Raw genomic sequence first — 57,671 nt, 5'->3', positions numbered from 1 at the left:
TTCGCCGAGGCTTGGGTCGCCGCTCCATTTGAGCGGTACATGTACAATAGTATCTTCGTCGCTGCGGCCATCGTAGCCATCCAGGTTGCGAATTCAGGAATGATGGCCTACGCCCTGACCCATATGAAATTTCGCCTGAAAGGGGCGTTTACCGCATTGGTTCTGGTCGGGTACATGGTGCCGAGCACCGCGGTGTACCTCCCGGGTTATATCGTCTTGGGCCGGCTGGGCTTGCTGGATTCCTATGCCGGGTTGATCTTCTCCAACTGCGTGAGCGTGTTTTCAATCTTCCTGATCCGGCAAGCTTTCCTGCAAATCTCGCATGAGCTGGTGGAGGCCGGGCAAATTGACGGGGCGTCGCATTTCCGTATCCTTTGGACGATTCTGCTGCCGTTGACACGCTCCTCCTTTGCGGTACTCGGACTGATTACCTTTATCGAGCAGTACAACAACTACTTCTGGCCGATGCTGATCACCAAAAGCCAACACCTGCAGCTTGTTTCGGCCGGTCTGCGCAGCTTCTTCGTGGAAGGGGGTGCTTACGGGCTGAAGTGGCCGTTGATCATGGCCGCCAGCGCCTTCACGATCGCGCCTTTGCTCGCGTTGTTCGCGTTGACCCAGAAAACGATCATGCAAAGCGTCAATTTGTCCGCAGGTGCTAGTAAAGGATGAGAGAACGAAACTGAAAACCATTTATGGAGGTTATGAAATGTCGAATTGGAAAAAATCGTGGTTCGGATTGTTAATGACTTGTATCTTCCTCGTAATCAGTGCTTGCGGCGGGGGTTCCGGTGCGGCGGGGAATACGGCCGATCCCGCTCAGGCTGCGCCGGCGGGGAATGCGGCGAATGCCGGAGACCAAGCGCAATCGGTAGAACCGGTAACGATCGAGTTTTGGTATGGTCTTGGCGGCAAGCTAGGCGAAAATATGCAAGCCCTCATTGACAAGTTCAACAGCTCGCAGCAAGATGTCATCGTGAAGCCGGTCGTGCAAGCCGATTACAGCGAAACGGAACAAAAGCTGCAAGCGGCCATCGCCGCCGGCACCGTGCCGGCCGCCGTTCTGTCGTCCAACGTAGACTGGGCACGCAAAGGGTATTACGCACCGCTGGACGAGTTGATCGCCGCCTCGCCGGATTTCCATCCGGAGGATGTCGTGCAGACGTTCCTGGAGCAAGGGAAAGTCGACGGCCAACAATTTTTCCTGCCGATGTACGGTACGACGCAAGTGATGTATTACCGGAAGGATGCCCTCGAGAAGAGCGGCCTTAAAGCCGAAGATTTGACCACCTGGGAGGCGCTTGCCGATGCCGCAGCAAAAATGACGGTCAAGGAAGGCGGCAAAACCGTGTTCTACGGCTGGGAGCCGATGTGGGGCGCGGAGAACATGATGGACGCCGTGTATGGCAAAGGCGGTAAAATCCTTAGTGAGGATGGCAACACGGTGTTGATCGATTCCCCGGAATGGGTGGATACCTGGGAATCATTCCGAAAATGGATCCATGAAGACAAAATCATGCGTATCCATTCCGGCGGCCAAGGCTGGGAGTATTGGTACAAAACGATCGACGACGTGATGAAAGGCCAAGCGGCGGGGTACACCGGTTCCAGCGGCGACCAAGGCGACCTCGATTTTAATATCGTGGCGGCTATGGAACAGCCGGGCTGGGAAGGGATCGGTGCAGGAAAGCCAGTCGCCCAGGCGATCATGGCAGGTATTCCGGCAGCCGCCAGCCCCGAGCAGCAACAAGCAGCGATGAAATGGTACAGCTTCTTCATGAGCCCGGAGAATACCGCATTCTGGTCGATGAACACCGGTTATATCGCGGTTCGTCAATCCGCGCTGAACGATCCGGAGTTCGTAGCCTACAGCGAGCAAAACCCGCAGGCGACCGTGCCGCTGAAGCAGGCGACGCATGCCTCGAAACCGTTCCAGGATCCAACGGGCGGGAAGATTACGGACGCGCTGAAAATCGCTGCCGACAAGGTACAGATCAGCAATACTCCGGCAGCCGAAGCGCTGAAGGAAGCGAAGGAGACGGCGCAGCGTGAACTCGACCGAATTCGGAAATAATCGTACCTCCGCGGCAACATTAGATGTCGCAGGAATCAAGTTTAGGGTCGATGCGATATTGTTCGATAAAGACGGAACGTTGATGGATTTTATCTATACGTGGGGAAGGTGGGGCGAGCGGTTGCTCGCCCATTTTTCCTCCGAATTGATGAAACGGCAACGATCGCCGCTATCTGCCGATCAGTTGCAGGTCTGGGGAATCAGCTACGACGCGGAAGGGCAGATCTCCGGGTATGATCGGAACAGTCCGTTGTCGATGGGCACGGTGGATGATCTGCTGACGCTGCTGGCAATGGAAGGTTACAAGGCAGGCCTCTCCTGGGCGGAAGCAAAGGTGCTGGCGGCGCAGAGTCGCGTGGCCGCGGACGAAGCACTTGAGGGTTCTCGCACGGCTCGGCTGCTGCCAGAAGTGCTGCCGTTCTTGGAGCAATGCGGTCAGGCGGGGCTCCGCCTTGGGATTGTCACCTCCGATGAAACGGCGGCGGCGGAGAAACATCTGGAATGGCTCGGGATTCGCCCCTATTTCTCCGTATGTGTTGGCGCGGATCGGGTGAACTGGGGGAAGCCTTTTCCGGACATGGTGGAGTTAGCTTGCCGTGAACTTGGTGTGGAGGCGGCTCGGGTAGCCGTCATTGGCGATACGGACGGCGATATGCAGATGGCTCGCTCCGCCGGGGCGGCTGCGGCCATCGCCTTGGATGAGGGTCATACGTCGGGGAAGGAGGGCTTCCCGTCGGCGGATGTCGTGATGACCAGTTATCGCGAGCTCCGGCTCGGGGAAGTTCGGTAATTCCGGAAAGGTGGAAGAAGAAATGGGTTGGTTATTCCTGGCTCTAGCCATCGTGCTGGAGTTGTCCGGCACGGTATCGATGAAGCTGTCGGATAGCTTTACCCGGTTGGTTCCCTCGGTACTGATGTTTCTTTTTTACGGGGCCAGTTTTACCTGCTTGAATTTTGCGCTGGGGTATATGAAGGTGAGCACCGTTTACGCGGTTTGGTCGGGAATCGGGATCGTGTTGATCTCTGTCGCGGGCGGAATTCTGTTTCAGGAGAAATTGTCGGTACCCTCGATCTTGTGGATCGGGGTGATCGTTCTCGGCGTCATCGGGTTGAATTTGAGCGGCAAGGGAGGTTAAAGAAATGGTGGATCGAAATGAGTTGCAGGTAGGGAAAGGTCAGCGGGACGAAGGGATTCTGCTAACTTTTCAGGTGATCACCGATACGCATGTCCGGACAGATGGGCAGCATACGCATAATGTTAACCTGGAACAGGCTTTACGGGATATCGCGGAAAATGGTGCCGGAAGCGCCGGAATCATGCATGCGGGAGACGTGACCGATCATGGATTCCCGGAGGAGTATGAAGCCTGGAACCGAATCTGGGAGCAGTTTGGTGGGACATTACCTCCGCTGTATGTGACGATGGGCAACCACGATGTCGCGTTGGGGAACTGGGAGGCGCGTTTGGGGCAGTTTTTGCGCGGTACCGGCACGGAGGGCATCTATCATGATCATTGGATTGACGGCTATCATTTCGTCTTCCTCGGAACGGAGGAGGGGCTGGAGTTATTTAGCTCCTTATCAGAAAAGCAGCTGGCCTGGTTGGACGATAAGCTGGGGGAGAGCGCTGCGGCGGACCGTCCGGTATTTGTATTCCTGCATCAGCCGCTAATGAACACGGTGGCCGGCTCTTATGAAGCACAACGCTGGTATGGCGTCGTGCAGGACGCCGAACTACTTGCCGTACTCGCCCGTCATCCGCAGGCGATCCTGTTCACGGGGCATACCCATTGGGAGTTGGATGCACCTAACACTTCTTTTGGCGTTCGAGGCGAAGGGCCAGCGATGTTCAATGCCGCTTCGGTTGCTTACCTGTGGACCGATGAAGACGAACACAAGGATGGCAGCCAAGGCTTCTACGTAGAGGTTTACCGCGACCATGTCCTCGTGCGTGGCCGGGACTTTACCCGCGGCGAATGGGTGGAGGCGGCGCAGTTTCGGGTGGATTACCCGCGAGGCTAGTAGAAGATCGGTCCGACGTGGAGACGAGCAGGACACTTTAAAGGGAACGCGTGCCAGTTTTGGCGCGCTTTTTTTACGTGCGGTGTGCTGGCGGGCTAGTGCGATGCTATAAGCAACAAGCAACGCGCAACGAGCAGCGAGCCCGTTTGCTGTTTGCTGGTAGCGGTGCTGTGCTAACGGACACCAGAGCCGCTATTTGGGTTCTGATGTTGCCCTCCCCATTCTAACGGACCTCAGAGACCTTATTTGGGTGAATGGTGGTGAAATGATCGCCTAAAGGGTCAAATAAGGTCGCACCAGTCCGTTAGCCCGGGAAATCACCGGGAAATATACAAATAAGGTCGCTACGGTCCGTTAGAAGTTTGGGAGCAACGAAACGACTGGGACTTTGGAGATACCTGGATTAGGTCGAGGGGGTTGAAGAGCCGTGGAGTCGTTAGCCCTTTTGTTCTGACTATATAGGAAGCCCCCCGCAATTCCTCCGCTAAGCGGTAAAGGGGCGGAAGTTATGGGCGAGTAATTATCCGCGACCACCCAACGCATAGAGCGAAGTTGCTCGCCGCATAATACGACCTACAGGAGGTGTATTGTGAGTTGAACAAGAAGAATGATGCGAAGCACAGCTCCAAGCAAGTAAAAAAGAAATTAGGGGTTCCAAATCTGAATGCGGAATTTGCTGATGCAGATACCTCGAAAAAGACGAAGCAATAGAATGAGTATAAGACCACCAGGGCATAAGCCTCAGTGGTCTTTTTTTCATATCGGGGGGGAGTATAAGGATTGCCCACTTGTGGTTGCGGGTGATCCAGAGCTCCGATCAGGGAATAACTTGGCCATCTGCCCGCTGGCTAAAATCATATGGGGTCACGATGACGGAGACGCTCCCAAAAGAAACTCTTTAAACTATGAAATTCGTATCATAGGCCAATTCAGACCTAAGAAATAAAAATCCCCTGAAGCCTTATGCTTCAAGGGATTTTTGCGATGATCTGCAGTGGGCTCGAACCACTGACCCCCACCCTGTCAAGATGGTGCTCTCCCAGCTGAGCTAGCAGATCAAAATTATAGTGAAGACAAAATTTATCTTATCAGGCAGCAGGGTTCTTGTCAATACTTCCTTGAAGTATAAGGGGCCGGGACCCTGCCAACAATGGAGGAGAAGCGTAATTCCGGTCAGGATACGTATGACGTCAGAAACGCACCAAGCTTGGAAAGGAAGATGTTCAGATGCATCAAACCCACCGTAATCCCCATGACCACCATCATAACCCGTCACGACCCAACGGGACGAAACGGCCCTGGCCCCTATGGGTAGCCGTGGCGGGAGCCGTCCTCCTGCTGGCCTTAACCAGCGCTTGCCGTCTGGCACCCGACACGGAGACGATGAACCGGCAGGCTCGCGCCTTTCCCTGGCCGTTTGGGCCTTCGGTATCGGATGGCGTTTATTCACCGACGATTGTGGAGGACGTTTATTCTACGGAATAACAAGCTTTATTCCTCGTCCCACTTGCGGGAATAGCCTTTCTTCGTCACATAAAACATGGAGACGATCAACAAAACCGCGATCAGCACCGCAGCGGTTATCGTTATGCCCATGACCATAACCCTTATGCCAGCTCCTTTCAGCCGATATCCATTTAGAATAACTATACATGAAAATGATTTTTTTGTATAATGATGCAGTTTAAACAAACCAATGGACAAGGAATGCTGGGAGGGGAACGAAGTGTCGGCTGCAACAATCATTCACGTAGATAACGAGGAACAACTTCAAAGATGCCTGGACATCCGTAAAGAGGTGTTCGTCGAGGAACAGAAGGTCCCCATCGATTTGGAGATTGACGAATACGACAAGATCGATCCAGATGTGCATCATGTGCTGATCGAAATGGAAGGAGCCTATGCCGCGACGGGCAGGCTGATTTACTATAAAGACAATGCGGCCAAAATGCAGCGGATCGCCGTACGCCAAGAATTTCGCTCAAAGGGCGTGGGCAAAATCCTGCTGCTTGCCTTGGAGGAGCTGGCTCGGGAGTTGGGCCTCACAAAATCGGTCCTGGACGCACAGTGCCATGCCGAAGGGTTTTATGCCAAACTTGGTTATGAGACGATCTCGACCGAGCCCTTCGATGATGCCGGGATTCCACACGTCCGGATGGTCAAACCGTTGAAATCGTAATCATAATCATAGGTTTTGAGGTTTCGGGGCAAGCTAGGTCTAACTTGAATGAAGAGGAGATGAGCTAGCCGATGGCCCTGAATACCAGAGAAACGTTTATTGCCGTGCGAAAGAACGGAGACGGGGATTTGGAGGCGTTTAAAACGTCCAGCGGACGCGTGCTTGATTACCAGCAAGCCCTGCAGGAAGTTAAGGCCGGTGCGATCGCCGGCGTCAACGTGTTTAAGGGGCGGGACGGAGAAATGTATATCCGTGGCGATGCCGACGGAGACCCGTCCAATAACCTCGACAACTTGCCTGGTTTCGAATAACGTTGCTCCTCACCATAAACGAATGAACCCTGCGGGCGTAAATGCCCGCAGGGTTGTTTTCGTTACAGCGTATATACTTCATGTTGACGGAGGAACTCCATCTCCCCGATAGCCCCGAGGAACGTCTCCATTTCATCCCCATAATGCATCAGCAGGGTTTGGCTCTGAATTTCGGAAGGCAGAGTTAACAATTCTTCCAATGTCGTATGAACTTCGCCCCGCCCGGTTAACTGGACTTCATGCAGGATTCGTTGGCAGCCACGTTCGCGCACCAGCTTCTCGAGGAGCTCCGGCTGAAACGTTTTGTCCGCACTGTAAAAGATCTCGTCGTTGAAATAAAGCGAATAGCTCGGTTTACCCGGGATATGCGGTGTTCGGATAATCTCCACCTTCAATTCAGGCGCAAGCAGCATTGGCCGGTCTTCCGCTAGCAGACGCACGTCAAACACGTCGTGCAACGAGGCGATCACCCCATCCTGGCTTAGCCCGCCTTTCAGCGTATTTTCCCATAACGGCTCTACCAGGTTCTCGGCGACATAAAGGATCGGTTTCCGCCCAGACCCGAACTTTCGACGGAAGGCTAGTTCCTCCAGTCCGCCCACATGATCTCCATGGATATGGGTGATCAGCACGGCGTCGATGTCCTCCACCGGTTTACCGATTGCGTGCAGCGCCATGGGGGCGGTGATTCCGCAGTCGATCAGCAAGGTGAAATCTCCAGCATAGAGAAGCGCATTATTATTGAAATATCGTTTGGCAAACGCCCCGCCCGTACCCAGCATTTGCAGACGTAATGGCATGAGGAATCCCCCTTAAGTAAAGTATGGATCACCCCTTAAATGTACACAATTTCCATTAGAAACAAAAGACTGGCATCTCTCGCCAAAAAAAGTGCCGCCTTTTACCATAACCACCGCAACTTGACCGAAATCGAGGAGTATAACATTACATCAACAGGAATCAAATGGAGGGTCAAATTCATGAAATGGAGAAGAGTTGCATTATTGGTGGTTGCTTTCTCCCTAATGGGAGGTTCCCTGCTGTTTGCCGATGCCGCTAGCCAAAAGGTAAAGCTGATGCTGAACGGCCACGAGCTGGAGGATGGCGGATATATCGTAGACGGGAAAACCTATGTGCCCGTACGCAATCTCGAAGGATTGGTCGAATACAATGACAGCACCAAAACGGTGAATTATTATAAACCCAACGTTCATATGTTTTTGTTCACAGATGATGCGGTGTTTGGCGACGTGAAGAAGACGGGGAAGCTGAAGTTCAACGTATTTTCACAAATCGATAATTTACGTACGGATATCGCTGCAGTGCGGGTTTCGATCACGGCCCCTGACGGAACTTCCAAGGAGATTCAGACGGATGAGATCAAAGAGCAGCGGGATAACTTCTGGTTCCGGACGAAGGACATTACCTATGATTTCAAATCGTCAGGCCGCTATGTCGTAGGGTTCTACATGCAGCCGTCGAACGGAACGGACTTCGTGCTGATCTCGGAGAAAGGCATTAACGTCTTAAAATAATCGCAAGTTTAGCTTTACACTCGACAGTACTTACGAAAATTGACCTGTCCCACCCAAAAGTGTTACGATACGGGGGGAATGAAGCAAGGGATTCTTCTTCACTCCATTAAAACATACTTAAAGCGAGGTAATTTCATGAGCGACCACAATCACGAACACGGCGAAGCATGCGGCTGCGGCCACGATCATGATCATGAGCATGAAGAGTTTGTGTTGACGCTGACTGACGAAGAGGGGAAAGACGTAGAGATGGTTCTTGTCGAGACCTTCGACGTTGGCGAGAAAGTGTACGCGTTGCTGCTCGAGCGCAACAATCCGGAAGCGGACGGCATCATTCTCCGCATGGAAGAAGAGAACGAAGAAATGGTGCTTTACAATATCGAAGACGAACAGGAATGGAAACAGGTGGAAGAAGCTTATAACGAGCTTGTCGCCCAAATGGATGAAGCCTGATCCGAGTTTAGTCCCCTGGTTTATAAGATAAAAGCTCCCCGGAAGCGGGGAGCTTTTTGATTTGGGTTGAATCAGAATATCGGGTCAGCTTCAACGATCACCTTAACCTTATCGATATATCGATCCTCCGGTCCTTTGACCGGCAGTCCGACTTCGACATGATCCACGATGTAGTCGATATTGTCCTGGGAAATGACCTCACCCGGGAGCAAAATTGGAATCCCCGGCGGGTATACATAAATAAATTCGGCAATGATTCGTCCGGCGGATTCCTTAAACGGAATGACCTCGGTATCCGCATAGAAAGCATCCCGTGGAATGAGGGAGAGATGCGGAATTTCCGGGACTTTGACGATCAGCTCGTTGGCGTTATTTTCCTTATAATAGGTCTTAGACAATTCGCGTAGAGCCGTCAGTAAAATATCGGCGGTTTCCTGCGTATCCCCCGGCGTAATCAGGCATAGGATGTTATACATGTCGCTGAGCTCCACTTCGATGTTGTAGTGCTCACGCAGCCAATTCTCCGTTTCATAACCGGTAATCCCCAAGTGACGGACGTGGATCGTCAACTTGGTCGGATCGTGGTCATAAGTCGCTTCCCCGCCCAGAATCTCCCGCCCGAAGCAGTACAAGCCTTCGATTTGGTTGATTTCCGACCGTAGATAATGCGCCAACTCCATCGCTTGTTCGGCCATTTCTCGCCCGTGCAGCGCCAAATTACGGCGCGACGTGTCAAGGGAAGCCAGCAGCAGATAGGATGTTGAGGTGGTCGTCAGCATGCTGATGATCGTCTGCACGCGTTGCGGGTTGACGTAGCCATTCTTCGTATTGAGGTTGAGAATCGAACTTTGCGTCATCGAGCCGCCGAGCTTGTGCACGCTGGTGGCCGCCATATCGGCGCCCGCCTGCATGGCCGACATCGGTAACTTCTCATGAAAGTGAATATGCACCCCATGCGCTTCATCGACCAACACCGGTACGTGGAAACTATGGGCCAGATCGACGATTTCCTTCAGGTTCGCGCATACGCCAAAGTACGTCGGGTTGATCACCACGACCGCTTTGGCATCGGGATGGCGTTGCAGGGCGCGGCGGACCGAGGAAGTCGTAATCCCGTGGTCGATCCCCAGATTGGCGTCCTGTGCCGGCGAGACAAAGACCGGCTTCGCTCCGGCGAAAATAATTGCCGACATTACGGATTTATGAATATTTCTCGGGACGATAATTTTATCACCCGGAGAACAAACGGATAGTATCATGGTCATGATGGCCCCGCTGGTCCCTTGTACCGAGAAGTAGGTATAGTCGGCGCCAAAGGCGTCGGCCGCCAGCTTCTGCGCCTCTTCGATGACGCCGGTAGGCTGGTGCAGGTCGTCCAGGGGAGCGATGTTGATCAAGTCGATGGACAAGGCGTTATCGCCAATGAACTCGCGGAATTCTTTATCGGTGCCGAGCCCTTTTTTATGCCCGGGAATATGAAACTGAACGGGATTGCCGGCCGCGTGCTTTTTGAGCGCAGTGAAGAGCGGCGTGCTTTGATGATCCATACGGGCCATCCCTGCCTTTCGTCTACATAATTTTCAAACAAGCTTGAGTATAGCAAAATGCGCCCGGAATGCAAGCGAATGACGACGGTTTTACGCAAAATTGACGTTATGCGGGTTAATTTGCCGGCGAAAACGGACAGAATGAAGAGGGAAGCCGTGATCGGAAACTAGGAGAGGGGGACTTTTCGTGGAACTGACAAGCGGAATCGCGCGAAAAAAACTGCTGAATCCCACGTTTGCCAGCCTGTGGCTCATCATGTTTTTGGTGGAATTTGTCAAGGGGGCGCTGATCGTATCCATCCTTCCGGTCTATATGGGGGATGTCCTGAGCCTGAGCGCGTTTGCGATTGGTTTGTCTTTTTCGATGCAGTATATCGGGGATAATTTGTTTCGTAGCCCGGCGGGCTGGCTGATCGAACGGATCGGCTTTCGCCGAACGATGAGCTTGGGGCTATGCATCACGCTCGGCGCCGTGGCGGTGATCGCGTTCCTGCCCACCATGGGGTTTCTGGTGCTTGGCTGCGCACTGTTAGGCATCGGTACCAGCCCGCTTTGGCCTTGCGTATTGATGGGGATTACCGCGGTCACGGAGGAGAATAACAATTTCGCGACGGCGATGGGCGTCATTCAGATCTCCAGCCTCGGCGGAACCGGACTCGGTCCCGTTATCATCAACTTTTTTTTGCATGATTCCTATCGGCCGGTCTTTTGGTTCCTACTTGGATGTATTGCGTTTGTCGTTCTAGTATCGTTGTTGTTGCCGGGAAAAAAGGGCGGTTCCACCGCCGCGGGAACGGCGAAATCCGCCATCCCCGGGGAGGCATCCCCCTTCGCCAAGCGCGGGGGGGTGTGGAGCCAAATGCGTGCCTCCATTCGCCATATTCGCACGCACTTGAACGTCAGCCCGCTGTTGTACCCGGCGCTGTTCCTTCAATCGTTCGCCGTCGGGCTGTTGACGCCGGTCATCACGCTGTACGTCCGCACCGAGCTCGGGCTGTCTCCGGAGACCTTCAGCGCTATGCTTGTCATCGGGGGCGGGATCACCGTCTTGGGGCTGATTCCGATCGGCAAATTGGTCGATCGCTTGGGGACGCGCTGGTTTTTGCATATCGGCTTCGCCCTGGCGGCGACCTCGATCGGTTTGTTTGCCCTGTCGCGGGAGGTATCGCTCGTTTGGCTGTTTGTCATCCTGATCGGTTGCAGCTACGCGTTTATCCTCCCGACGTGGGATACGATGATCTCGCATATGCTACCCAGCGGCGAGAAGGGGACGGTCTGGGGCCTGTTCCTGACGATTCAGGGCTCGGGCATGGTCGCTGGGCCGATCATCTCCGGCAAAATGTGGGACCTGATCGGCCCGACTGCCCCGTTTCTGGCCAGCTCGGCGATGATGGCGCTGCTCTTCTTCCTGCATATCGGCCTTGTGCGCACGCAAAAAGCCTCCCCGAAGATATAGATCGGGGAGGCTAAATGCGCAGTAATGGCCAGGCACGCAGCCGAGCTTTAAAACGCGTTCTTATACAGCGGAAGCAGCGTCTGAAACGTCTCTTGGACCGTGCGTATCAGTTGGGTCCCGTCGGACACAAGAGGGTCGTTCCGGTCGAGTCGCAGCCCGCACAACGCTTCGGATTTTTTCACCGTCTTCAGTTGCTCGGCCCAGGCTTTCAATTGCTTGGCGTCGGCTTCCTGGTGCAACGTACCGCCCGGGCTCATATGGTCTAGGGACCAGTAAAAGCCGTCCGGAATCGTCTTCTTGATCTGGGCCGCCTGCTTGTCCAAATAGTTTGCGAACACCGATTTATTTGGGCTTTCGTAGATGACGGCGAAAATAATAAATAAGTGAGTGGAGAACATCCCCACTTGGAAATGCGGCAACGCTTTATACCCGCGTTTGCTGGCCGCCCAGGCGACCCAGGTGTCATTCGGCGGGTTCACCGTCCGGCGGGCATGCTTGGCGACATGCGGGAACATCTCTTCTCCGCATAATGCGGACAAGAAGGGAGCCAGCTCCGTGCCCAGCGTCTCCAGCTTCGGTCTGATGCGGCTTATGATCGCTTCCATCCGGGGCTCCAGGCCGGGGACGGTTAAGGCGTCGAAATCTGGTGTCGTAAATCCTTCAAAGGACATCGATGAATACCTCCAACTCGAGCATGAATCTGACTCTGGTGTGTTTGGTTTGTAACGGTACCAGTATATCATAAATTTGCGCGTCATCCGCGGCCCGTTCAGGGTAAAAATAATCAATAAACCAAGTTCCATTACATAAGATGGAGTATAAGATAAGGTAAACCGTTAGGAGGGAGTGCCGTGAACAAAAGTTACGAAGTGGAATACTGCAACCTGGAACTCCGATTCGACCGCCGGCACATTCAACAATTGATCCGCGACTTGATCCAAGACGGGTATTCTTTATATTGGAGCGAAAACGAAACTCTCTTTATCATCTCGGTCCGTACCGGACGTAAGCTGACCAAGCTGCGGTTTCAGCGTCTTCCCAAAGGATACAAGCTGGTGGGTGATTACTTGATCCGGGATGCCAAGCTGGCCGAATGGCTGGAGAAGCTGATTGGGGATCTACGCGGCCATGCGGTGGTCAAGCGGTTCAAGGATCGTCAAATCTTGGTCGAAAATATTTTGTTTGGTGAAGTCATTCGCCTTGTCGAAATCTCGGGGATGGAACATCGCGTCATCTATCAAAAGGGACCGGTCCTCGACACGGCGCAGATGGCCGAAATGTACGCTTCCGAATCTGCGGAACAGCAGTTGGCCCATCTCCAGGAGGAATTGGATGCCGAGCTGGAACGGTTGTTCGAAGCGATCCAGCAAGGAGATGCCGAAACCTCCGAGGCTTGCAAGGAGAGGCTGCGCAAGCTACGGCTCGAATTGCTCCGTCTTGAATGGTAAGCGCTAAATCCGCCCATCCTAGAGGAGTGATTATTTGCCTCGCTGTCGGCACAACCCATACGAGAAAATTGAAAGGCAAGTCCTTGGCTCCCACGGCGTTGGGGGTTGTTTTTTGAGCGAAACGGCGCAGGGTTCACTTCTGTACACAAAAGAGTTAAAATGATACTATTGAAAAAAATATAGTGTGCAAAGGATGGAGACCATGTCAAAACAACAAATCGGCGTCATCGGCCTGGCCGTCATGGGCAAGAATTTAGCCCTTAATATTGAAAGCCGGGGCTTTACCGTGTCGGTATTTAACCGCTCCCCGGAAAAAACGCATGACCTGCTCGATAACGAAGCCAAAGGCAAGAACCTGGTCGGCACGTTTTCCGTCGAAGAGTTCGTGAACTCGCTGGAAACGCCGCGCAAAATTCTTATCATGGTACAAGCCGGTCCGGCCACAGACAGCACGATCGAACAATTGCTGCCATACCTGGATCAAGGGGACATTATCATCGATGGGGGTAACGCACACTTCCCGGATACGCAGCGCCGCAGCAAAGAACTGGAAGCTAAAGGATTCCGCTTTATCGGTACAGGGGTATCTGGCGGTGAAGAAGGCGCCTTGAAAGGACCAGCCATCATGCCGGGTGGCCAAGAATCCGCTTATAAGCTGGTTGAACCTATTTTGACGGCAATTTCCGCAAAAGTGAACGGCGATCCTTGCTGTACATATATTGGTCCGGACGGAGCCGGACATTACGTGAAAATGGTGCATAACGGCATCGAATATGGCGATATGCAGCTGATTGGCGAAGCCTACCATCTGTTGAAAGACGTGCTGGATGTTGATGCGAAAGAACTGCACGAGATTTTCAGCGAATGGAACAAGGGCGAGCTGGACAGCTACCTGATCGAAATTACCGCCGACATCTTCTCGCAATACGATGAGGAAACCGGCAAACCGATGGTAGACGTCATCCTGGACGCTGCCGGTCAGAAGGGTACTGGGAAATGGACAAGCCAAAGCGCGCTTGATTTAGGCGTACCGCTGTCCATGATCACCGAATCGGTCTTCTCCCGTTTCCTCTCGGCAATGAAGGAAGAACGTGTTGCGGCCAGTAAAATTCTGAACGGACCTGCGAAGAAGACGTTTAACGGCGATAAGAAGGAGTTTATCGAGAACGTCCGCAAGGCACTGTTCGCTTCGAAGATCGTCTCGTATGCCCAAGGATTTGCGCAAATGCGTTCCGCTTCGGACGAATACGGATGGGATTTGAAATATGGCAACATCGCGATGATTTTCCGCGGCGGCTGCATCATCCGCTCCCAATTCCTGCACAACATCAAGGATGCTTACGATCGCGATCCTGCGTTGAAGAACCTGCTGCTTGACCCTTACTTCAAAAATGTCGTGGAGAGCTACCAAGACGCATGGCGTAATGTGGTATCCGCGGCTGTGGCGAACGGGATTCCGGTGCCGGGTTTTGCGAGCGCGCTGTCCTACTACGACAGCTACCGCACGGAACGCCTGCCGGCCAACCTGCTGCAAGCGCAGCGCGATTACTTCGGGGCCCACACGTTCAAACGTGTCGACAAGGAAGGCGTCTTCCACCATCAGTGGTTCTAAGCCGAAGAACGGATCACGAGGAAGCCGGAGGGACGGGAACGTCTCTGCCGGCTTCTTTTTGTGTTGAAAATGGATCGGCCTGTGTTATGATATGAAAAAGTTTACTCTGAGCGAGTTCTCAACAAGCTGAACAGAGCAAGTAGGTGAACGAACACATGAATCAACCGCTAAATAATATCGTGCTGATCGGCATGATGGGCACGGGGAAGTCGACCGTGGGTTCGTTGTTGGCGGCCGAAACCGGCCTTGCGCTCGTCGATCTCGACCAGCGGATTGTCGAGGAAGCCGGACGGACGATCCCGGACATTTTCGCAGCCGAAGGGGAAGCTTATTTTCGCGAGCTGGAATCCGCGATCTTGCGGAGTACGCTGCAGGAACGTGGCATTGTGCTGGCGACCGGCGGCGGCGCCGTACTTCGCGAGGAGAACCGCCTCGTGATGCGGGAAGGTGGCCTTGTGGTCGCGCTCCAAGCAACCGCGGAGGAGATTGTCGCGCGGGTCGGAGAAGATCCAGGTCGACCGCTGCTGGCTGGAGGCGCGAAGGAGCGGGTGATCGCTCTTCTGGAGGAACGGAAAGACGCTTATGCTTTTGCCCATCTGACCGTCGATACATCGGGGAAAAGTGCGGAACAAGTATCGGATGAGATTTTAACGCATTACCGCGGTTCTTGATCAATCACAATAAAGGGGAATGTGAACCATATGGACGTTATCGTAAAGCCAACGCCGGAGTTAAAGGGCGAAATCGGAGCATTATCTTCCAAAAATTATACGACCCGTTACTTGCTGGTTGCCGCTCTGGCGGAAGGGACAAGCACCGTTTATTATCCGGCGCATAGCGAGGACAGCGACGCCATGCGCCGCTGCATCGCCGATTTGGGCGCGGTATTGGAAGAGGACGAGGAGAAGATCGTCATTACCGGTTTTGGGCGTCGGCCGAAGGACGTCAAGGAGTTGAATGTCGGCAACGCCGGTGCGGTGCTGCGATTCCTTATGGCGATTGCGGCGTTGTGTCCAGAGGTGACGTTCGTGAACACCTACCCGGATTCGCTGGGGAAACGTCCGCATGACGACCTCATCGACGCGCTGGGGCAACTGGGCGTGGAGGTTAGCCATAATGAAGGCCGGCTACCGATCACGATTAGCGGAGGAACGCCGAAAGGCGGGAAAATCCGCGTGTCCGGTTCGGTCAGCTCCCAATATTTGAGCGCTTTGTTATTCCTGACTCCGCTGCTTGCTGAAGACAGTGAAATCGAAGTGTTGAACGACCTGAAATCGAAGGTGGTCATTGGGCAAACGCTAGAGGTGTTGGAGCAGGCCGGGATTGTCATTCATGCCAGCGATGATTACATGCATTTCCGTGTACCCGGTGGGCAAAGCTACCAGGCGAAGACGTATACGGTGCAGGGCGATTACCCCGGTTCGGCGGCGATCTTGGCTGCAGCCGCGGTGACGAAGTCGGACGTTAAGGTCCACCGTCTTGCGGAACGCAGTAAGCAAGGCGAACGTGCCGTCGTGGACGTCCTGCAGATGATGGACGTGCCGTTATCCCATCAGGACGGTACGGTGCACATTCAAGGTAACGGCCGTCTTCGGCCGGTGGAATTCGACGGTGATGCAGCGACCGATGCCGTGCTGGCGATGGTAGCGGCTGCGGTGTTTGCCGAAGGAACGTCCCGTTTCTATAACGTAGAAAATTTGCGTTATAAGGAGTGCGACCGGATTACTGATTTTTTGACCGAGCTGAAAAAAGCGGGAGCGAACGTGGAGGAACGCCAGGCCGAAATTATCGTGCATGGCCGCCCGTCCGGATTGGAGGGCGGCGTGACGATCAATGCACATTACGACCATCGCGTCATTATGGCGCTGACCGTCGTAGGCCTGCGCTGCCGTCAACCGCTGGTGATTAAGGATGCGCATCACGTGGCCAAATCGTATCCGCAATTTTTTGACCATATCGTCTCGCTTGGCGCATCCGTGGAACGGGTAGAATAAACTTGAACTAAGACGCAAGGCGCTGGTTTGGGACCGGCGCCGGCAAAGGAGGCATTTCAAATGGCATTTGAAAATCCAAGCCGTGAGGAAATCAAAGAAATTCTACTGAGCGCCGGGAACATTGCGGTTGTGGGACTGTCGGACAAAACCGACCGAACCTCATATATGGTAGCCCAAGCGCTGCAAAATAACGGCTACCGCATCATCCCGGTTAATCCGACGGTAAGCGGCGAAATCCTGGGTGAGAAGGTGTATCCGAGTTTGTCGGACATCCCCGAACCCGTGGATATCGTAAACGTGTTCCGCCGCAGCGAGCAGACACCGCCAGTGGCGGAGGAAGCCGTGAAAATCGGCGCCCGCGTGCTTTGGCTGCAGCTGGGGATTGTGAGCGAGGAAGCGTACGAAATCGCCTCGAAAGGCGGTCTGACCGTGATTATGGATCGCTGTATCAAGGTTGAGGACAGCATCTTGATCGGAAAACGAAGTTAAATGTAGCGAGGCCAATAGGACCCGTCCGCAATCGGAGGGCCCTTTTTTGGCTTCTCGTTTTTCCTTTGACAAATTTGAGGGGCTAGGATTACCATAATGAAATAGATAGAGGGCATCCTACAGAGGAAGTTCAAAAATCATCAAAGTTGATTTTTGAACTCTATTTTAATGTGCCTTGAACAGGAACTTACAAGCAGGACTAGGGGGTCACTACATGATACAGGGGATCGGAGCAGCAGCTGGCGTCGCCATCGGCAAAGCTTTCGTGCTGCCCGCCTGGGAATGGGACGTACCGGATCGCCGGATGGAAAAGGTGGATCTCGCTAAAGAATTCGAGCGGTTGTACGAAGGCATTCGCACGTCTAAAACCGAAATCGAAGTGATGAAGAACGAGATTAAAGAGACGGTGGGTGCGGAGGAATCCGGCATCTTTGACGCTCACCTGGCTATCCTGGAGGATCCCGTCTTTATGAGCGAGATCCGGGGGATCATCGAACGCCAGTACAAGGCGGCGGAGGTTGCTGTTAAGGAAGCGATCGACCATTTTGTAACGATGTTTGACCTGCTGGACGACGAATATATGAAAGAACGGGCGCTCGACATCAAGGATGTCGGCAACCGTCTGCTCAAGCATCTGCTCGGGACGCCGGACATCACGCTGCCGGCGGATACACAGCCGTACATTTTGGTGGCCAAAGAGCTTTCACCCTCCCAACTGGTCCATTTGAATCCGGACAACGTGCTGGGTATGGTCACGATGGCTGGCGGCAAAACTTCGCATTCGGCGATTATGGCTCGGGCGCTGGGGATTCCGCTAGTTTCAGGTCTGGAGAACAAGTTGGTTGAGCCGCTGCAAACCGGCGACATGTTGGTGATCGACGGGGACGAGGGATGGGTGTATCTCAATCCCGAACCGGCGATCGTGACGCGCTTTACGGAGCTGGCGGAGAAACAACGCCGCCGCAAGGAGCAACTGCAGCTGTTAGCTGCGGTTGAAGCGATAACCAAAGATGGCGTACGCATGCGGCTCGCCGGGAATATCAGCTCCGTCAAGGATTTGGAGCTGGCTTTGAAGCACGGTGCGGAAGGCGTTGGCTTGTTCCGTACGGAATTTTTGTATATGGACCGGTCCACTTTCCCTGGCGAAGACGAGCAGTTTGAGGTGTATAAACAGGTCGCGGAGAAAGCCGGGCCGCATCCGGTCGTCATCCGGACGCTGGACATCGGCGGCGACAAGCAGTTGGAATACTTCGAGCTTCAGGAAGAGGAGAATCCGGTGCTGGGCTACCGGGGGATCCGCATCAGCCTGGACAGCCGCGAGCTGTTTCGGACGCAGCTTGCCGCCGTTTTGCGCGCCAGTGCCTACGGCAAAATGAAGATCCTGTATCCGATGATCTCTTCGCTGGAGGAAGTCCGCGGGGCGAATGCGATTCTGGAGGAAGCCAAGCAGGATTTGACCCGGCGCGGACTCGCCTATGATCCGGAAATTCAGGTTGGCATTATGATTGAAATTCCGGCCGCGGCGGCGATTGCCGATCTGTTGGCGCAGGAAGTGGACTTCTTCAGCATCGGCACCAACGACCTGGTCCAGTACGTGCTGGCCGTCGACCGGATGAACGAGAAGATCGCCCATATGTACCACCCGTTCCATCCGGCGGTATTGCGTCTGCTGCGACAAACAGTGCAATCGGCCAAAGAGGCGGGCATCACCGTCAGCGTCTGCGGCGAGATGGCCGGGGACGAGAAAGCGGTGCCGTTATGGCTGCATCTCGGCGTCACCGACCTGAGCATGTCGCCGCAGGCCCTGCTGCGAGTGAAGCACCGCGTCTTGAACTCCGATTCGCGGGAGAGCAAGGAAGTGGGCGCTGCCTGCTATCGCTTATCGACCAGCGATCAGGTCGAATCCGAGCTGGTACGTTATGCGCATGAGCTGGAACAAGAACGGTTGGGCAAATAACAACATAAGCCGTCCCTGGGGTCAAGAGTGAGTGACTCCAGGGACGGCTTGTTGCGTTTCAGACCTGCACTTTTACATTTGGCGGGAGCAGGAACGGCGCGGGGAACCTTGCCCGGTGCGTCGTAAGTCATGTCCAAATCATGTCACGCCATTTCATGGCAGAGCGGAGTCGGGACGAGACGAGACGACTAACGCAGATCAGCCACCGCATCCACGAACGCTTTGCCGTAAGCCGGCAGGTCCGGTGGACGGCGGGCCGAGATGATGTGCCCGTCCACGACGACGGGCTCGTCGAGCCAGATCGCGCCGGCGTTCTGCATATCGTCGCGGATACCCGGCGTGGACGTTACGGTCACGCCCTTCAAGATCCCGGCGGAGATGAGCACCCAGCCGGCGTGGCAGATTTGCCCGATCGGCTTCTTCGCTTGGTGCAGCTCACGGACGAGCTGCAGCACCTTGTCGTAACGCCGAAGCTTGTCTGGCGCCCAGCCGCCGGGGACAAGAATCCCATCATACGCGCTGGCATCGATTTCCTCAAAGGCAAATTCCGCCTCGGCGGGGACGCCGTATTTGCCGATGTATTTTTTCCCTTTCACCGGGCCGGCTAAATGCACCTCAGCCCCCTCTTCGCGAACGCGGTAGATCGGGTACCATAGCTCCAAATCTTCAAATTCCTCATCCACCAGGGCAATAATTCTTTTGCCAGTTAATCTCAAATCCAACTCCTCCTGTCTTTTATGGTACTTGACGAAAACTCGATTCAATATTTTAATTGTATCAAAAATGATAACTATTACTATGCCCGGCGGTTTCTGAAACCTTTCCAATTATGGCAATTTAAAGTATCTTTCGCCAACAGAAGGAGATTCTCGCAAGCGGGTCGAATAAGATCATTATTCATAAAATTTATCGAATCAAAAAAATGCAAAGGACTAAGATGAGGTGGTACTGTGCGAAAGCACTGTCATTGCGGGCAAATGATGAACCTAGGCTTCAGGCTGGTCATTTTTGAAGGAATCTATGAAATCGACCGCGTTCCCATTTACGAGTGCGAGGATTGCAGCTATTATGAGGTGCTTCCGGAGGTGAAGTCGGATCTGACGGACTTGTTGGCCGAACTCAAAAAAGAGCAGCCTAACGGCCGCGTGTATTTTACCGAGATGAACGAGCTGGCTGACCTGATATTCGCCATCTACCGTCAGTGGAATCGAACCGAGAACGCTTCCTTCGAGAGTCTGTTGGAGCAGCAATGCGAGGAACGAATCAATCTCCTGCTGGACTTGTACGGCGGGGCCAAGAACATCGGCGATTTGGATTGGATGAACGAGATCTCTAAACGCCTCTCTCAATTATCTAAATATGTCAAGAATCGACAACTTTCCAGAGCCAATTGACGATTTTGCTCGATTTTTGCAAATCATTTTGTAAATGATGTTGTATTTTCATTTCTCTTTTTGTTAAGATATCAACAGAACATCTGGAGATTCTTATTCGCACAAAAGGGGATGAAATGTTATGTCCACATGGATGAGAATACAATCGATCCAGGAGCTGAATGATGCTTTGGTACGCTCCTCAAGCCAGCCGCTGCTGCTGTTTAAGCACAGTACCCGCTGCCCGATCAGTGCCGGGGCACATAAGGAAGCGGAGGCGTATTTGAACGGGACTCCGCGCGAAGACGTTACATACGGGCTGATTTACGTCATTGAGAACCGGGACGTATCGAACGAAGCAGCCGAACGGCTTGGCGTCAAGCATGAATCCCCTCAAGCCATCCTGATCAAGGAGGGACAAGCCGTCTGGCACACGTCTCATTCTAAGATCACGGAGACCGCGCTGCAGGAGATTTTACGCTGAGTGAAGCGTTATCATTGCATAAAGTAGTATTTTGTCGTATCATAAATTTAATTGAAGCTCTGGAACTTTACCGGATGAACGAGTGAAAATCTATTGGCAATGGAGAGAAGAATGTGACGGTTACCATTTACGATGTGGCACGTGAAGCAGGCGTCTCGATGGCCACGGTTTCCCGGGTTGTCAACAATAATCCGAATGTGAAGCCGCAGACCCGGAAAAAGGTTTACGAAGCGATAGAACGGTTAGGCTACCGGCCCAATGCCGTAGCCAGGGGTCTTGCCAGCAAGAAGACCACCACTGTAGGTGTGGTCATCCCCGATATTTCGAATTCGATCTTTGCGGAAATCGCTCGGGGCATCGAAGATATTGCAAACATGTATCACTATAACATTATTTTGTGTAATGCCGACAAGCGCAAAGAGAAGGAGATTCGCGTCATCAACACGTTGCTCGAGAAGCAAGTGGACGGGCTCCTCTTCATGGGCGGAACCGTAACGGAGGAACATATTCAAGCGTTCCAGACGTCCGCGGTGCCAATCGTGCTTTGCGCAACGAGTGACGAGAACGGATTGTATCCTTCCGTGGATATCGACCACGAAGCGGCGGCTTTTGACGCGGTCAGCACGCTGATCCGTCATGGACATCGCGAGATTGCGATGATCAGCGGAACGTTGCAGGATCCGGCGAACGGTTATGCGAGATTCCAAGGGTACAAGCGCGCGTTGGAGACGGCGGGCATTCAGTACCAAGAGGATCTGGTGCGGATTGGCAACTATCGTTATGAATCCGGTGTGGAAGCGATGAAGTATTTCCTCGGGCTGAAGAAGCGGCCGACAGCGATCTTTGCGGCAACGGACGAAATGGCGATTGGCGCGATTCACAGCATTCAGGACGAAGGCTTGAAGGTGCCGGACGACTTCTCGATTATCAGCGTTGACAATATCCGTATGGCTTCGATGGTTCGCCCTCAGTTGACGACGGTCGCTCAACCGATGTACGACCTCGGTGCGGTAGCGATGCGTTTATTGACCAAGCTGATGAAGAAGGAAACGGTTGAGAACCCACGGGTGATTTTGCCGCACGAAACGATTTTGCGGTTGTCCGTTAGCCACGTCTAAGGGCTTAGCTTCGGGTATCTTGCAACGTTGGGTATAGAGAGATAAGCTACACATAGAAAATATATATGAAAAAGGTTAACTACGGATAAAAAAGCTCCTTATTTTAAGGAGCTTTTTTGAGTATTCGGGGACAATAATTCTGCCCGCACGATGGACGGGAGAATAGGAGGGAGAGGCTGACATGAATCAAACGATAGGCCTGATGGGGGCCATGGATGAAGAAATCGCATTGCTTCTCGAAAAGGTAGAGCGTCAGGAAAAGGTTGACGCCGCAGGAGCCACTTTCGTCAAGGGCATACTGCACGGACGGGATGTTGTCGTGTGTAAATCCGGCGTCGGCAAAGTCAATGCCGCAACCACAACGCAAATCCTGATCGATCGCTTTGGAGCGGAAACGGTCTGGTTTACCGGAGTGGCCGGCGCGGTGCACCCGAATTTGAACGTTGGCGATATCGTCATTTCGTCGACTTGCTTGCAGCATGATATGGATGTTCGGCCGCTCGGCTATAAGCGCGGTATTACGCCGTACCAGGACGTCTCCGACTTTCCCGCTGACCCTGCCTTGATCCGCTTGGCAGAAGACGCCTGCGCCCGTCAGTGCACGGATCATCATTACCGGGTGGGACGGGTGCTGTCCGGTGACCAGTTCATCGCGGATCCGGAATTCGTTGGCTCTGTTCTGTACAAGGAGCTGGACGGCGTTTGCGTCGAAATGGAAGGGGCGGCGCTCGCACAGGTATGCCATCGGAACGGGGTGCCATTTATTGTACTTCGCTCTATCTCGGATAAGGCGGACGGCTCCGCCGACGTGAATTTTGCCGAGTTTACCGCACTGGCCGCCCGGCGTTCGTTTGCCATTCTAAACGATATGGTAGAGCATGCCGGCGAGTTAAAATGAAAAGACTTTGGGTGAGGTAAGCAACCTCACCCAAAGTCTTAGGGATAATCCTGTAAAGCGACCGCGAGAGTCTCGCGGTTTTTTGTCATGATTTCCGTTCGGCGGGGGATGCCCTCCCAATGGGACAGGTCGTCAAGCCAAGCGACGGGAAGCTCGAATGGAGTCTGCGACTGCCAGCGATCCATCCAGGCTTGCGGCAGCGGGAGCAGCGGGTCTTGGCGCAGGGCGGCAGTTAGCGGATGATCGCTCATCTCCAGCCACAGTAAGCTCCAGGCGCGGGGAACGACCCGCCAGAAATCGTAACCGCCGCCGCCCATGGCGACCCAGCGGCCCTCGCAATACGTATGGGCCAGCTCATGCAGGATCGCCGGCATATCTCGGTAGATCGACATGCTGCAGTGCATGTGCGACAGCGGATCCAGCGCATGGGCGTCACACCCGTGCAGGCTGACGATCAGATCCGGCTGGAATTGTGCGGTTAGCCGCCGGATGGACTCCTCGAAGCATTCCATCCACGAGGCGTCTTCGGTATAAGGCTGAAGCGGCAGATTCATGCAAGCGCCGTAGCCTTGATGTTCGCCGCGCTCCGGCAGGAAACCGGTACCCGGGAACAAGTATTTCCCCGTCTCATGGATAGAGTAGGTGCACACATCAGGGTCTGAATAGAAGCTCCATTGGACCCCGTCTCCGTGATGGACATCCGTATCGACGTACAGAACGCGTGCGCCGTAATTGCGTCGGGCATAATCGATAGCCACCGCGGCGTCGTTATAAACGCAGAAGCCAGCCGCTTTGGCCGACAGGGCGTGATGCAGGCCGCCGCCGAGATGCAGCGCATGCGGACTGGAGCCGGAGAGTACGGCCTCCACGGCCGTAATTGTCCCTCCGGTAACCCAGGCGGCCGCTTCGTGCATGCCGGGAAAATATGGCGTGTCTTCGTCCAGCAGCCCAAACTGCTCGCCGCGCGAAATCCAGTCCGCTGTGGGGGTCGGGCGGCTCAACTGCTTAACGGCTTCAACATATGCCGGCTGATGGATCCAGAGCAGCTCTTCGTCGGTCGCCGGCCTCGACAGGCGCATTTGCTGCGGCGTCAGTGCGCCGATCTCCTGCAGCAAATCCATCGTCAATTCCAGCCGGATCGGATGGAACGGATGGCCATCGTGAAACCGGTAGTTCATCGCCTGTTCATGGTGGACAAATAAAGCGCTTCCAGGCATGGATTCATCACGCCTTCCTGTATACTGTCAGTACATAAATCGCTGCTGAAAACGAATCCGGTCAAACTGCTCCTCGGAGGACAAGGGGACCTCCTTGCCGATGCGAACCATCAGACAGTTGGCGGGATGGGAGCAAATTTCCGGGTCATCGGTGGCGTACCAGACCATGTCGACTGTCTTCATCAGCCGCTCCATCATGGTGCGGTAATCCCATACGGAGAGACCGCTCTTTTTCAAATCCCAATGCCAATAATATTCGGTCGTAAAGACAATGTATTTCTCCATCTGACCGTCCTCGAACGCCGTGCGGATCATCTTCGATCCGAGCCCGAGAGAACGGTAATCATCAGCAACTTCGACCGCTCCGAGCTCGATGAGATCGGGCATGTGGCCTTGCGACCATCGTTCCATTTCGTCGGGATAATGAAAGGTGACATACCCGACGATGGTCGAATCCTCGCGGGCCAGGATGATGCGACCTTCCGGAAGACCGGCGATTTCCACCAGTGCGGCGTGTTGATCAGCCGGTTTGCGGAACGCATCCAGATCGGGATGCATCTTTAAGGTTTGGAGATGGGAAGGGGATACGGGACCTTCCACAACGATTTCACGATTCTGATGGGGCAGGGTGTGGCGGATATACGTTTTTTGGTGTTCCATGGAACCGCCTCCTTTGCTCGTTCCCCTCACTTATAACAGAAAAATGAAAATTTGAAAAGTGTAGCCTGTGCGCGAAAACGTGTGCTATAATGTTCTCCGACATAAATTATTCACATTTTCAGGCCGTGCGTGTGATCGTTGTACTCGAAATACCGCCTCAAATCGCTTGAGTTCTGTCGTTGCTTTTTCGATCAAAACGGATGCCCTCACCCATGACGCTGAATGAAGCTCTCAACTTACGCTGCTATGTATCCGTTTTCATAAACTTTGATCTATTGCTTGGAGATTTCCAAAGATTAAGGGAGGATGAAACGATGAGTCAACTGCAAGGGGAAGTCATTTCACCGGGCGTTCCGTCGTCCAACATGGGCAGCTACGAAGAGGCGTATAAGAATTTTCAATGGGAGGATGTTGAGAAGCAGTTCTCCTGGTACATCACAGGCAAAGTCAACATGGCCTATGAAGCGATCGACCGCCACGTTGATGCAGGCAAAGGGGCGCGTGTGGCGCTTCAATTCAGCGATCCCTCGCGCGAGGAGTCATATACGTACGAGGACATGCAGGGGCTGACGAACCGGTTTGCCAACGTGCTGCGTAAATGCGGTATCACGAAAGGCGATCGGGTATTCGTCTTTATGCCGCGGACGCCGGAGCTCTACGTGAGTGTGCTGGGCACGCTTAAGGTCGGCGCGGTCGTGGGGCCGCTGTTCGAGGCGTTTATGGAAACGGCAGTTAAGGATCGCCTGGAGGACAGCGGGGCGGTTGCGCTGGTCACGACGCCGGCGTTGCTGCCTCGGGTGAAGCGCGAGGAGCTGCCGACGCTGCGGACCATCATCGTTGTAGGTGACGAGGTGGCGGCCGGGGACGGAATCGTCGATTATAAGGCGGAAATGGAAGCCGCATCCCCTGAGGCCGAGATCGAGTGGGTGAATCGCGAGGACGGCCTGATTTTGCATTATACGTCGGGTTCGACTGGCAAACCCAAAGGCGTTTACCACGTTCATAACGCGATGATTCAGCACTATCATACCGGCAACGTTGTGCTGGACCTGAAGGAAGGGGACGTCTATTGGTGTACGGCGGACCCGGGATGGGTCACCGGGACGTCCTATGGCATCTTTGCTCCGTGGCTGCATGGCGTGACCAACGTTGTCCGCGGCGGGCGCTTCAGCCCGGCCGACTGGTATGAGACGATCCAAAAGAACAAGGTAACGGTCTGGTACAGCGCACCTACGGCATTTCGGATGCTGATGGGTGCGGGACAGGACGTTATTAAGCAATATGATCTGTCGTCACTCCGCCATGTCATGTCCGTTGGTGAACCGCTGAACCCTGAGGTAGTGCGCTGGGGGATGAAGGTGTACAATCATCGGATTCACGACACGTGGTGGATGACGGAGACAGGCGGTCAGCTCATCTGCAACTATCCGTCGATGCCCATTAAACCCGGTTCCATGGGTAAACCGGTGCCCGGCATTGAGGCGGCGATCATTGACGAGAACGGCAAGGAGCTGCCGCCGTACCGGATGGGTAACTTGGCCATCCGCACGCCGTGGCCGTCGGTCATGCGGCTAATTTGGAACAACGCGCCGAAATACGAGGAGTATTTCCGCATCCCGGGATGGTACATTTCCGGCGATACGGCTTACATGGACGAGGACGGCTACTTCTGGTTCCAGGGCCGGATCGACGACGTGATCAATTCCTCAGGCGAACGGATTGGACCGTTCGAGGTCGAGAGCAAGCTCGTTGAGCATCCGGCCGTCGCGGAAGCCGGGGTGATCGGCAAGCCGGATCCCGTGCGCGGGGAGATCATCAAAGCGTTCATCTCGCTGCGTGAAGGTTTTACGCCGTCCGAGGAGTTGAAGGCGGAGATCGCCAAATTCGTCAAGGAAGGGCTGTCCGCTCACGCCGCTCCGCGCGAAATCGAGTTCAAAGATAAGCTGCCCAAGACCCGCTCCGGCAAAATCATGCGCCGCGTGCTCAAAGCCTGGGAGCTCAACCTCCCAGCCGGCGACTTGTCGACGATCGAGGATTGAAGTCGGTTGATCTATAGCAGGAGTCCCCTCAAGCGAAGGCTTGGGGGGACTCTTTTTTTTGCGGGAAAGCGATCTCTGTAGCCGAATCGAGATTATATTCGAAAAACCGAACATATTCGCTCAATTCAGGCGGATTTCTCTCAATATATATGAAATTTCATACATTATTGTCCCTTTGGAGCGCCAATCTCAAGATTTTATATGAAAAATCAATCATATTACCGCTAAACCGGTGGTTGGCTGTGAATTATGTTCGAAAAATCATATATAATCGCTCAAATCAGGTGGATTCCTCCCAATAGATATGAAATTTCATATATAATCATCCCTTTGAAGCCCAACCTCGAGATTGTATATGAAAAATCGAATATATTTCCTCCAGACGGGGGGGCGCAGCGAATTATGTTCGAAAAATCATATACATTCGCTGGATGGAGGAGGTGGATTGATTTTTCAGTTTAATGACACTATTTAAACCACAAAAAAGCAGCAGGCTCACACCTGCTGCTTTTTGCTGCTTACTTACTATACTGCACCGGCGCCGACGGCGGGGATTCGCCCAGCACGTTGACGGCGGTGACCTGGATCCAGACGGAGCTGGAATCGGTTTTGAACGAGAAATGCGCGTCCGAAGTGGAACCTACCTTCGTGTAGGAGCCGCCTTGGGCATCGGACACGTAGACGTTGTAGCTCGTCACGAGGTCGAGGGCGCCGTTCGCGTCCCAGCTAACGGTGAACCCGCGGTCGTCCTTCTTGACGCTCACCTTGGCAGGCGAAGCGGGGAGCGGACCGCCTTCACCATTGTCGCCGATCGTACCGTCGTTGCTGCCGCCCGGCGTTTCACCGCTTGGATCCGGCGTCGAACCGCCGTCCGGGAACACGCCGCCGCCAAAGGCGCTAACGATCGCGCTTGGCGCCGATTCCTTGCCGGCCACGTCGACTGCCGTGACGTAGTACGCCGTTGTGAAGCCGGCTGAGCCGCCGTCCGTTATCGCGGCTGGATCTCCAACCAGCGCCGCTTTCCCGGCGTACTGGAAGGTCACGCCGTCATCTGCACGGTACAATCGGTAACCGACGACGTCTTTCTCCGTATTTTCGCTAAATGTGATCGTGGCCGCCTCTCCGCCGCCAGAAATGGCGACATTCGCCGGGGGCGCCGGCGCTTGGCCGTCGTCAACCCGCGGATCCGGTTTGTAAGGCGCGTCTTCACCGGCATCCTTCGGCAGGTAGAAACTCAGCGGCTTGTGGCCGCCGGACATGCCGGCGAATGCTTGCTCCAGCTGTTCCTTGAGCAATTCGATCGGCGTCTCGCGTTTTACTACGACCTTCTCCCGCAGCATATCGGAAGGCGTCGTTTCGAGCGGTACATAGTTAATTCCTTCATACGTGACGTATTTGGCCCGGATCAGCACGTCGTCCGGCTCTGTCGGCACATACTTGGCGTTGAAAATATCCGTAACCAGTTTGCCGGCCTGCTGCGTTAATTGGGTCGGCAGTTTGCCGCTATACCCGGACACCGTTTTCGACACGATGCCGTCCGGTTTGGTGAAGGCTTCGGTCGCGAACAAATCCGGTTCATTTTCAGTCACTTCGTTCATAACTAGCGCCCAAATTTTGCGCGCCCGCGATTTGCCGGCATCCGACAGCGTGTTCACTGGCTCGCGGTAACCGATCCATACGCCGAGCGTGATGTCCGGCGAGTAGCCCATGAACCAGACATCGGCGTAGTTTTGCGTTGTACCTGTTTTCCCGACGACCGGGATTTTGCCATAGTTCTTGAAGTCGCTTTTGATCGATTTGCCGGTTCCATCCTTAATAACGGTGCGCAGCATATCGGTCATCAGGTAAGCCGTTTGCTCGGAAAATACTTGCTGCGGCTCGACCTCATGCTTATAGACGATATTCCCTTTGGCGTCGGCGATTTTCTCGATCATGTAAGCATCGGTGAACTTTCCGCCGTTAGCGATGGCACTGTACGCGTTGGTCAGTTCCTCGACGGTAACGCCATATTTCAAGCCGCCGAGCACGCCGGTTTGGGCGCTGTAGTCCTCGTCCTCCAACGTCGTGATTCCCAGCTTCTTAGCGAAGTCCCAGGCTTTGTCGATGCCAACGATGTTGTTAAACACGCGGAGTGCCGGGATGTTCCGGGATTCATTCAGCGCGGTCCGCGCCGTCACGAGGCCTTTATAGCCGCCGCTGGAGTTCACCGGGATGTGGAAGCCTTTTTGATAATCCTTCAAAATAATCGGTGAGTCGTCGATGATGCTGGCCGGCTGTACGAGCCCGGCATCGAGGGCCGGCAAATAAGCGGCGATCGGCTTCATCGTCGAGCCTGGCTGCCGTTTCATTTGCGTAGCATAGTTCATTTGCTCCGTGTAGAAGTCGCGTCCTTCGATCATCCCAAGGATCGCGCCGGTCTTATTATCAATCATCATCGAAGCGACTTGCTCCAGGCCTTTCTTCTCGCTCGGTGGCGAGAAATTGTCGGCGTTGTCCGACACCTTGTGCATGGAGTTGTAGACCTTCTTATCGATGGTCGTATATACCCGATACCCCCCGGTCAGCAGCTCTTGACGGGCTTCCTCAATTATTTGCGGATTTGCGGCGACCTCCTCTTTGGTCATCTCCGGATTGTTCAGCATCGCGATCACGATCGCGCCCTGACGTTCCGTCTCCAACATCAGATAAGGGAAGGTATCGTAAGCCTTCTTCGTTGGTTTGGCCAGCGAACCCTTGATGTCGAAGGCCAGCGCTTCGTCATACTGCGCCTGTGTGATTTTGCTCTCCTCGAGCATGCGCTGCAGCACCAGTTGTTGTCGTTTGACCGCCCGACCGAACGCCTCCTCGTTGAATTCCCCTTTACCGTTAAAAGCGGAATACGTCGAAGGAAGCTGCGGCAAACCGGCCAAATAAGCCGCTTGGGCAACATTCAGGTCCGCCAGATTGCTGACGTTAAAAAGACCCTTGGCCGCGGCTTTGATGCCGTAGACCTGATATCCGTTCGAACCATTGCCGAAAGGAACCTTATTCAAATAAGCCGTAATGATTTCTTCCTTGGATAAAAAACGCTCCAGCCGAAGCGCAAGCAGCATTTCCTTAACCTTCCGGTCCTCGGTCTTATCCAGGTTCAGGAACACGCGACGTGCCAGTTGCTGCGTCAGCGTACTGCCGCCGGTCTGCACGTCCTCATGGAGCAGGCGCTGCTTGACGGCCCGCAGCGTGCCTTTAAAATCGATGCCGATGTGTTCCTCGAAATGATTGTCCTCGATGGCGATCACCGCATCCAGCACCGTTTGCGGGATCTCCTTGTAAGTGACGGGGCGGCGGTCCTCTTCCGAACGAAGCTGGCCAATGGGTTGGCCGTCACGGAAATAGGCGAAGCCCGTCATTTCATTATGGTTGATTTTTGCTTCAATGTCGGCACGCGACCGTACCGGATCGTCTTTGACGATAGAGGATACGTATCCGAATACGGCCCCTCCGGCGAACAGCACTCCGGCAAATCCAAACAGAACGAGCCAACCCAATATCGCCCAGGCAATCCGGCCTTTTTTGCGCTTCCGAGCGGGTTTAGCGGGTTTTTCGCTCCGGGTATTGCGCCGCAGTTTGCCGGAGTTTTTGTCGTTCTCATGATCCATGCATGATCCTCCTTTATAAACAGCAACATTATAGCATAAAAAAGGGGATTTGGATGTTTTTTCAGCGTATTTTGGCGTCATATGGAGCCTTAATCGTGCTTATGACCTAGCTTTCGTAGGTTTGACTTTGCGAATGCATCTATGATATATATTATTTTAAATCGCATATCGACAAAAGGCTTGGAAAGACTCAGTAGAAGGCGGAATCCCGCTGCTCAGAGAATCGGTGGATGCTGCGAACCGAATGGGCGGATCCCTTTTGAAATACCGTCTGGAGCCGTCCGGGGGAACGCGCGGGAACGATCCGAAGCGCTAGTAGTCCGGTACCGGGGTATCCCGTTATTTGAATGAAGTGAAAACCGTGAACGGTCGTTCGCATGCTTGCGAGATCCAGGTAGCGGTTTTAATTAGGGTGGTAACGCGAGCGCTCCTTCTCGTCCCTTGGGATGAGAAGGGGCTTTTTTGTGTTTATTTTCATAGGCGTTAAATGAACAAATTCGATGGAGGTAGGAGCAATGAAGTGGGAAGAATTAAACGCGGCACAGCAGGCCGAGGTGGAACGGCAGATTCAGGTGATTTCCCGCGGCGTGGTGGAGATCGTGCCGGAGGATGAACTGAAGCAGAAAGTGATCAAGTCGGTTGTGACCGGCAAGCCGCTGAAGGTGAAGCTGGGGCTGGATCCTTCCGCGCCGGACATTCACGTTGGACATACGGTAGTCATGCAGAAGCTTCGCCAGTTTCAGGAGTTGGGACATCAGGTGCAACTGATCATCGGCGACTTCACGGGGCGGATCGGCGACCCGACCGGTAAATCGGAAACCCGTAAACAGTTGACAGAAGAAGATGTGCAGCGGAATGCGGAAACGTACCGCCAACAAATTTTCAAAATTTTGGACCCGGACAAAACCCAGGTCAACTTCAACTCCGAATGGCTGGCGCCGATGACGTTCGCTGATGTCGTCAAGTTGTCCGCCAAAGTCACCGTAGCGCGTATGCTCGAACGTGACGATTTCACGAAGCGGTACACCACAGGGCAACCGATCAGCATCCACGAATTCTTCTACCCGCTGATGCAGGGGATGGATTCGGTAGCGCTGGAGAGTGATATCGAGCTTGGGGGAACAGACCAGAAGTTTAACCTGCTCATGGGACGGACGCTGCAGAAAGAATACGGCAAAGACACGCAAGTCGCCATCATGACCCCGATCATCGAAGGTTTGGACGGCGTGCAGAAGATGAGTAAGAGCCTTGGCAACTACATCGGCATCGATGAGGCGCCAAACGAAATTTACGGCAAGGCGATGTCTGTGCCGGACGAGCTGATGACGAAATACTATGAACTCGTGACGGACCTGTCCTTGGAAGAGTTCGCAGCTCTCCGCGAGGGTCTTAAGTCGGGGGAAGTACATCCGCGCGACGCCAAAATGAGACTCGCTCATACGCTCGTCCGGATGTACCACGGCTCGGAAGCTGCCGATGCGGCGCAGGAGCATTTCGTGACCGTATTCCAGCAACGAGCGTTGCCGGAGGATATCGAGGAGAAGGAAGTTCCTGCCGCCGAGCTGGAGAATGGGAAAATCCGCTTGATCAAGTTGCTGACCTTGATCGAGTTTGCGGCCTCCAACGGAGAAGCCAAACGCAGCATCCAGCAAGGCGCGGTCAAGCTGAACGAAGAGAAGATCAGCGATCCGAACGCCGAAGTAGAGCTGGCAGGTGGAGAGATCATTCAAGTCGGGAAGCGCAAGTTTGCCAAGCTGCTAGTCAAGTAATTAAAAGAACCCCGAACCTTCAAGGAGGATTCGGGGTTCTTGTTATCGCCACGAAAAAACCGGCCCAGGTCGATAACGACTTGGGCCGGTTTGCGCTGTTGAAATCTTAACGGTTGTAGAATTCGACGATTTGTTTCTCGTCGATGTCTTGCGACAGTTCGGAACGTTCTGGCAAACGAATGTATCTGCCTTCCAGAGCCGTGTCGTTGAATTCCAGGTAAGCTGGAAGATGCGAACGGTTTTCCAGGGCTTCTTTCACAGAGGAAAGGCCGCGGCTTCTTTCACGAAGACTGATCACGTCGCCAAGGTTTACACGGTAAGAAGCGATGTCCACTTTCTTGCCGTTCACGGTTACGTGGCCATGGGATACGAGCTGACGCGCGCCAGCGCGGGAGTTCGCGAAGCCCAGACGGTAAACGAGGTTGTCCAAACGGCTTTCAAGCAAGAACATGAACGTTTCGCCCGCGATACCAGGCATATGCTGCGCTTTTTCGAACAGCGTGCGGAATTGCTTCTCGCCCAAGCCGTACATGTGGCGCAATTTTTGTTTTTCGAGCAACTGTGCTCCGTAGTTACTTACTTTTCTGCGTTGGTTAGCGCCGTGTTGACCCGGAGGGAACGGACGCTTCAAATCTTTGCCTGTACCGCTCAAGGAAATGCCAAGACGGCGGCTGAGTTTAAATTTAGGACCAGTGTAACGTGCCATTGTATAGGTAGACTCCTTTGTTAGTTAAATTTCGTATAGGGTTCTACTTGCGCGGGTTTTGTTTGGACGAGCGAAGGATAGATAAAAAATACGCTCCCTAACAGGAAAGTTCAGCCGCTGTCCTGTCAGCAACAAAAACCGAGAGGGTGCTCGCATGCGTTACGCCCTAAGCAAGACTCTATCCAGTCTTCATCAACAATATATATTATATGAATTTAGGGGGTAAAGTCAATAAGTGTTTTTGTTGGGAAAGGAGGTATTTTGTCGATAGGGCTTTTGGCCTAAAAAAATGCCATGAACCTTAGGAATTATAATGCAAAACCCTAAGGAAGATAGTAAAATAGAGTTAACAGACATGAACGGATCCGGCGGAGATGGACAAGCTTGAACTTCAGGGAAGGAAGCTTGTCCGTTTGGTGTTTATCGTAAGTTGAAGGGCTAAAATCCAACGCAGCATATAAAAGGAGCTTTTTTTATGGCCGATCAATCCATGGGTCAGCCGATGCTGAACCTGAATCACGCTTCTGGCCTGCAGCGGCTCGATGATGGCGACAATTATACGGATTGGCTGCGGCAGCTTGATATCACTGTCCATGATTTCCCCTACATTGAGTCTATCTTAAAACAGGGGTACGCGGAGTGGCGAAAGCTGGTAAGTGCAATGCCGGAACTTGGTAAGGCCGACTTTTTCATTTCCGGCAGTCGCGGCGAAGTGCTGCTTGCCGATTCGCTTGATCCGGGAGGGCCAATCAGCCCGACCTGGCCCAAGCCGATGGAAGAGGCGATCCTGCAAAGCCTTCGCGAGCATAGAGCGGTCACAGCCGAAACAGCGGACGGTGTTTATGTTGCCGTGCCGGTGTTTTCCCGCATTCATAGCGATTTGTTCGCTTCATTTGGTTGCTGCTTGCATGATTGCGGCGCTACGGCGGCTGTTCTGTTCGCCAAAATGGCGGCACAACTATTTCAATCTTGCTTTTATAAGTGTTTTGAAGGCTTGTTCGTTTCCGATCTGCTGCGCGTTCAGCAGCAGGCCAAACGCGAAGAGCAGCGCCGTTCCAAGCTTTTTCAAGTCGTGCAAAAGCTCCATGATAAGATCGATGTGGATTCGGTCCTGACCGAAGTGTTTGAACGGGTTTCCGGAATGTATCCCGCAGCCAAGTTGGAGCTGTTGATGTCCCAGGATCACTTAAGCCGCGATCCGCGGGTCAAATCGCTGCAGCTGCATGGACAAGGCGATGAGCTGCTTGTAAGGGCGTTCATGGAGGGGCGGATGCAGGTCAGGGAGTCCACAGGTCCAAGTCCCGAAGAAGGCGGCGAGAGAAGGCTGGAAATTGCGGTGCCCCTCAGTGGGAAACAGGGGGTCTATGGTGTTTTTCATTTGCAAATTCAACGGGAAAAGATCGATGATGTGGATCTGCAACTGATCGGTATGCTGGCGGATACGGCTGGCACGGCGTTCGAGAATGCCAAGCTGTATGAACAGTCCAATTTGTTAATTAATGAACTGAGATTGATCAATGAGCTCACCAAACGGCTGAATCAAAGCCTGCGGCTGAAGGAAGTGTTCAAGTTTGCTACCGAAGAGCTGTTGTCGATTTTCAAAGCGGAATATTGCTGCATCTCCCAATTGAATAAAGAACGGGAAACGTTTGAAATTATGTCTAGCAACGTGCCGGGGCTGTCGAAGGAGCATTTTCCGAAAAGCTACGGGTTCAGTGGACTTGTCTATTCCACGCAGGAGCCGATCATTCTCTCGGACTTTCAGGCATATGGTAAAGTATCCTCGAGATTTATGGAGGAGACGGATTCCCGTTCACTGATCACCGCACCCTTGATCGTTCGGGGAGAGGTCAACGGGGTCATTATGCTGGCACACCGTAAGACCCGCTTCTTCTCCTATGACAACTACAAGCTCCTTCAGGTCCTGTCCTCGCACATCGGCTTGGCGATTGCCAACGCATCGCTGCATGCGGAGGTTCGCCGTATGGCCAATCGCGATATGCTGACCGGACTTTATGCTCGCCACTATGTCGATGATGCGATTCAAGAGTTCCAGAAGAAAGATACGAACGGCTCCTTGATTATCGTTGACATTGACCAGTTCAAGCAGGTCAACGATACGTATGGCCACCAAACCGGGGATAAAATCCTGAAGCAGGTGTGCGCGATCGTCAAGAGCTCGATTCGCAAAACGGATATCGCCGCCCGGTGGGGAGGCGAGGAGTTGGCTGTGTATTTGCCAGGGGCAAGCGCCGATAACAGCTATCAAATCGCGGAAACGATCCGGCTGCGCGTTGCCATGGATACCGATCCACCGGTCACCGTATCGTGCGGCATCGCCGAGTGGATTCGGAGCGACGATAAGCTTAGTGTGGAATCGCTGTTCTATCAGGCGGACATGGCTTTATATAAAGCCAAGAACAGCGGGCGGAATCAAACGCAAATCGGTTCCAGTGACGATGCCCAAGCTCCGTAAACATTCATTCGGATGTTCCTGTTGGTTTTGGACGCTCCGAGCCCTACTTTGGGCCTCGGAGCGTTCTTTATTGCGCGATCCGCTTCGGCGAATAGAGCAGCCGTTCCCGTGGCAGGATACTGCTAGATGAGGTAAGGAGAACAGTCCGGTGGAGAACTGGTGCATTATTGAAGGCGGGGGCTTGCGTATGAGAGGGATGACACAGAGAGGGCTGAGATACCGGTTAGCCGTCATTGTAAACGGGTTGCTGTTGACACTGATGTTGGCGTCCTGTGGGATGAACGAAGCAAAGACGCCGGAGCAATGGTTCGATTTCACTTGGTCAGGGCTCGCGGGTAGCGACACTTTATCGTTCCGCGGTTTAGCTACCTTGCAGCGCGGAAACGAGCATGGGCTGGAGGAGAGTCTAAATTATACGGGTCGCTTACAGAATCACCGAGAATTGAGCATCCGAACTGAGCCGGCAAACAACCGCAATGGCAACCTCGGCAGCCGACTGCAGTCGACGGGATTAGCGAAGCCAAGCGGATGGGAAGCCAAGCTGCGCTTAGAAAACGGAAACTGGCTGGTACAGTCTGACAACCACGATGCCTTGCTGCAAGGGGTTGTGCGGTTGAATCCCTTGGATCAGCTTGAGGAAATCCGCATGGCAGCAAAGAAAACCATCACCTCCGAAAGTGGCGCCGCACGGGGGACGAAGGTACTCCGGATCGAGATGGACCCGGCGGAAGCCAGCATCAGATTAAAGGATCGTCTGCTGTCCGAAATGGAGCTTACACGCGAAGGGGGCATGGAACGGCTCGCGAGTGTTCCGGCTCCGCTTCAGGAGTCGCTGCGCGGCGAGTTATCGAAGATTTGGACGGCGGGGAACGATCAGTTGTCGGCCATGCTCGAGCAGTTGAACGCGACCGTTGTTTATCACTTGACGATTGATCGCAAATCCGGACTTCCCGCCAGGCTAACCTCGGAAACAACGTTAACTTACCTGTCAACCAAGGGCGTACCGCAACGAGAGGTGCTGCGCACTGATAATCGATTCGAGAGCTATAAGTAGTCGTGACATCCTGGGTTAGGCTGACTTTCCGCCCCCATCGTGCTACAATAACAGAAGAATTAACCAATGGTTAAACAACGCGGGACGTTTGAACGGCACGGGTTGCCCAACAAAAGTCCCGCTACGAATTTTGGAGGAGAGTGAGCCAGATGCGAGATCCTAGAGTTCAGAAGCTGGCGGAGAACCTGGTCGGTTATTCCGTAGATGTACAGCCGGGAGAGAACGTCCTGGTCGAAATGATCGGTGATGAACGCGATTTGCTGAAAGCCGTGGTGGAAGAGGTTGGGAAGAAGGGCGGCAATGCCTTCGTCGAGATTACCGATCGCACCGTGCAGCGTGCGCAATTAAAATACGCGACCGAAGAGGGCATGAAGACCTGGGCGGAATACGATTTGAAACGGATGCAGATGATGGACTGCTACATCGGCATTCGCGCCGGTTCTAACGTCAATGACATGTCCGACGTACCTGAAGACAAGATGAAGTTGTACAACTCGCTTTATTCCCATCTCGTACATAGCGAACAGCGGGTAAAACGCACGAAATGGGTCGTGCTCCGTTATCCGAATGCCAGCATGGCCCAATTGGCCAACACGAGCACCGAAGCTTTCGAGGATTTCTACTTCGATGTATGCAACCTGGATTATGCCAAAATGGACCGGGCGCAGGACGCCTTAGCCGAGTTGATGAACAAGACGGACAGAGTTCGGATTGTCGCACCGGGCACGGACCTGAGCTTCTCGATCAAGGACATTCCGGCCATCAAATGCTCCGGACAGAAGAATATTCCTGACGGCGAGGTCTATACCGCTCCGGTTCGCAATACTGTAAACGGTACGATCAGCTACAATGCGGCAACACTGTATAATGGGATCACGTTCGAAAATATCAAGTTCCGCTTCGAGAACGGCAAAATTGTCGAAGCGACAAGCAACGATACAAAACGCATGAATGAAATCCTGGATTCGGACGAAGGGGCTAGATACATCGGCGAGTTTGCCATTGGCTTCAATCCGTACATCTTGCATCCCATGAAGGACATCTTGTTTGACGAGAAGATCGCCGGCAGCCTGCACTTTACGCCGGGGCAAGCGTACGAGGAAGCCGATAACGGCAATCGTTCTTCGATCCACTGGGATCTTGTGCTGATCCAGCGCCCGGATTACGGCGGCGGCGAAATTTATTTCGACGATGTGCTGATCCGTAAAGACGGGATTTTCGTGATCCCTGAGCTTGCGGGATTGAATCCGGAAAACTTGAAATAAGAAGAAATTTCCTTGCTAGGAAAGCGGATTCAATGTATGATTAAAGTATGTAATTTCCAAAGTTAAAGACGGAGGGATCCCTATGGCCACGAACAATGAAGCGGTAGTCGAAATTGCCCAAACTGCAGGCAAATTCACTTCTTCCATTGTGCTCCAAGCGGACAACAAGTACATCGATGTAAAAAGTATCCTCGGCCTCTTCACCACACTCGTAAACACGAAGAGCTATGAGCTTCACGTTCACGGACCGGATGCGGATGAAGCAAAGAAAGCCGTAACCGAAGTGTTCGCCAAGCACGGTTTGGATGTCAAAGTCGTCGCTGAATAACGAAACGAAAGAAACGCTCCCGCTTGAAGCGGGGGCGTTTTTTAATGCCTTCGAATGGCGACACTCGGCGTTTTCTTGTGTTTAGGTTAATTTGAGGAGGTTCTTGTATTGGCCTTCGATTTCGTCTAATATTAAGATTAGAGCAGATTGGTAGGCGATTTTGGACATAGGGGGGAAGAAGCATGACTTCATCTGAGTTGCAGGAGCAACTTAACCTGAAAGCACTTAATCTTCTGAAAGAAGATGCAGATAAAATTGAGAAGCTGATCGAAGTACAGATGGAGAACTTGGCCACACGTTACTGCCCTCTCTATGAGGAAGTGTTGGATACCCAGATGTATGGATTCTCCAGACAAGTAGATTACGCGATTCGCGTCGGACTTATTCAAGAAACGATAGGCAAGCAAATCATCAGCAGATTGGAACGGAATTTGGCTACACTGTATGAAGCCATGAACAATAAACAGCAGTAAACGTAATTTGCCGCTAAATGATACAAGCGTATGCTTACGGAAGGCTTCCGGGAGCATACGCTTGTTTGTTTTTTCTTATTGAGGTTATACCAGGTAGAACGAAACGCCGAGTATGGCATAAACCGCCAGAAGCAGTAAACCCTCATACCAGTTTGTTTGACCGTCTTGGGTGATCGACTTGGCGATGAACACCGAGACGCCAATCGCGGCCAACTCGATCACGGTAAAGACGATATCCATTGGTTTGCCGAATAGATGGCTGACGAAGATCAGCACCGGAGCGACGAACAAAGCGATCTGCAAGCTGGAGCCAACGGCGATCTCTACGGCTGCTCCGATTTTGTTCTTCAAGGCCAGCATGATGGCTGCGCTGTGTTCGGCGGCATTGCCGACGATAGCTACGACAAAGGCCCCGACGAAGAGTTCGCTCAGCCCGAATTCAGCGGTAAACGTGTCAAGCGTATGTACAAGCCATTCGCTGACGAAAGCAACCATAACGGTGGCGATCACCAGGTAGAGGATGGATTGACCTTTTGACCAGGCCGGAGCATGCTCGTGCGGCAACTCCTCTGCGTCTTTCTCACTGATGTCGGCAAGGTAATTCTTATGCGTGACCATGGAGAAGATCAGCCACAGCAAGTAAGCGACGATCAGGATCCCGGCGACGACCAGGCTGAGCGTAGAACGGTCAGCCTCATGGAGAACATGGGTTTGCAGAAATATCGCCGGGACGAACAAGGCGATGATCGCCACGATCATGAGCGAGCCGTTCATGCCAGCCAGGGCGACGTTATATTTTTGCACCTTGTGCTTCAGACCCCCGGCAAACAAGCTGAGTCCGAGGACGAGCAGCAGGTTTCCGATGATGGAGCCGGTAATGCTGGCCTTCACCATATCGAATAGTCCTTCCCGGACGAGCATGATGGCGATAATTAATTCGGCGGCATTACCGAAGGTCGCATTGAGGAAGCCGCCCAGCCGTTGCCCCGCGTAATGCGCTACGCTTTCCGTCGCCCGGCCGAGAAAGCCGGCCACCAGAACCACGGCGATCGCGGAGATGATAAATTCCAAAGTTGCTGACCAATGCGCGTAATGCCCGATGGCACTAAGTGCAAAGAAAATCAGCAGCAATGCAGGTGAAATATACTTTTTCATGGAACACCTCGTGTTAGTCATTTTTTGGCAAAAGCCGAATGTAACAATTTTACTCAAAAATAAGCTGAAGGTCTACATTTGCTTTAAATCGACTTCCGATTTACAATGAAACTAATGAGGTTGAAGGAGGAATGACCATGACCGAACAACTGCAGTTGGATAATGGGCTGATTCGGATTTCAGACGATGTCGTTGCGAAAATCGCCGGAATGGCCGCTCTGGAGACACCGGGGATTGCCGCGATGTCCGGAGGGCTGTCCGAAGGCTGGGCGAAACGGTTAAGCGGCAAAAATGTGCAAAAGGGCGTGACGGTCGAAGTCGGTCAATTGGAGGCGGCCATCGACTTGCGGATTATCGTGTTGTACGAGACGCCGATCCACGAGGTTTGCCGGATGCTTCAGCAAAATGTTCGAGAAGCGGTAGAGAGCATGACGGGGCTTAAAATTGTAGAAGTGAACGTGAAAGTCGAGGGCGTCGCGTTTAAGGACGATGAGATCTGATCGATCCTACCTTGACCTTCTGCAGCATATAGAGTTTCGCTTTCGGCCTCGAATGACCGGATTGCTGGCATAAGCAACAAACACAAAGAAGACTACGGAGCGATTGCTTCCGTAGTCTTCTTTGCGATTAGGACTATTATCCGCGCCGTGTCTGGCTTCGCATTTCAAACGGCGTTGATTCACGAATCACCACCGACTTGGTGCGTTCCTGCTTCACCGGCAGAGACGATTCGCGCGATATACTAAGCACGATCCCCATTGACACCATCGTGACGAGCAGCGAAGAGCCGCCGTAACTGATGAAGGGCAACGTGACGCCGGTCACCGGAATGGTGTTGGTGACGCCGCCGATGTTAACGAAGGCCTGAATCGCGATTAATCCCATGATTCCGACCCCGGCGAGCGTGCCAAACGTGCTTTGACAACGAAGCGATACCAGCAGCCCGCGCCAAATGAAGTAAATATAAAATAGCAAGAAGATCAAAGTCCCGATAAAGCCAAACTCTTCGCCGATGACGGAGAAGATGAAGTCATTATACGCATTCGGCAAATAGTGCAGTTTCTGAATCCCTTGTCCGAATCCGGTGCCGGTGAGTCCGCCATGACCGATTGCGGTGAGCGATTGAATCAGGTTATAGCCGGTTCCTTGCGTATCATGCCAAGGATCCAGGAAGGCCTCGATCCGGCCCATCCGATAATCGCCACCCGCAGCAACGGTCGGATCGGGAGGGTTGATTTTGTCCCACAACGCTCCGACGCCAAGCACGATGCTTGCGCCAAGCACGAGCAACGCGATCGAGCCGAGAATGTGCTTCAAATTGGCGCCCCCGGCGAAAATAATGAGCCCTGCCGTAGCGACGAGAATCAGACAGGAACCAAGGTCTGGCTGGAGCATGATCAAGCCGGCAACGAAGCCGACGATCACCATAACCGGGATATACCCGGTTCTTAAATCCCGAAATCGCTCGCCTTTCTTGGAAATGAGGGCCGATAAGTACAAGATCGTCGTGATTTTGGCCAGCTCCGTTGGTTGAATCCCCAGCGTGCCGATAGTAAACCAGCTGGTCGCGCCATTGATGCGCCCACCGATGAAAGGGACGAGCAACAGCATGATGATGGCCAGAATAAAAATGGGTATAAACAGCTTCTTATATTTCTCGTAAGGGATATTCATCGTCACGAACATACCGACAAGCCCGATCAGGCCGAATATCATTTGCCGTTTGGTAAAATACATCGGGTCATATCCGAAATTTTCGTTGACCAGCGTGATGCTGGAGCTGGAGCTGAATACCATGACGATTCCGAAACCGACCATCAGTAAGGTCAAGATGAGCAATTGAAAATCGGGGGCTCCGCGTCTTGGTTTCTCTGTGCCTTCTTTCATCGCCGTGTCCGCTTAGGCCTCAAGAAGTTCCTTCAATTCCGTCAATTTATGATTGGCGGTCTTCATTACCATTGCGGGAATCTCCGATTCATACTCTAATCCATGCGGAAAAGTGGCCCGCCCCATATAGACCGCTTCGATCGCCAGTACCGTGTCCGGACGTTCCAGTTTGCCTTCTACTGCCCGCGTGTTGATACGGAGGTAGTAGTCACTGTTATTGTATTCGATTTTAAAATCGTATGTAGCGCGATAGTATTCCCATTGCCAGCGTACGAAGCCCACCTTCTCCGCAGCTTCGTCCAAGTATGCCAAATCGCTTTGCAGTCCGTCCAATCCGGTATTTTCTACGATCATTGTAAAGAGTGCCCCCTTAAAAATATTGGTCCAAAAGTTCGCTGTTCAAATTGTGAACTTTCATCAAACTTATCACACTTATCCTCATGATATTATGTTTCCATCGGTTGTGCAAGCATAGGAAAACCTCGCAAATCGGCGATTTCTCGCAAGGTTGACCTGATCCATGAACCCGTTTTCTGCTACAATAAGCTAAATGAGATCGTGAAAGAAAAGAGGAGTGGGACGATGGAGGAGAAGCGATTAAGCGATTTGTTTCCATCCATGGTGGAACGGCGGCGGCACTTACACCGTCATCCGGAGCTTTCCTTCATGGAGAAAGAGACTTCGGCGCAGATCGCCGGAATCTTGCGGGGGCTAGGCATCGATACGGTAGCCAACGTCGGCGGGTTTGGACTCGTGGCCAAAATTCGGGGGGAGCTTCCCGGCAAAACGATAGCGCTTCGAGCCGACATGGACGCGCTGCCGATCCAGGACGAGAAAACGTGCGAGTACGCCTCTTTGCACCCCGGCGTGATGCACGCCTGCGGGCATGATGGCCATACGGCTACGTTGCTGGCGCTGGCCGAATACTACAGCCGGACCCAAGCGAAGCTGCGCGGAGAAATCCGACTGCTCTTCCAGCCGGCGGAAGAAGTGTGCCCTGGCGGGGCAAAATCGATGATCGAGGAAGGGGCGCTGGACGGGGTAGACGTCATTTACGGAGTTCACTTGTGGACACCCATTCCCGTCGGCATCGTGGCGAGCGCCCCGGGACCGCTGATGGCCTCGACCGATGAATTTTTCATCGATGTGCAGGGGCGTGGGGGACACGGCGGCATGCCGCACAAAACGGTGGACAGTGTAGTAGCCGCTTCGGCACTGGTGCTGCAGCTTCAAAGCGTTGTGAGCCGTTCGGTTGATCCGCTGGATCCGGCCGTCGTCACGATTGGCTCCATCCAGGGCGGCACGGCGCAGAACATCATCGCTGACCGCTGCAGGCTGTCCGGTACGGTTCGTTGCTTCCGTGAGGAGACAAGAGAGCTGATTCGCGAGCGAATCCATGTTATGGCTAAAAATACGGCAGAGGCGTACGGCGCGGAAGCCCAAATCAACTATATGATGGGTTACCCGAGCTTGGTGAACGATGAAGGTGAATACCGCCGATTTATGAAAGTGGCTCCCGGTGTATTCGGGCTTCGGGCCGAGTTGTCGCCGAAGATTATGCCGGCGGAGGATTTCGCTTACTATTTACAGCAAGTGCCGGGCTGCTTTATGTTCGTCGGGGCCGGAAACCCCGACAAAGGCGCGATTTACCCGCATCACCATCCGAAATTCGACATCGACGAGGACGCCATGCTGCATGCGGCGGGTCTGCTGGCCGCGATGGCGGAATCCTATCAGGACGAACACGCATAAACCGCTTCCTTCTTTGGCACGCTATGTCCGAAGGAGGGATATATGTTGAAAAAAGTTAGCGAAATCATGACCGATGACATCGTGACTGTGACCCCACAAGATAATGTCTATGAAGTGGCGGTAAAGATGAAAGAAAACGACACGGGGTTTATTCCGGTGGTCGAAGGCGGGGATAAGCTGATCGGCGTTATCACCGACCGGGATTTGGTCATTCGCGGGATCGCTGAGAAGCGGCCCGGCTCTACCGCGGTCGATGAAGTGATGACCAAAGGGATCAAAACCGCTTCCCGCGACATGTCGGTGGATGAGGCGGCTGAACTGATGGCCCAGCAGCAAATTCGCCGGCTTCCGGTATGCGAAGGGGATCGCTTGATCGGAATCGTTTCGATCGGCGATATGGCCGTGCGTAACATCTTTGCCGACAATGCGGGAGAAGCTTTGTCCGAAATCTCGGAGCAGGTGCATTAGGAGATGGAAACAAGCGGGAGAGGTGCGCGGCCAGTGCGGCGGACTTCTCCTTTTTGCTGATTGCGGCGAACTGAACTAAAGGAGGGCAAACCGATGAATGAAACGGGAGCATGCATCGTTCAAAGAGATTTGACGGTGCTGCTGGAGAAGGAGCATCCCGGCTTCGATACGGCACGGGAGCAGTTATCCCATTACGCCGAGTTGGTGAAGAGCCCGGCTTTCTATCATACATATCGAATCACCCCACTCACTTTATGGCACGCCGCTTCCTGTGGAATCGACGCGGACCAAGTGCTGGATCAACTTGCGTCCTTGGCCCGGTACGGGCTGCCGAGTGGTGCTGCCGAAGACATCCGACGCTGGATGGGCCGGTATGGGCAATTAAAGCTGCGTCCGATTCCTGGGGAATCGGACCGGCTGGAATTGGAGTGCGACGATACCGTTGAAGCCGGCTTCCTGGAGCCTATAGCCGGCCAACTGGCTTTGCCGGCGGGGACATGGTGCCTGGTGGACGAGCGACGCCTCCATTTGCCAGCCTCGTGCCGCGGCTCCTTAAAGCAGGAGCTTGCCCGGCTGGGCTATCCCGTGCTGGACGAAGCAGGGTATCATCAAGGCCGCACCCTCGAGATCGTACTTCGGCAGGAGCTGGACGAGGGGCGTCCGTTCCTGCTCAGACCGTATCAGCGGGAAGCCGTCGCTGGATTTGCCAGCGAGACGGGCGACGGCGGCAGCGGTGTCGTGGTGCTCCCCTGCGGTGCGGGCAAAACTGTGGTTGGTCTTGCGGCAATGGAAAGGTTTCAATGCGAGACGTTAATTCTGACTTCCAATGTGACTTCGGTGCGCCAATGGATTGCCGAGTTAAATTCGAAAACAACGCTGCCTGCCGAGGCGATCGGGGAGTATTCGGGCGAGAAAAAACAGGTCAAGCCGGTTACCGTATCTACGTATCAAATATTGACGCACCGCTCGCGGAAAGAGGAAGGCTTCAAGCATATGTCTTTGTTTAATGAACGTGATTGGGGGCTGATCATATACGATGAAGTGCATCTACTTCCGGCACCGATCTTTCGCGCAACGGCCGACATCCAAGCGACGAGACGCCTCGGCTTGACCGCCACGCTGGTTCGAGAGGACGGCTGCGAGCGGGATGTCTTCTCCCTGATCGGACCGAAGCGGTACGATGTTCCGTGGAGAACCCTGGAAGAAAGCGGGTTTATCGCACAGGTTGATTGTCAGGAGATCCGGGTGGCAATGCCTGAACCCCAGCAGGACAAATACGTTCAAGCCGAAGGACGGGAGAAGTTTCGCATCGCTGCGGAAAATCCATACAAAAACGAGATTGTACGGCGGCTTTTGGATCGGCATCGGGATCGTCAGGTGCTGGTTATCGGACAGTATGTAGACCAACTGCAGTGCATGGCAAGGGAGCTTCAAGTCCCGCTCATCACCGGAAGTACACCCCAGGCGGAGCGTGGCAAACTGTTTCAGGCTTTCCGCGATGGGGAACTGCAGGTCCTGGTGGTTTCGAAAGTCGCCAATTTCGCGGTAGATTTACCAGATGCTTCGGTGGCCATTCAAATATCCGGCAGTTTTGGCTCACGCCAAGAGGAGGCCCAGCGTCTGGGCCGGATCTTGCGGCCGAAGCGGGACGGCAGCCGAGCCTATTTTTATACGCTTGTTTCGGAGAACACCCGGGAGCAAGAGTTTGCTTTACGGCGGCAGTTGTTTTTGCTGGAGCAAGGTTATGAATATGCCGTGCTGAGAGATCGGGAGGGGGTTGAAGCATGAGCAGGGGACCAAGTATGTCGGCTTATGAAGGCGAGCTTCCTTTGAAGGAGATGCGGAATGCGAACTCGTTGAATGAAGCCGAAATGCAGGCGCTTCAGCTCCTGTTTCGCCGCTTTGCCGGTCAGCCGTTTAAGCTGGAACAGGCCAACGCCGCTGCGGCCGGAGACGTAAGCGGAGCGGACATACGCGCAGCGCTTCCGGCGTTGCTGCGCTCCGGAGACCTCGCCGCGGTGCGCAAAGCTTGGGGCGAGAAGCTGTATTACCTGCCGCTGGACCGGCTGCTGGGAATAGGGGACGCGTGGGGGTACGCGGAGCTGCGAGAGCAGGACTCTACGCGGGTTAGTCTGCAGCGGGAGGCGAAACCGGGCTTAGCGATGGATCTGTTCCGCGCCTTAACCTGGATCGCAGGAAATGGGCTGCGAATGACGGCAAAAGGGACAATTCATCAGAAGGAACGCGGCAAGCTGGAAGCGCGGATCGCGTTGAAAGCGGAGGACGTTGCCGATCTAAAGCTAAACTATCCGCATCCGGACGTGTATTCACCCGCGCTTGCCGTCGCGCTGGATCTAATGCTGGCGTTGGGGTTGATCGTCAAGGAACGGGCGTTATGGCGGGTTCATCCGCCGGGATTGGCGGCGTGGCTATCCTTTGACCTGCAGGCAATGAACGTCGTCCTGATGCACGAAATGCTGCAGCGCTATGTACCGGCAGATGCCGCGTTACAGCATGTTGTTTTGCGAATGACGGCGGCGGATTTGAGAACCGGCGTTTGGTATTCGCTCGAGGAATTGCTCGGCTCACTCCAAGACCAGGGGCTGCTGGGACCGGACAGCAATCCGTCCACGGAGCGCCAAGTCTGGATCCAAGGTTGGTTGGACACCCTTTGCGGCTGTGGCTGGATGGAGCTCGGCAGCCATCCTGAGGACGGTGCAATGTTCCGTTGGCTGATCGAACGGAGCCCTTCTTCGCCAGTGACATCTCAAGCCTCTGAAGGAAAGCTGATTGTACAACCCGATTTCGAGCTACTCGTTCCGCCAGACGTGCCCTTTACAGTCCGTTTCGAACTGGAGGCTTATGCCGAGTTGGCTTCGTCCGGCATGATGAGCATCTATCGACTGACGCGTGCGGGGCTGGAGCAGGCTTGCCGCATGGGTCGTACCCCACAAGACATCCTGCGGCATCTGGAGGCGTGTTCTGCCGGCATACCAGAGCCGGTTCGCGAGGCGCTCCTCCAGTGGGGACGAGAAATCGGTCGGACAACGCTGGCTGATGTGAAGTTGCTGATCTGCGCCGATGAGGAAGCCGCAGATCGTATCGGCAGCCTGCCGCTATTGGCCGATAAGCTAGAGCGGATTGGCCCGCTCCATTTTCTCATGAATCCGGGTTGCGAGGTGGAAGTTCTGAAGATCTTGGACGGAGAACGTTTGGCTCCCGTCAACCGGGCTTCGCAAGATCCGGACGAACCGATGTATCCGAAGTTGACGGAGATGTCAAATCCGAATGGCGAGAATCGGCAACCTCAGGAAAACCAAGGGTGGATTTACAAAGGAGCGGACTTGCATTTTTACGAACCGGATCTTGATCCGCCAGACATTGAGGAGTTGTTCCCGGGATGGACGGAATTGCCAGCCATGTGGTGGAGAGAATTGAGGAAGTATCACGCATCGACCGCACGAGAACTCGTGCAACGAGCCTTGGCCTGGCAAGCCAAACTGATGGTGCAAATCGGTGAGGAGGCTATTCTTTACGTACCGCTTACCGTGGAAGGTGAAGCGGATTGGAGAGTTAAGGTGCGGACGCTCCCTTCTTCCGAAGAACCGTCAAAGGAGATCGTTCTTTCCCCCGGGGACTGGCAAGCAATTCGCCTCATTCTCCCCGCAGGTTTACGCTAAACGGGAGATTAGGAAGGATGAACCTCTTCTGCTCGCTAAAGGATTGTGGTATGATAATGTCGTCTACCTCAGGGTGGAACATTTCACATCAAAGCGAGATGAAAATTCATGAGCGTAATCGAGAAGAACACGGTCGACATGGCCGAAGTGCTGACAAACGCCTATGAATTAGGCGATATGATAAATCAATCCGCCGCCGTATCCGAATACTTATATTGGAAGCAGCGCGTGGAGGAGGATAGCGAAATTCAGGCATGGGTCAAGAAACTGGAGGCTCAGAAGGAGCTGTTCCGGGAGACCGAGCGTTTCGGACACTTCCACCCCAACTATCACGAAGCGAAGGATAAAGTGGCTGAGGTAGAGCGGGAATTGGAACGCTTCGAGGCGGTCCGCAAATTCAAAGCGGCCGAGAACGAGCTGGACGATATTCTTCACCAAATGTCGGAAATGATCGCTTATGCGGTTTCAACTACGATCAAGGTGCCAAGCAATGATCCGAACCCAAAAGGCGGCTGCGGCAGCGGCGGAAGTTGCGGCTGCGGCTAATGCAAATAGGCAGCCGAGAATTCCGGAAGAAGCGGCGGAGCCGCTGACTTTCCGGAATTTTCAATAGTTGAGGAACGGGAGGGGGAAAGTCATGTTTCCGGAGCGTACAGGCTATATCATTTGGGTCAGCGACTTAAAAGCGGCAAGGAACTTGGATAAATACGGAAGCGTGCATTATTTGTCCCGCCGGATGCATTATGTGGTGATGTATGTAAACACCGATCGGGCGGAGGAAACGATGCGGAATATCCGCAAGCTTTCTTATGTTCGCAAGATTGAGCGGTCTTACCGCGGAGAAATTAAAACGGAATACACCAAAGACGTCCCGGATAAAACCCGCTTCTATGGATTGTAACCTTCCCCAATTAAGGGGCGTCAGTGCCGTGCAGCGAACACCTTCGTTGCGCGGTATTTTTTTGCCGAAAATCGCCGTAGGACGGATGACCTGCATAGGTTGATGAGACTAAAGTTCTAAAATACTCCTTTTTCTTGGGAAAAGAGAGCTTTGACCTTGTAGAAAAATAGGGTTTGTTGTAATATAATAGGCGAAAGTGCTTAGTTAAAAAGACCTAATTCAATCGTCTTCTATTTTTACAGACCTATTTAATGCGAGGTGCGGCATGAGAGACCGGGCAACGGAACGCTGGAGAACCTATGAATCCTTCCATATTGCGCTAGGGGACAAGAGAGTTGCCGATATCGTAGTGACGAATCATGCCAAACTCAGATATCAGGACAGAATCGATCGGGACAATATCGGGTTTGAACAGATTGCCGGATGGGCATGGGAATGTCTGAAGCAGGGCCGGATTACGCCGTACTATCGGAAGGAAGAGGACGTCTACCTGATTGATGACGATCTTGTGATGGTCGCTGAATTTGCGGAAATTCCGGGCGAATTTGATCTCTCCGGACGCCCGATGCACCGCATGATCATTGTAACCTTCCTGGGACGGATGTCGGAAACCATCGAACTGCGCGATTTGAAATCTTATTATTCCTGGTTGCGCCATTCCCGGCGAATGACGTTGATGAAGAATAGCCGCAAGCGCCGATAGGATGGTTACGGTGGAAAGTAGATGATGAAGAGGCTATGGAATCAAGCATGCTGGGTGACGGCATGCTTTTTTTGTTGGTCCGGGCATGCTATTGTAGGGGAAAGAACGAGAAAGGGGAGTGCCGGACGATGGCGTTGAACTACCACCAGCTCCATATTTTCTATACGGTGGCGCAACGGGGCAGCTTCTCTGCAGCCGCCCAGGCGCTGCATATGACGCAGCCTGCGGTCACGATGCAAATCCAATCGCTCGAAGATTACTTTGGCACCAAGCTGCTGGTCCGGTCCACGAAAAAGATCGAATTAACCGAAGCCGGGCATACGCTGCTTCCGTTCGCTCGCCAAAGCGTGGAATTGATCCGCGAAACGGAACAGGCGATGTCGCGGCATACCTCCATGTTGGAAGGGCGGTTACAACTCGGTTCCAGCTTGACGATCGGGGAATACGTCCTGCCCCGGTTGCTAGGGCCATTCGGCCAACGGTATCCGCATATTTCGATCGTCATGAAGGTGATCAATACGACGCAAATCATCGATGAAATCATGAATCACCAGCTTAATTTCGGATTGGTCGAAGCCCCGGTTCAGCATCCGGATATGGTATCCGAGCCCGTTATGGAAGACGAACTCAAGCTGATCGTTCCTGCCGGTCACCCGTTGTCGGGGAGAAAATCCGTCACGATGGAGGAAGCGGTTCATTACCCATTCGTGCTGAGAGAGAAAGGCTCCGGCACCCGCCAGGTGATGGAGGATGAAATGCGCAGGCGAGGGGTCGATATCAGCCGAATTCACACCGTTATGGAACTCGGAAGCACCGGGGCGGTGAAATCAGCGGTGGAGGCCGGAATCGGCATCACGATCATTTCGCCTTCTTCCGTGAAGCATGAGCAGGCGCTGGGACTGCTGGAGGTGCTGGATATTGAAGGGCTGTCCTTTAAACGAATGTTTTATTCGATTCATTTGAAATCGACGCTGCTACCGGTTACCGCGGTGACATTTTTAACCTTCTTGCGGGAATATCCGCAAACGACTTCAGGGCATAGCTCACCTTAAGGAGGGGATGGACATGGAAAAGCAGACGGCAATGGAACGTTATGACCTACATACGCACACTCAAGCTTCGGACGGGATGAATCAACCGGCGGAAAATGTGAGGTTAGCCAAAGAGAAAGGGCTAACGGGCTTGGCCATCACGGACCATGATACCGTTGCCGGGATCGCGGAGGCACTGCTGGCCGGGAAAGAGCTTGGATTGGACGTCGTCCCCGGCATCGAAATCAGTACCCGGGTCGGAGAAAAAGATATTCATGTACTGGGGTACTTTGTGGATCCGGAGGATAACCGGTTTAAGGAGCGGTTAGCCCGGCTGCGCTTGGTGCGAGAAGAGCGGAATGGGTTGATTATCGCTAAGCTCGAGCAATTAGGCCTTTCGATTACACTGGAGGAGGTGAAGGCGGGGCTATCCCGACCGCTGCGTCCGGATGAAAGCCTCGGTCGACCCCATATCGCCGATACCCTCGTCCGCAAAGGGTATGTGTCCGATATGCGGGATGCCTTTGATCGGTATTTGGCCGAAGGCAAACCGGGATACGCCTCGTTGCCGCGCATCGCCCCGGAGGAGGCAATTGTCTGGATCCGTGAGGCGGGCGGTGTGCCGGTGCTGGCTCATCCAGGTCTATACAGCGATGATGATTTGGTACGGTCGATCGTAGAGCGCGGGAAGCCGGCCGGGATCGAGGTGTACCACTCCGACCACGGGCCGGAGGAGGAGCTCCGTTATGCTGCGATGGCTGAGAAGTATGGGCTCATCGTCACCGGCGGGTCCGATTACCACGGCGTGCGGCAGGGCGTCGTATTCCATGGGGATTTGGGCGGACGCACGGCTCCGCCAGGGACGGTTGAACGGCTGAGGCAGACGGCGGCAGCTGCATGGGCAGAAGGGAACTGAAAAAACGGTGTTCCGAAGGGGTTATGAATCTTGAATCCCTTTGGAGCACCGTTTATTTATGGAGCAAATGCAAAAGTGCAGCAGTTTCGGATGAGTTCAACTGCACTTTTGCATTTGGACCTTCATATGGGCGGGCGGTCCTTCCCACGCGAGCCTCGATCATCAGCCGTTTTTCACCGTATTCGGCAATGCCTTAATCATCTGCTCCTCCGGCGTGACGAATAACGTCCGCTGATGGTCGTAAATCACGAAGCCGGGTTTGGCACCGCTTGGTTTGCGGACGTGACGAATCAACGTGCAGTCGACTGGGACGCTGCTCGATTGCTTCGCCTGGCTGAAATAGGCGGCGAGCTGCGCGGCTTCATTCAGCGTTGCGTCACCATACGACTCGCTGCGGATCAGCACGTGCGAACCTGGAATGTCTTTGGTGTGCAGCCAGGTATCGTTGGGTTTGCCGAGCCGGTTCGTGACGTATTCGTTTTGCAGGTTGTTTTTGCCAACGTAAATTTCGATGCCCTCCGACGAGGTATAGACATGCAGCGTCGGACGATCGCCTTTTTTCTTCTTCTTCCCCCGTTTGGCCCGATCCCGTAAGTACCCTTGCTGGGTCAGCTCCTCGCGGATCTCGTCGATATCGCTTAACGTCGCGTCATTCAACTGCTGCAGCAAGCCTTCGAGATAGGCGACTTCCCCCTTGGCTAGTACCATTTGCTCGTCGATGACGGCGAGGCTGTTCTTGAACTTGTTGTATTTCTTAAAATAACGCTGGGCGTTCTCCGAAGGCGTCAGCAGCGGATCCAACGGAATCGTCTCCATCTTCTGCTCTTCATCGTAATAGTTGACCAGTTCAGCGGAGGTGTCGCCTTTATGGATCGCATGCAGCGAAGGAAGGAGCAACTCACCCCAGATGCGGTAACGTTCGGCGTCCTCCGCTTCGTTCAAGTCTTGCTCCAAGTTGGTCAGCTTCTTTACATTTTTGTTCCGCTCGTTCTGCAGGAAACGTAGCAGGTCGCTCGTCTTTTGCTTGACCGTATCCCGCAGTGCTTTATCCCCGTAGTAGTCCTCCATGCATTCGCTGATCGAAGGGTAGGTGCGAATTTCCTCGCAGGCGCTTGTGAGCCGAATAGCGGAGAAGATGCTCTTCCCCTTTGCGTTCTCGCCGGTCATGGGGGCGTATTGTTGGCCGCGAACCTCCTCCATTAATTCGGAAAAAGCCTGCCACAACCGCTCCGCCTCCTCCGGGTTCAGCCCGATCTCCATCGCGGCAACGCCAACTTCGGCACGAGCGTAGATTTCGCCGGCCATCAGCGGACTTAGTCCGCCAAAGGCGTCGACCAGCCATCCGCTGCCAGTGCCTTTGCCTTCGGCCGTTGCCGCTCGCCAAGCAGCCATAAAGGACTCGCGATCCGCTTCAAGCGGATTGCGCTTATGCTGCTCCGGCGGCGCCGTATAGGCGAACCCGGGCATGACGACCCGGTAGCCGGAAATCGCCGGCGTTACGTGATGAATTCCGTCCAACTGGGTCCCGGTGGCCGGATCGACCAGAATGATGTTGCTGTGTCGTCCCATCAATTCGACGATGATTCGTTTGATGGATAAGTCGCCGAGCTCGTCGCGCGTACGAACGTCGATATGGATGATCCGTTCCATGCCGACCTGGGTCACGGCTTCAATGCTGCCACCTTCGCAGTACTTGCGCAGCAGCATGCAAAACATCGGCGCCTCTAGCGGATTGGGAAATGACGCTTCCGTGAAATGAACCCGCGGATACGTCGGGTTTGCCGACAGCAAGAGTCGTTTGTTGCCAGCCTGCGTGCGCAGGTGAAAGACGAGATCGCTCCCTGCAGGCTGATGTATTTTATTGATGCGACCGCCGATGCAAACTTGCAGTTCGTGTACGATCGCTCGAGTTACGATACCGTCGAGTGCCATTTTATGAGATTCTCCTATTCTTTTCTTATAAATGAAAGAGGTTGTTCAGCGATGGAGCCTTCCTCTATGATGCCATACTTCGGGCAAAAACTTAAGGGCTCCTCTGTGATAATTTGGGACTGGCCGGAATACATTTACCCTAGGTGGAAAAGCCTTCACGCCGATACTGCATAATAAACGGAAGGGGAATAAGGAGGATGGAACAAAAATTCTGGCACCAGTGGAGCAGTGAAGCGCTTCTGGAACGCTTCGGCGTCACGCGTGAACAGGGCCTGACCGATGAAGAAGCGCTGAAGAGACGCGAGGAGTCCGGCTGGAACGAACTGCAGGAGGGAGAACGTATCTCCCCGATCCTGCTGTTTCTGAACCAGTTTAAGGATTTTATGATGCTGGTGCTGATGGGCGCCACGCTGATTTCTGGTTTTCTCGGCGAATATCTGGATGCCATCACGATCATCGCCATCGTTATTCTGAACGGGGTGCTTGGATTCATCCAGGAATTCCGCGCGGAACGTTCCCTACGGGCGCTGAAAGAGCTGTCCGCGCCCCATGCTAACGTACTACGCCATGGTGTTGTCAAGAACATACCGGCTAGAGAGCTTGTTCCGGGAGATATCGTTCTGCTGGAAAGCGGGGACCGGATTCCTGCGGATATCCGTTGGTTAGCCACAAATAGCCTGGACGTGGAAGAATCCGCATTGACCGGCGAATCCCATCCGGTGGGTAAACATGCGGGAGTGCTTAGCGAAAGCGATGTTCCGCTGGGTGACCAGAAGAATATCGGCTTCATGGGCACGATGATCACGCGCGGTACGGGTCGAGGAGTCGTCATTCGCACGGGTATGGACACCGAGATGGGGAAAATCGCTGATTTGATCCAAAATACCGAGGTCCAAGAAACCCCGCTGCAGCGGCGTCTGGAACAGCTTGGCAAAATTCTGATTTACATGGCGCTTGGCTTGACCGTTGTTGTGGTGCTGCTGGGGATTCTGCAAGGACAGCCGGCAAACAGCATGTTCTTTGCCGGGGTCAGTCTGGCCGTTGCGGCTATTCCGGAAGGTTTGCCGGCCATCGTGACGATCGCATTGGCGTTGGGCGTGCAGCGTATGATCAAGCGCAAGGCGATCGTCCGCAAGCTGCCGTCGGTGGAGACCCTGGGCTGCGCCTCGGTCATCTGTTCGGATAAGACCGGCACGCTGACCCAGAACAAAATGACCGTTACCCGGGTGTGGTTGGAAGGACGGTCGCTGGAAGTGACGGGCGAAGGGTACGAGCCTGTAGGGAACATTCTGGATCAAGGCATGCCCGTCGATTTGCGCAAGGACCAAAGCCTGCGCCGGCTGCTGCAAATCAGCGCCTTGTGCAGCAACGCGGTCATCTATGAGGACGACCCGGAGAAGCGTGGCCGCCGCAAGACGAAGGAAGAGGCTGCCCAAGTCGGCCCGCTCTGGAAGCTAAAGGGCGACCCCACTGAGGGAGCATTGGTCACGCTAGCTTCCAAAATGGGCTTATCGCCCGTAACCTTAAGCGGGATGTATGCCCGCGATCAGGAGTTTCCTTTCGATTCTAAGCGCAAGCGGATGTCCGTGATCGTCTCCCATCAAGGTGGCAAAATGGCGCTGGTCAAAGGCGCGCCGGACATGCTGCTGGAGCGATGTTCCTATATTTTGTGGGAAGGCAAAGTCGTCCCCTTCACAGGCACGTTCCGGCAGAAAGTGCAAGCGGCCAATGAACAAATGGCTCGCAGCGCACTGCGCGTGCTTGGGATGGCTTACCGCGACTTAAAACCAGCGGAAGGGTCGGATCACGAGGATCATGTGGAATCGCAGCTGATCTTCGTCGGCCTGACCGGGATGATCGATCCGCCGCGCCGCGAAGCACGGGATGCCATCACGGTCTGCCGCCGGGCCGGCATCAAGACGGTGATGATCACTGGCGACCACGGATTAACGGCGGAGGCGATCGCAGCGGATCTCGGCATTTTGCCGCGAGGTGGTACCTCGATGTCGGGCCAACAGCTGGAGATGCTTAGTGACGAAGAACTGGAGAAGCAAGTCGAGAACATTTACGTGTACTCCCGGGTATCCCCGGAGCATAAGCTGCGGATCGTTAAGGCGCTGCAGCGGAATGGGCATGTCGTGGCGATGACGGGCGACGGCGTGAACGACGCGCCGGCGATCAAGGCGGCCGATATCGGCATCGCCATGGGCATAACGGGCACGGACGTGTCGAAGGAAGCGTCCTCGCTGATCCTAAGCGACGATAACTTCACATCCATCGTGGCTGCGATTGAAGAAGGCCGCAGTATTTACGAGAACATCCGTAAATTCATTCGTTATTTGCTGGCTTCCAATGTCGGTGAGATTTTAACGATGTTCTTCGCCATGCTGGCCGGCTTGCCGCTGCCGCTCTTGCCGATCCAGATTTTGTGGGTCAACCTCGTGACCGACGGTTTGCCAGCGATGGCGTTGGGTGTCGACCAGCCAGAGAAGGATCTGATGGAGCACAAACCGCGCGGCGCAAACGAGAATATCTTTGCACGGCGTTTGGGCTGGAAGATCATCAGCCGAGGGGTGCTCATCGGCCTTTGCACGCTAGGTGCCTTCTGGCTGACACTTCGGGTCGCGCCAAGCGATCCGGCGCAGTTGATCAAAGCGCAATCGGTCGCTTTCGCCACCCTGGTCATGGCACAGCTGATCCATGTGTTCGATTGCCGCAGCTCGCGTTCGATTTTCCACCGCAACATTTTGCAAAATAAATATCTGGTAGCCGCCGTTCTGTCGTCGATCGCGCTGTTGCTAGGAGTCATGTACATCGAACCGCTGCAACCGATCTTCAAAACGGTACCGCTTGGCATGCGGGAGTGGGCGATCACATTGGTAGCCGCAGGCATTCCGACCTTCCTGATGGGTGCGGGCAGCGTTTGGTCCAGCAAACGAAACCGGCGTAGCAGCGGGCCTCGCCCGTTCGTCACCGCGAAAAGTACAAATATTCGTGCATAAAATCAATACCTTTTGCCCCGGGCAAAAGATAGACTAACCCTATCATTTAACGATGCAGGAGTGGGTTAGCATGGAATTTACGAAAATGCACGGACTAGGCAATGATTTCTTAGTATTTTACGGTGAACAACAACTGCCGGACAACGTATCTGAGCTGGCAATTCAATGGTGTGACCGATATTTTGGGGTTGGCGGGGACGGATTGGTGTTCATACTCCCGTCGGAGAAAGCGGATTTTCGAATGCGCATCATCAATTCGGACGGCACGGAAGCCGAGCAATGCGGGAACGCGATCCGCTGCGTGTCCAAATACCTATACGACCATCGTTTAGTGGATAAGACGGACGTAACGATCGAAACGTTAGGTGCAGGCGTTCAGCAGGTGACCTTGCAGGTTGAAGACGGAGCCGTTAAGACGGTCCGGGTAGATATGGGTCAGCCGATCTTGGACGGTCTGGCCGTGCCGACGACGTTGGATCAACAACCGGTGCTAAGTCAGCCGATCGAGACGAGCGGCCGGGAATTTACTTTTACGGCGGTTTCTATGGGCAATCCGCACTGCGTCATTTACGTCAACGATGCGCCAAACTTTGATTTGGCAACATGGGGCCCGAAGCTGGAGGTGCACCCGTTCTTCCCGCGTAAGATCAACGTCGAATTCGCCACCGTGACGAACCGTCAGCGGGTCGAGATGCGCGTTTGGGAGCGCGGTGCGGGCCCAACGCTGGCTTGCGGCACAGGCGCATGCGCCACGTTGGTTTCCTCGGTGTTGAACGGATTAACGGATCGAGCCGCCTGGATCGGACTTAAGGGCGGCGACCTGTTCATCGAATGGAGTGAACGCGACAATCACGTATACATGACGGGTCCGGCGGAAGAGGTATATAAAGGTAGCATCGAAATGTAACGTTCCGTTAATTCTTGTTGCAAGTAAGCCGGGCTCTCCTTAGCGGGGGTCCGGCTTTTTTGTGACGAACCTTGCAGGAGATGTGGAAGGATACCTTATCATTCTGAGCGATTTATGCTAAATTAATATGATAATAGTTTGCGCCGGGTTGATCATGAGGCGAATCAGACATCACGGCAGTCAGGGGGCAGAAGCATGAAACCGGATTTGCGTACGACATGGAAACGCGAAATTCTCGTTGGCGACGGAGCCATGGGTACTTACTTGTATCAGCTGGGTTTTCCGGTCGGCATTTCATATGAAGAATTTAATTTGCTGCGCCCGGACGTGATTGGCGACATTCATCGCCGCTATCTCGATGCCGGTGCTCGGCTGTTGGAAACCAATACGTTTTCGGCGAATTACTATAAATTGTCTAAATTCGGGCTGGAGGCCAAGGTAGAAGACATCAATCGGGCCGCGGTACGGATCGCCAAACAGGCGGCGGGAGACCGCGCATACGTTGCGGGTGCGGTCGGTTCCATCCGCGGGGGCAAGCGGGCGAACGTCAATGCCCAAGAGCTCGGGAGTTACTTCGAGCAGCATATTGCCGCCTTGCTGACTGAAGGGGTGGATGCGCTGCTGTTCGAGACGTTTTACGACCTGGAAGAAATGCGGATTGCCTTGGGGAGAGCCCGCAAGCTGACGGACATTCCGGTCATTTGCCAGTTCGCCGTCGATCAAATTGGACGTACGCTGGATGGATTTACGATTCCGGAGGCC

At 53.9% G+C, this 57,671-nt stretch carries 53 protein-coding genes, 1 tRNA gene and 1 other annotated feature (2 of these 55 cut by a window edge); of the genes, 41 read left to right on the top strand and 13 right to left on the bottom strand.

Annotation, left to right across the window (positions count from 1 at the left end; translation table 11 throughout):
* The 5 genes in view from MKZ15_RS15135 to MKZ15_RS15115 are tightly spaced (at most 37 nt apart) and all read left to right on the top strand, a layout consistent with a single transcriptional unit that may run on beyond the window.
* On the top strand, window positions 1-672 hold the 3' portion of the coding sequence (locus MKZ15_RS15135; protein WP_339816727.1) for a carbohydrate ABC transporter permease. Its footprint begins 171 nt before the window's first position; 672 of the gene's 843 nt are visible here — the last part of the coding sequence; the start codon falls outside the window, past its left edge; its stop codon occupies window positions 670-672.
* A gap of 37 nt (window positions 673-709) precedes the next feature.
* Window positions 710-2,074: an ABC transporter substrate-binding protein gene (locus tag MKZ15_RS15130; protein WP_339816726.1), complete on the top strand. Its 1,365-nt coding sequence runs from the start codon at window positions 710-712 to the stop codon at window positions 2,072-2,074.
* The gene (locus MKZ15_RS15125; RefSeq protein WP_336244922.1) at window positions 2,049-2,864 is read left to right on the top strand and encodes an HAD family hydrolase; all 816 of its coding nucleotides are present in this window, start codon (window positions 2,049-2,051) and stop codon (window positions 2,862-2,864) included. Before MKZ15_RS15130 ends, MKZ15_RS15125 begins: the two co-directional genes overlap by 26 nt.
* 22 nt (window positions 2,865-2,886) lie before the next feature.
* Entirely contained in the window at window positions 2,887-3,210 is a 324-nt protein-coding gene (locus tag MKZ15_RS15120) for a multidrug efflux SMR transporter (protein WP_213622577.1), read from the top strand.
* Between the two features lie 4 nt (window positions 3,211-3,214).
* Window positions 3,215-4,096, top strand: a complete 882-nt coding sequence (locus MKZ15_RS15115; RefSeq protein WP_213622576.1) for a metallophosphoesterase — start codon at window positions 3,215-3,217, stop codon at window positions 4,094-4,096.
* A gap of 985 nt (window positions 4,097-5,081) precedes the next feature.
* Here the strand turns inward: MKZ15_RS15115 and MKZ15_RS15110 are convergent.
* Window positions 5,082-5,154 (bottom strand) — tRNA-Val (locus MKZ15_RS15110).
* Between the two features lie 169 nt (window positions 5,155-5,323).
* Here MKZ15_RS15110 and MKZ15_RS15105 point away from each other — a divergent pair.
* The 3 genes from MKZ15_RS15105 (at window position 5,324) to MKZ15_RS15095 (ending at window position 6,586) form a co-directional block, all read left to right on the top strand.
* On the top strand, window positions 5,324-5,581 hold the full coding sequence (locus tag MKZ15_RS15105) for a hypothetical protein (protein WP_155608769.1): 258 nt from the start codon (window positions 5,324-5,326) through the stop codon (window positions 5,579-5,581).
* A 241-nt stretch (window positions 5,582-5,822) separates the two neighbouring features.
* Complete coding sequence (locus MKZ15_RS15100) at window positions 5,823-6,275, top strand: GNAT family N-acetyltransferase (RefSeq protein ID WP_244868419.1); 453 nt, start codon at window positions 5,823-5,825, stop codon at window positions 6,273-6,275.
* A gap of 71 nt (window positions 6,276-6,346) precedes the next feature.
* The gene (locus tag MKZ15_RS15095; RefSeq protein ID WP_155608771.1) at window positions 6,347-6,586 is read left to right on the top strand and encodes a DUF3892 domain-containing protein; all 240 of its coding nucleotides are present in this window, start codon (window positions 6,347-6,349) and stop codon (window positions 6,584-6,586) included.
* 62 nt (window positions 6,587-6,648) lie between these two features.
* Here the strand turns inward: MKZ15_RS15095 and MKZ15_RS15090 are convergent, their stop codons facing one another.
* Complete coding sequence (locus MKZ15_RS15090) at window positions 6,649-7,386, bottom strand: MBL fold metallo-hydrolase (protein WP_193419035.1); 738 nt, start codon at window positions 7,384-7,386, stop codon at window positions 6,649-6,651.
* A 180-nt stretch (window positions 7,387-7,566) separates the two neighbouring features.
* Between MKZ15_RS15090 and MKZ15_RS15085 the strand changes: the two genes are divergently transcribed.
* Window positions 7,567-8,121 carry a copper amine oxidase gene (locus MKZ15_RS15085; RefSeq protein WP_193419037.1) on the top strand — a complete coding sequence of 185 codons (555 nt, stop codon included), beginning with the start codon at window positions 7,567-7,569 and terminating at the stop codon, window positions 8,119-8,121.
* 135 nt (window positions 8,122-8,256) lie between these two features.
* Entirely contained in the window at window positions 8,257-8,574 is a 318-nt protein-coding gene (locus tag MKZ15_RS15080) for a DUF1292 domain-containing protein (protein ID WP_339816724.1), read from the top strand.
* 71 nt (window positions 8,575-8,645) lie between these two features.
* Here the strand turns inward: MKZ15_RS15080 and MKZ15_RS15075 are convergent, their stop codons facing one another.
* Complete coding sequence (locus MKZ15_RS15075) at window positions 8,646-10,121, bottom strand: aminotransferase class I/II-fold pyridoxal phosphate-dependent enzyme (protein WP_155608775.1); 1,476 nt, start codon at window positions 10,119-10,121, stop codon at window positions 8,646-8,648.
* Between the two features lie 187 nt (window positions 10,122-10,308).
* Between MKZ15_RS15075 and MKZ15_RS15070 the strand changes: the two genes are divergently transcribed.
* A complete protein-coding gene (locus tag MKZ15_RS15070) occupies window positions 10,309-11,577 on the top strand; it encodes an MFS transporter (protein WP_339816721.1) in 1,269 nt (422 codons plus the stop codon).
* Window positions 11,578-11,624: 47 nt separating this feature from the next.
* Here the strand turns inward: MKZ15_RS15070 and MKZ15_RS15065 are convergent, their stop codons facing one another.
* Complete coding sequence (locus MKZ15_RS15065; RefSeq protein ID WP_339816720.1) at window positions 11,625-12,248, bottom strand: DUF1054 domain-containing protein; 624 nt, start codon at window positions 12,246-12,248, stop codon at window positions 11,625-11,627.
* A gap of 180 nt (window positions 12,249-12,428) precedes the next feature.
* Here MKZ15_RS15065 and MKZ15_RS15060 point away from each other — a divergent pair, with 180 nt between their 5' ends.
* The 6 genes from MKZ15_RS15060 to ptsP all read left to right on the top strand — a co-directional run bounded on the left by MKZ15_RS15060 (window position 12,429) and on the right by ptsP (window position 19,077).
* Complete coding sequence (locus tag MKZ15_RS15060; protein WP_213622571.1) at window positions 12,429-13,025, top strand: hypothetical protein; 597 nt, start codon at window positions 12,429-12,431, stop codon at window positions 13,023-13,025.
* A gap of 202 nt (window positions 13,026-13,227) precedes the next feature.
* Window positions 13,228-14,637 (top strand): NADP-dependent phosphogluconate dehydrogenase, encoded by a 1,410-nt coding sequence (gene gndA, locus MKZ15_RS15055; protein WP_339816719.1) that lies wholly within the window; start codon window positions 13,228-13,230, stop codon window positions 14,635-14,637.
* A gap of 155 nt (window positions 14,638-14,792) precedes the next feature.
* Entirely contained in the window at window positions 14,793-15,308 is a 516-nt protein-coding gene (locus MKZ15_RS15050) for a shikimate kinase (protein ID WP_213622570.1), read from the top strand.
* Between the two features lie 30 nt (window positions 15,309-15,338).
* The gene (gene aroA / locus MKZ15_RS15045; protein ID WP_155608779.1) at window positions 15,339-16,631 is read left to right on the top strand and encodes a 3-phosphoshikimate 1-carboxyvinyltransferase; all 1,293 of its coding nucleotides are present in this window, start codon (window positions 15,339-15,341) and stop codon (window positions 16,629-16,631) included.
* A gap of 60 nt (window positions 16,632-16,691) precedes the next feature.
* Entirely contained in the window at window positions 16,692-17,120 is a 429-nt protein-coding gene (locus MKZ15_RS15040; RefSeq protein ID WP_339816717.1) for a CoA-binding protein, read from the top strand.
* Between the two features lie 214 nt (window positions 17,121-17,334).
* Window positions 17,335-19,077, top strand: coding sequence for a phosphoenolpyruvate--protein phosphotransferase (gene ptsP / locus MKZ15_RS15035; RefSeq protein ID WP_213622568.1), 1,743 nt, complete (start codon window positions 17,335-17,337; stop codon window positions 19,075-19,077).
* Window positions 19,078-19,265: 188 nt separating this feature from the next.
* Here the strand turns inward: ptsP and MKZ15_RS15030 are convergent, their stop codons facing one another.
* Complete coding sequence (locus MKZ15_RS15030) at window positions 19,266-19,793, bottom strand: type 1 glutamine amidotransferase domain-containing protein (RefSeq protein WP_155608782.1); 528 nt, start codon at window positions 19,791-19,793, stop codon at window positions 19,266-19,268.
* A gap of 234 nt (window positions 19,794-20,027) precedes the next feature.
* Here MKZ15_RS15030 and MKZ15_RS15025 point away from each other — a divergent pair, with 234 nt between their 5' ends.
* The 4 genes from MKZ15_RS15025 (at window position 20,028) to MKZ15_RS15010 (ending at window position 22,950) form a co-directional block, all read left to right on the top strand.
* On the top strand, window positions 20,028-20,471 hold the full coding sequence (locus tag MKZ15_RS15025) for a hypothetical protein (RefSeq protein ID WP_193419059.1): 444 nt from the start codon (window positions 20,028-20,030) through the stop codon (window positions 20,469-20,471).
* A 121-nt stretch (window positions 20,472-20,592) separates the two neighbouring features.
* Complete coding sequence (gene ytxJ, locus MKZ15_RS15020; RefSeq protein ID WP_193419061.1) at window positions 20,593-20,934, top strand: bacillithiol system redox-active protein YtxJ; 342 nt, start codon at window positions 20,593-20,595, stop codon at window positions 20,932-20,934.
* Between the two features lie 113 nt (window positions 20,935-21,047).
* Window positions 21,048-22,052 (top strand): catabolite control protein A, encoded by a 1,005-nt coding sequence (gene ccpA / locus MKZ15_RS15015; RefSeq protein WP_059043810.1) that lies wholly within the window; start codon window positions 21,048-21,050, stop codon window positions 22,050-22,052.
* A gap of 181 nt (window positions 22,053-22,233) precedes the next feature.
* Complete coding sequence (locus MKZ15_RS15010) at window positions 22,234-22,950, top strand: 5'-methylthioadenosine/adenosylhomocysteine nucleosidase (RefSeq protein ID WP_339816713.1); 717 nt, start codon at window positions 22,234-22,236, stop codon at window positions 22,948-22,950.
* Between the two features lie 38 nt (window positions 22,951-22,988).
* Here MKZ15_RS15010 and MKZ15_RS15005 read toward each other — a convergent pair whose 3' ends face one another.
* Window positions 22,989-24,167, bottom strand: coding sequence for an acetoin utilization protein AcuC (locus MKZ15_RS15005; protein WP_339816712.1), 1,179 nt, complete (start codon window positions 24,165-24,167; stop codon window positions 22,989-22,991).
* A 27-nt stretch (window positions 24,168-24,194) separates the two neighbouring features.
* The gene (locus MKZ15_RS15000) at window positions 24,195-24,827 is read right to left on the bottom strand and encodes a GNAT family N-acetyltransferase (RefSeq protein ID WP_193419065.1); all 633 of its coding nucleotides are present in this window, start codon (window positions 24,825-24,827) and stop codon (window positions 24,195-24,197) included.
* 314 nt (window positions 24,828-25,141) lie between these two features.
* On the opposite strand from MKZ15_RS15000, the gene acsA reads away from it, so the two are divergent.
* Complete coding sequence (gene acsA, locus MKZ15_RS14995) at window positions 25,142-26,866, top strand: acetate--CoA ligase (protein WP_339816711.1); 1,725 nt, start codon at window positions 25,142-25,144, stop codon at window positions 26,864-26,866.
* A 518-nt stretch (window positions 26,867-27,384) separates the two neighbouring features.
* Here acsA and MKZ15_RS14990 read toward each other — a convergent pair.
* The gene (locus tag MKZ15_RS14990) at window positions 27,385-30,504 is read right to left on the bottom strand and encodes a transglycosylase domain-containing protein (protein WP_339816709.1); all 3,120 of its coding nucleotides are present in this window, start codon (window positions 30,502-30,504) and stop codon (window positions 27,385-27,387) included.
* Window positions 30,505-30,676: 172 nt separating this feature from the next.
* Window positions 30,677-30,949, top strand: a binding site (T-box leader).
* 70 nt (window positions 30,950-31,019) lie between these two features.
* On the opposite strand from MKZ15_RS14990, the gene tyrS reads away from it, so the two are divergent.
* The gene (gene tyrS, locus MKZ15_RS14985) at window positions 31,020-32,273 is read left to right on the top strand and encodes a tyrosine--tRNA ligase (RefSeq protein ID WP_193419069.1); all 1,254 of its coding nucleotides are present in this window, start codon (window positions 31,020-31,022) and stop codon (window positions 32,271-32,273) included.
* A 106-nt stretch (window positions 32,274-32,379) separates the two neighbouring features.
* Here the strand turns inward: tyrS and rpsD are convergent, their stop codons facing one another.
* Window positions 32,380-32,979 (bottom strand): 30S ribosomal protein S4, encoded by a 600-nt coding sequence (rpsD, locus tag MKZ15_RS14980; protein WP_155605556.1) that lies wholly within the window; start codon window positions 32,977-32,979, stop codon window positions 32,380-32,382.
* A gap of 475 nt (window positions 32,980-33,454) precedes the next feature.
* Here rpsD and MKZ15_RS14975 point away from each other — a divergent pair, with 475 nt between their 5' ends.
* The 5 genes from MKZ15_RS14975 (at window position 33,455) to MKZ15_RS14955 (ending at window position 38,575) form a co-directional block, all read left to right on the top strand.
* Window positions 33,455-35,455, top strand: coding sequence for a diguanylate cyclase (locus tag MKZ15_RS14975; RefSeq protein ID WP_339816707.1), 2,001 nt, complete (start codon window positions 33,455-33,457; stop codon window positions 35,453-35,455).
* A gap of 148 nt (window positions 35,456-35,603) precedes the next feature.
* A complete protein-coding gene (locus MKZ15_RS14970; RefSeq protein WP_339816706.1) occupies window positions 35,604-36,509 on the top strand; it encodes a hypothetical protein in 906 nt (301 codons plus the stop codon).
* A gap of 149 nt (window positions 36,510-36,658) precedes the next feature.
* Entirely contained in the window at window positions 36,659-37,774 is a 1,116-nt protein-coding gene (locus MKZ15_RS14965; protein WP_339816705.1) for an aminopeptidase, read from the top strand.
* Between the two features lie 82 nt (window positions 37,775-37,856).
* A complete protein-coding gene (locus MKZ15_RS14960) occupies window positions 37,857-38,102 on the top strand; it encodes an HPr family phosphocarrier protein (RefSeq protein WP_155605553.1) in 246 nt (81 codons plus the stop codon).
* Between the two features lie 182 nt (window positions 38,103-38,284).
* A complete protein-coding gene (locus tag MKZ15_RS14955; protein WP_155605552.1) occupies window positions 38,285-38,575 on the top strand; it encodes a DUF1507 family protein in 291 nt (96 codons plus the stop codon).
* Window positions 38,576-38,659: 84 nt separating this feature from the next.
* On the opposite strand, the gene cax is transcribed toward MKZ15_RS14955, so the two are convergent.
* Window positions 38,660-39,730, bottom strand: a complete 1,071-nt coding sequence (cax, locus tag MKZ15_RS14950; protein ID WP_155605551.1) for a calcium/proton exchanger — start codon at window positions 39,728-39,730, stop codon at window positions 38,660-38,662.
* Window positions 39,731-39,867: 137 nt separating this feature from the next.
* Between cax and MKZ15_RS14945 the strand changes: the two genes are divergently transcribed.
* Entirely contained in the window at window positions 39,868-40,230 is a 363-nt protein-coding gene (locus MKZ15_RS14945; RefSeq protein ID WP_016311598.1) for an Asp23/Gls24 family envelope stress response protein, read from the top strand.
* Between the two features lie 136 nt (window positions 40,231-40,366).
* Here the strand turns inward: MKZ15_RS14945 and ftsW are convergent, their stop codons facing one another.
* On the bottom strand, window positions 40,367-41,617 hold the full coding sequence (gene ftsW / locus MKZ15_RS14940; RefSeq protein ID WP_155605550.1) for a putative lipid II flippase FtsW: 1,251 nt from the start codon (window positions 41,615-41,617) through the stop codon (window positions 40,367-40,369).
* A gap of 12 nt (window positions 41,618-41,629) precedes the next feature.
* Window positions 41,630-41,971 (bottom strand): YugN family protein, encoded by a 342-nt coding sequence (locus MKZ15_RS14935; RefSeq protein WP_155605549.1) that lies wholly within the window; start codon window positions 41,969-41,971, stop codon window positions 41,630-41,632.
* 228 nt (window positions 41,972-42,199) lie between these two features.
* On the opposite strand from MKZ15_RS14935, the gene MKZ15_RS14930 reads away from it, so the two are divergent.
* The 9 genes from MKZ15_RS14930 (at window position 42,200) to MKZ15_RS14890 (ending at window position 51,068) form a co-directional block, all read left to right on the top strand.
* On the top strand, window positions 42,200-43,369 hold the full coding sequence (locus MKZ15_RS14930) for a M20 family metallopeptidase (protein ID WP_155605548.1): 1,170 nt from the start codon (window positions 42,200-42,202) through the stop codon (window positions 43,367-43,369).
* 45 nt (window positions 43,370-43,414) lie between these two features.
* Window positions 43,415-43,837, top strand: a complete 423-nt coding sequence (locus tag MKZ15_RS14925; protein WP_155605592.1) for a CBS domain-containing protein — start codon at window positions 43,415-43,417, stop codon at window positions 43,835-43,837.
* A gap of 93 nt (window positions 43,838-43,930) precedes the next feature.
* On the top strand, window positions 43,931-45,625 hold the full coding sequence (locus MKZ15_RS14920) for a DNA repair helicase XPB (protein WP_339816703.1): 1,695 nt from the start codon (window positions 43,931-43,933) through the stop codon (window positions 45,623-45,625).
* The gene (locus MKZ15_RS14915) at window positions 45,622-47,517 is read left to right on the top strand and encodes a helicase-associated domain-containing protein (protein ID WP_339816701.1); all 1,896 of its coding nucleotides are present in this window, start codon (window positions 45,622-45,624) and stop codon (window positions 47,515-47,517) included. The genes MKZ15_RS14920 and MKZ15_RS14915 overlap by 4 nt, the downstream gene beginning before the upstream one ends.
* 108 nt (window positions 47,518-47,625) lie before the next feature.
* Window positions 47,626-48,063, top strand: a complete 438-nt coding sequence (locus MKZ15_RS14910; RefSeq protein WP_155605545.1) for a YlbF family regulator — start codon at window positions 47,626-47,628, stop codon at window positions 48,061-48,063.
* 91 nt (window positions 48,064-48,154) lie between these two features.
* Complete coding sequence (locus MKZ15_RS14905) at window positions 48,155-48,418, top strand: YlbG family protein (RefSeq protein ID WP_155605544.1); 264 nt, start codon at window positions 48,155-48,157, stop codon at window positions 48,416-48,418.
* Window positions 48,419-48,683: 265 nt separating this feature from the next.
* The gene (locus tag MKZ15_RS14900) at window positions 48,684-49,121 is read left to right on the top strand and encodes a hypothetical protein (protein WP_155605543.1); all 438 of its coding nucleotides are present in this window, start codon (window positions 48,684-48,686) and stop codon (window positions 49,119-49,121) included.
* A gap of 128 nt (window positions 49,122-49,249) precedes the next feature.
* Window positions 49,250-50,173, top strand: coding sequence for a selenium metabolism-associated LysR family transcriptional regulator (locus tag MKZ15_RS14895; RefSeq protein WP_155605542.1), 924 nt, complete (start codon window positions 49,250-49,252; stop codon window positions 50,171-50,173).
* Between the two features lie 13 nt (window positions 50,174-50,186).
* Window positions 50,187-51,068, top strand: coding sequence for a PHP domain-containing protein (locus MKZ15_RS14890; RefSeq protein WP_339816699.1), 882 nt, complete (start codon window positions 50,187-50,189; stop codon window positions 51,066-51,068).
* A gap of 162 nt (window positions 51,069-51,230) precedes the next feature.
* Here the strand turns inward: MKZ15_RS14890 and MKZ15_RS14885 are convergent, their stop codons facing one another.
* Window positions 51,231-53,000, bottom strand: a complete 1,770-nt coding sequence (locus MKZ15_RS14885; RefSeq protein WP_339816698.1) for an NFACT RNA binding domain-containing protein — start codon at window positions 52,998-53,000, stop codon at window positions 51,231-51,233.
* Window positions 53,001-53,197: 197 nt separating this feature from the next.
* Between MKZ15_RS14885 and MKZ15_RS14880 the strand changes: the two genes are divergently transcribed.
* The 3 genes from MKZ15_RS14880 to MKZ15_RS14870 form a co-directional block, all read left to right on the top strand.
* Window positions 53,198-56,002 carry a calcium-translocating P-type ATPase, SERCA-type gene (locus MKZ15_RS14880; RefSeq protein ID WP_193418630.1) on the top strand — a complete coding sequence of 935 codons (2,805 nt, stop codon included), beginning with the start codon at window positions 53,198-53,200 and terminating at the stop codon, window positions 56,000-56,002.
* A 70-nt stretch (window positions 56,003-56,072) separates the two neighbouring features.
* A complete protein-coding gene (gene dapF, locus MKZ15_RS14875) occupies window positions 56,073-56,909 on the top strand; it encodes a diaminopimelate epimerase (protein WP_213622556.1) in 837 nt (278 codons plus the stop codon).
* A gap of 195 nt (window positions 56,910-57,104) precedes the next feature.
* Window positions 57,105-57,671 carry the beginning of a bifunctional homocysteine S-methyltransferase/methylenetetrahydrofolate reductase gene (locus MKZ15_RS14870; RefSeq protein ID WP_339816696.1) on the top strand. The gene runs 1,335 nt beyond the window's last position, so the window shows 567 of its 1,902 coding nt (coding positions 1-567); the start codon lies at window positions 57,105-57,107; the stop codon falls past the right edge of the window.

It is taken from the genome of Paenibacillus sp. FSL R7-0216 (genome assembly GCF_037969915.1).
Taxonomy (GTDB): Bacteria; Bacillota; Bacilli; order Paenibacillales; family Paenibacillaceae; genus Fontibacillus; species Fontibacillus rhizolycopersici.
This window is presented reverse-complemented; position numbering and strand designations above follow the sequence as displayed.

Bases quoted from the DNA above. Each gene is read 5' to 3' on its own strand.
- MKZ15_RS15130 (WP_339816726.1), top strand. From the start codon at position 710: ATGTCGAATTGGAAAAAATCGTGGTTCGGATTGTTAATGACTTGTATC.
- MKZ15_RS15120 (WP_213622577.1), top strand. From the start codon at position 2,887: ATGGGTTGGTTATTCCTGGCTCTAGCCATCGTGCTGGAGTTGTCCGGC.
- MKZ15_RS15115 (WP_213622576.1), top strand. From the start codon at position 3,215: ATGGTGGATCGAAATGAGTTGCAGGTAGGGAAAGGTCAGCGGGACGAA.
- MKZ15_RS15105 (WP_155608769.1), top strand. From the start codon at position 5,324: ATGCATCAAACCCACCGTAATCCCCATGACCACCATCATAACCCGTCA.
- MKZ15_RS15095 (WP_155608771.1), top strand. From the start codon at position 6,347: ATGGCCCTGAATACCAGAGAAACGTTTATTGCCGTGCGAAAGAACGGA.
- MKZ15_RS15090 (WP_193419035.1), bottom strand. From the start codon at position 7,386: ATGCCATTACGTCTGCAAATGCTGGGTACGGGCGGGGCGTTTGCCAAA.
- MKZ15_RS15085 (WP_193419037.1), top strand. From the start codon at position 7,567: ATGAAATGGAGAAGAGTTGCATTATTGGTGGTTGCTTTCTCCCTAATG.
- MKZ15_RS15080 (WP_339816724.1), top strand. From the start codon at position 8,257: ATGAGCGACCACAATCACGAACACGGCGAAGCATGCGGCTGCGGCCAC.
- MKZ15_RS15075 (WP_155608775.1), bottom strand. From the start codon at position 10,121: ATGGATCATCAAAGCACGCCGCTCTTCACTGCGCTCAAAAAGCACGCG.
- MKZ15_RS15065 (WP_339816720.1), bottom strand. From the start codon at position 12,248: ATGTCCTTTGAAGGATTTACGACACCAGATTTCGACGCCTTAACCGTC.
- gndA (WP_339816719.1), top strand. From the start codon at position 13,228: ATGTCAAAACAACAAATCGGCGTCATCGGCCTGGCCGTCATGGGCAAG.
- MKZ15_RS15050 (WP_213622570.1), top strand. From the start codon at position 14,793: ATGAATCAACCGCTAAATAATATCGTGCTGATCGGCATGATGGGCACG.
- aroA (WP_155608779.1), top strand. From the start codon at position 15,339: ATGGACGTTATCGTAAAGCCAACGCCGGAGTTAAAGGGCGAAATCGGA.
- MKZ15_RS15040 (WP_339816717.1), top strand. From the start codon at position 16,692: ATGGCATTTGAAAATCCAAGCCGTGAGGAAATCAAAGAAATTCTACTG.
- ptsP (WP_213622568.1), top strand. From the start codon at position 17,335: ATGATACAGGGGATCGGAGCAGCAGCTGGCGTCGCCATCGGCAAAGCT.
- ytxJ (WP_193419061.1), top strand. From the start codon at position 20,593: ATGTCCACATGGATGAGAATACAATCGATCCAGGAGCTGAATGATGCT.
- MKZ15_RS15010 (WP_339816713.1), top strand. From the start codon at position 22,234: ATGAATCAAACGATAGGCCTGATGGGGGCCATGGATGAAGAAATCGCA.
- MKZ15_RS15005 (WP_339816712.1), bottom strand. From the start codon at position 24,167: ATGCCTGGAAGCGCTTTATTTGTCCACCATGAACAGGCGATGAACTAC.
- MKZ15_RS15000 (WP_193419065.1), bottom strand. From the start codon at position 24,827: ATGGAACACCAAAAAACGTATATCCGCCACACCCTGCCCCATCAGAAT.
- acsA (WP_339816711.1), top strand. From the start codon at position 25,142: ATGAGTCAACTGCAAGGGGAAGTCATTTCACCGGGCGTTCCGTCGTCC.
- MKZ15_RS14990 (WP_339816709.1), bottom strand. From the start codon at position 30,504: ATGGATCATGAGAACGACAAAAACTCCGGCAAACTGCGGCGCAATACC.
- tyrS (WP_193419069.1), top strand. From the start codon at position 31,020: ATGAAGTGGGAAGAATTAAACGCGGCACAGCAGGCCGAGGTGGAACGG.
- rpsD (WP_155605556.1), bottom strand. From the start codon at position 32,979: ATGGCACGTTACACTGGTCCTAAATTTAAACTCAGCCGCCGTCTTGGC.
- MKZ15_RS14975 (WP_339816707.1), top strand. From the start codon at position 33,455: ATGGCCGATCAATCCATGGGTCAGCCGATGCTGAACCTGAATCACGCT.
- MKZ15_RS14965 (WP_339816705.1), top strand. From the start codon at position 36,659: ATGCGAGATCCTAGAGTTCAGAAGCTGGCGGAGAACCTGGTCGGTTAT.
- MKZ15_RS14960 (WP_155605553.1), top strand. From the start codon at position 37,857: ATGGCCACGAACAATGAAGCGGTAGTCGAAATTGCCCAAACTGCAGGC.
- MKZ15_RS14955 (WP_155605552.1), top strand. From the start codon at position 38,285: ATGACTTCATCTGAGTTGCAGGAGCAACTTAACCTGAAAGCACTTAAT.
- cax (WP_155605551.1), bottom strand. From the start codon at position 39,730: ATGAAAAAGTATATTTCACCTGCATTGCTGCTGATTTTCTTTGCACTT.
- MKZ15_RS14945 (WP_016311598.1), top strand. From the start codon at position 39,868: ATGACCGAACAACTGCAGTTGGATAATGGGCTGATTCGGATTTCAGAC.
- ftsW (WP_155605550.1), bottom strand. From the start codon at position 41,617: ATGAAAGAAGGCACAGAGAAACCAAGACGCGGAGCCCCCGATTTTCAA.
- MKZ15_RS14935 (WP_155605549.1), bottom strand. From the start codon at position 41,971: ATGATCGTAGAAAATACCGGATTGGACGGACTGCAAAGCGATTTGGCA.
- MKZ15_RS14930 (WP_155605548.1), top strand. From the start codon at position 42,200: ATGGAGGAGAAGCGATTAAGCGATTTGTTTCCATCCATGGTGGAACGG.
- MKZ15_RS14920 (WP_339816703.1), top strand. From the start codon at position 43,931: ATGAATGAAACGGGAGCATGCATCGTTCAAAGAGATTTGACGGTGCTG.
- MKZ15_RS14915 (WP_339816701.1), top strand. From the start codon at position 45,622: ATGAGCAGGGGACCAAGTATGTCGGCTTATGAAGGCGAGCTTCCTTTG.
- MKZ15_RS14910 (WP_155605545.1), top strand. From the start codon at position 47,626: ATGAGCGTAATCGAGAAGAACACGGTCGACATGGCCGAAGTGCTGACA.
- MKZ15_RS14905 (WP_155605544.1), top strand. From the start codon at position 48,155: ATGTTTCCGGAGCGTACAGGCTATATCATTTGGGTCAGCGACTTAAAA.
- MKZ15_RS14900 (WP_155605543.1), top strand. From the start codon at position 48,684: ATGAGAGACCGGGCAACGGAACGCTGGAGAACCTATGAATCCTTCCAT.
- MKZ15_RS14895 (WP_155605542.1), top strand. From the start codon at position 49,250: ATGGCGTTGAACTACCACCAGCTCCATATTTTCTATACGGTGGCGCAA.
- MKZ15_RS14890 (WP_339816699.1), top strand. From the start codon at position 50,187: ATGGAAAAGCAGACGGCAATGGAACGTTATGACCTACATACGCACACT.
- MKZ15_RS14885 (WP_339816698.1), bottom strand. From the start codon at position 53,000: ATGGCACTCGACGGTATCGTAACTCGAGCGATCGTACACGAACTGCAA.
- MKZ15_RS14880 (WP_193418630.1), top strand. From the start codon at position 53,198: ATGGAACAAAAATTCTGGCACCAGTGGAGCAGTGAAGCGCTTCTGGAA.
- dapF (WP_213622556.1), top strand. From the start codon at position 56,073: ATGGAATTTACGAAAATGCACGGACTAGGCAATGATTTCTTAGTATTT.